This is a genomic window from Citricoccus alkalitolerans (assembly GCF_039528175.1).
Lineage (GTDB): Bacteria > Actinomycetota > Actinomycetes > Actinomycetales > Micrococcaceae > Citricoccus > Citricoccus alkalitolerans.
This window is the reverse complement of record NZ_BAAALH010000001.1, coordinates 150,720-207,238: the sequence shown is the minus strand read 5'-3', so window position 1 is coordinate 207,238 and position 56,519 is coordinate 150,720. Positions and strand designations below refer to the sequence as shown.

General features: G+C 69.3%; 50 protein-coding genes and 1 pseudogene (1 of these 51 only partly in view). 25 read left to right on the top strand and 26 right to left on the bottom strand.

The annotated features are described in order from the left end of the window. A protein-coding gene (locus ABD134_RS00925; RefSeq protein ID WP_344225864.1) for a 50S ribosomal protein L25/general stress protein Ctc crosses the window boundary here: on the bottom strand, positions 1-100 show its beginning. 506 nt of this gene lie to the left of the window's left edge; only the first 100 of its 606 coding nucleotides appear in the window; the start codon lies at positions 98-100; its stop codon lies off the left edge, out of view. Positions 101-286: 186 nt separating this feature from the next. Between ABD134_RS00925 and ABD134_RS00920 the strand changes: the two genes are divergently transcribed. Genes ABD134_RS00920 through ABD134_RS00910 form a run of 3 tightly spaced genes read left to right on the top strand, consistent with a single transcriptional unit; the run spans position 287 to position 5,075 of the window. Beyond that, entirely contained in the window at positions 287-1,345 is a 1,059-nt protein-coding gene (locus ABD134_RS00920; protein WP_344225862.1) for an AAA family ATPase, read from the top strand. Between the two features lie 35 nt (positions 1,346-1,380). After that, a complete protein-coding gene (locus ABD134_RS00915) occupies positions 1,381-2,547 on the top strand; it encodes a DUF58 domain-containing protein (protein WP_344225860.1) in 1,167 nt (388 codons plus the stop codon). After that, entirely contained in the window at positions 2,544-5,075 is a 2,532-nt protein-coding gene (locus ABD134_RS00910; RefSeq protein WP_344225858.1) for a transglutaminaseTgpA domain-containing protein, read from the top strand. Before ABD134_RS00915 ends, ABD134_RS00910 begins: the two co-directional genes overlap by 4 nt. Positions 5,076-5,206: 131 nt before the next feature. Here ABD134_RS00910 and ABD134_RS00905 read toward each other — a convergent pair whose 3' ends face one another. The 5 genes from ABD134_RS00905 to ABD134_RS00885 all read right to left on the bottom strand — a co-directional run bounded on the left by ABD134_RS00905 (position 5,207) and on the right by ABD134_RS00885 (position 9,486). Then, a complete protein-coding gene (locus ABD134_RS00905; RefSeq protein ID WP_344225856.1) occupies positions 5,207-6,700 on the bottom strand; it encodes an NAD-dependent succinate-semialdehyde dehydrogenase in 1,494 nt (497 codons plus the stop codon). A gap of 176 nt (positions 6,701-6,876) precedes the next feature. Then, positions 6,877-7,248 (bottom strand): VOC family protein, encoded by a 372-nt coding sequence (locus ABD134_RS00900; protein WP_344225854.1) that lies wholly within the window; start codon positions 7,246-7,248, stop codon positions 6,877-6,879. Between the two features lie 40 nt (positions 7,249-7,288). After that, the gene (rsmI, locus tag ABD134_RS00895; RefSeq protein ID WP_344225852.1) at positions 7,289-8,164 is read right to left on the bottom strand and encodes a 16S rRNA (cytidine(1402)-2'-O)-methyltransferase; all 876 of its coding nucleotides are present in this window, start codon (positions 8,162-8,164) and stop codon (positions 7,289-7,291) included. A gap of 63 nt (positions 8,165-8,227) precedes the next feature. Then, positions 8,228-8,350 carry a type B 50S ribosomal protein L36 gene (ykgO, locus tag ABD134_RS00890; protein ID WP_344225850.1) on the bottom strand — a complete coding sequence of 41 codons (123 nt, stop codon included), beginning with the start codon at positions 8,348-8,350 and terminating at the stop codon, positions 8,228-8,230. After that, positions 8,347-9,486, bottom strand: a complete 1,140-nt coding sequence (locus tag ABD134_RS00885) for a GTP-binding protein (protein WP_344225848.1) — start codon at positions 9,484-9,486, stop codon at positions 8,347-8,349. Before ABD134_RS00885 ends, ykgO begins: the two co-directional genes overlap by 4 nt. A gap of 66 nt (positions 9,487-9,552) precedes the next feature. Between ABD134_RS00885 and ABD134_RS15510 the strand changes: the two genes are divergently transcribed. Further along, positions 9,553-9,846: a cation transporter dimerization domain-containing protein gene (locus ABD134_RS15510; protein ID WP_378108418.1), complete on the top strand. Its 294-nt coding sequence runs from the start codon at positions 9,553-9,555 to the stop codon at positions 9,844-9,846. 8 nt (positions 9,847-9,854) lie between these two features. Here ABD134_RS15510 and ABD134_RS00880 read toward each other — a convergent pair whose 3' ends face one another. Genes ABD134_RS00880 through ABD134_RS00870 form a run of 3 tightly spaced genes read right to left on the bottom strand, consistent with a single transcriptional unit; the run spans position 9,855 to position 12,667 of the window. Continuing rightward, positions 9,855-10,250 carry a hypothetical protein gene (locus ABD134_RS00880; protein WP_344225846.1) on the bottom strand — a complete coding sequence of 132 codons (396 nt, stop codon included), beginning with the start codon at positions 10,248-10,250 and terminating at the stop codon, positions 9,855-9,857. Positions 10,251-10,283: 33 nt separating this feature from the next. Then, positions 10,284-11,321: a hemolysin family protein gene (locus ABD134_RS00875; RefSeq protein ID WP_344225844.1), complete on the bottom strand. Its 1,038-nt coding sequence runs from the start codon at positions 11,319-11,321 to the stop codon at positions 10,284-10,286. Further along, complete coding sequence (locus tag ABD134_RS00870; RefSeq protein WP_344225842.1) at positions 11,321-12,667, bottom strand: hemolysin family protein; 1,347 nt, start codon at positions 12,665-12,667, stop codon at positions 11,321-11,323. Before ABD134_RS00870 ends, ABD134_RS00875 begins: the two co-directional genes overlap by 1 nt. A 339-nt stretch (positions 12,668-13,006) precedes the next feature. Here ABD134_RS00870 and ABD134_RS00865 point away from each other — a divergent pair, with 339 nt between their 5' ends. Next, a complete protein-coding gene (locus ABD134_RS00865) occupies positions 13,007-14,587 on the top strand; it encodes a dolichyl-phosphate-mannose--protein mannosyltransferase (protein ID WP_344225840.1) in 1,581 nt (526 codons plus the stop codon). A gap of 21 nt (positions 14,588-14,608) precedes the next feature. Further along, entirely contained in the window at positions 14,609-16,426 is a 1,818-nt protein-coding gene (locus tag ABD134_RS00860; RefSeq protein WP_344225839.1) for an AMP-dependent synthetase/ligase, read from the top strand. A 116-nt stretch (positions 16,427-16,542) separates the two neighbouring features. On the opposite strand, the gene ABD134_RS00855 is transcribed toward ABD134_RS00860, so the two are convergent. Next, positions 16,543-17,964, bottom strand: coding sequence for a TIGR01906 family membrane protein (locus ABD134_RS00855; RefSeq protein WP_344225837.1), 1,422 nt, complete (start codon positions 17,962-17,964; stop codon positions 16,543-16,545). 117 nt (positions 17,965-18,081) lie between these two features. Further along, positions 18,082-19,074 carry a stage II sporulation protein M gene (locus ABD134_RS00850; protein WP_344225835.1) on the bottom strand — a complete coding sequence of 331 codons (993 nt, stop codon included), beginning with the start codon at positions 19,072-19,074 and terminating at the stop codon, positions 18,082-18,084. Positions 19,075-19,168: 94 nt separating this feature from the next. Between ABD134_RS00850 and ABD134_RS00845 the strand changes: the two genes are divergently transcribed. Continuing rightward, on the top strand, positions 19,169-19,972 hold the full coding sequence (locus ABD134_RS00845) for an RDD family protein (protein WP_344225833.1): 804 nt from the start codon (positions 19,169-19,171) through the stop codon (positions 19,970-19,972). A 10-nt stretch (positions 19,973-19,982) separates the two neighbouring features. On the opposite strand, the gene ahcY is transcribed toward ABD134_RS00845, so the two are convergent. Both ahcY and ABD134_RS00835 read right to left on the bottom strand, forming a co-directional pair. Beyond that, positions 19,983-21,548 carry an adenosylhomocysteinase gene (ahcY, locus tag ABD134_RS00840; protein ID WP_344225831.1) on the bottom strand — a complete coding sequence of 522 codons (1,566 nt, stop codon included), beginning with the start codon at positions 21,546-21,548 and terminating at the stop codon, positions 19,983-19,985. Positions 21,549-22,056: 508 nt separating this feature from the next. Further along, positions 22,057-22,497: a DUF3499 domain-containing protein gene (locus tag ABD134_RS00835; RefSeq protein ID WP_344227590.1), complete on the bottom strand. Its 441-nt coding sequence runs from the start codon at positions 22,495-22,497 to the stop codon at positions 22,057-22,059. A 183-nt stretch (positions 22,498-22,680) separates the two neighbouring features. On the opposite strand from ABD134_RS00835, the gene ABD134_RS00830 reads away from it, so the two are divergent. Beyond that, the gene (locus ABD134_RS00830; RefSeq protein WP_344225830.1) at positions 22,681-23,223 is read left to right on the top strand and encodes a metallopeptidase family protein; all 543 of its coding nucleotides are present in this window, start codon (positions 22,681-22,683) and stop codon (positions 23,221-23,223) included. Positions 23,224-23,300: 77 nt separating this feature from the next. Here ABD134_RS00830 and ABD134_RS00825 read toward each other — a convergent pair whose 3' ends face one another. From ABD134_RS00825 to ABD134_RS00815, 3 genes are all read right to left on the bottom strand, one after another. Then, complete coding sequence (locus tag ABD134_RS00825) at positions 23,301-25,103, bottom strand: DUF5719 family protein (protein ID WP_344225828.1); 1,803 nt, start codon at positions 25,101-25,103, stop codon at positions 23,301-23,303. Next, on the bottom strand, positions 25,100-28,609 hold the full coding sequence (locus ABD134_RS00820) for a glycosyltransferase (protein ID WP_378108419.1): 3,510 nt from the start codon (positions 28,607-28,609) through the stop codon (positions 25,100-25,102). Before ABD134_RS00820 ends, ABD134_RS00825 begins: the two co-directional genes overlap by 4 nt. 71 nt (positions 28,610-28,680) lie before the next feature. Next, the gene (locus tag ABD134_RS00815; protein ID WP_344225826.1) at positions 28,681-29,307 is read right to left on the bottom strand and encodes a WhiB family transcriptional regulator; all 627 of its coding nucleotides are present in this window, start codon (positions 29,305-29,307) and stop codon (positions 28,681-28,683) included. 340 nt (positions 29,308-29,647) lie between these two features. Between ABD134_RS00815 and ABD134_RS00810 the strand changes: the two genes are divergently transcribed. Next, positions 29,648-30,511, top strand: a complete 864-nt coding sequence (locus ABD134_RS00810) for a TIGR03089 family protein (RefSeq protein ID WP_344225824.1) — start codon at positions 29,648-29,650, stop codon at positions 30,509-30,511. A gap of 16 nt (positions 30,512-30,527) precedes the next feature. Here the strand turns inward: ABD134_RS00810 and ABD134_RS00805 are convergent, their stop codons facing one another. Next, on the bottom strand, positions 30,528-31,166 hold the full coding sequence (locus ABD134_RS00805; protein WP_344225822.1) for a GtrA family protein: 639 nt from the start codon (positions 31,164-31,166) through the stop codon (positions 30,528-30,530). Positions 31,167-31,322: 156 nt separating this feature from the next. Here ABD134_RS00805 and ABD134_RS00800 point away from each other — a divergent pair, with 156 nt between their 5' ends. The 3 genes from ABD134_RS00800 to ABD134_RS00790 are packed head-to-tail and all read left to right on the top strand — an operon-like array spanning position 31,323 to position 34,743. Beyond that, a complete protein-coding gene (locus ABD134_RS00800; protein ID WP_344225820.1) occupies positions 31,323-32,540 on the top strand; it encodes a 5-(carboxyamino)imidazole ribonucleotide synthase in 1,218 nt (405 codons plus the stop codon). Further along, positions 32,537-33,109, top strand: a complete 573-nt coding sequence (purE, locus tag ABD134_RS00795) for a 5-(carboxyamino)imidazole ribonucleotide mutase (RefSeq protein ID WP_344225819.1) — start codon at positions 32,537-32,539, stop codon at positions 33,107-33,109. Before ABD134_RS00800 ends, purE begins: the two co-directional genes overlap by 4 nt. Next, complete coding sequence (locus ABD134_RS00790) at positions 33,109-34,743, top strand: LCP family protein (protein ID WP_344227588.1); 1,635 nt, start codon at positions 33,109-33,111, stop codon at positions 34,741-34,743. The genes purE and ABD134_RS00790 overlap by 1 nt, the downstream gene beginning before the upstream one ends. A gap of 53 nt (positions 34,744-34,796) precedes the next feature. Here ABD134_RS00790 and ABD134_RS00785 read toward each other — a convergent pair whose 3' ends face one another. Continuing rightward, positions 34,797-34,919 carry a hypothetical protein gene (locus tag ABD134_RS00785; RefSeq protein WP_344225817.1) on the bottom strand — a complete coding sequence of 41 codons (123 nt, stop codon included), beginning with the start codon at positions 34,917-34,919 and terminating at the stop codon, positions 34,797-34,799. A gap of 85 nt (positions 34,920-35,004) precedes the next feature. Beyond that, on the bottom strand, positions 35,005-36,213 hold the full coding sequence (gene lhgO, locus ABD134_RS00780) for an L-2-hydroxyglutarate oxidase (RefSeq protein ID WP_344225815.1): 1,209 nt from the start codon (positions 36,211-36,213) through the stop codon (positions 35,005-35,007). A 103-nt stretch (positions 36,214-36,316) separates the two neighbouring features. Here lhgO and ABD134_RS00775 point away from each other — a divergent pair, with 103 nt between their 5' ends. Continuing rightward, a complete protein-coding gene (locus tag ABD134_RS00775; protein ID WP_344225813.1) occupies positions 36,317-37,027 on the top strand; it encodes a GntR family transcriptional regulator in 711 nt (236 codons plus the stop codon). A gap of 145 nt (positions 37,028-37,172) precedes the next feature. Next, positions 37,173-38,543, top strand: a complete 1,371-nt coding sequence (manA, locus tag ABD134_RS00770; protein WP_344225811.1) for a mannose-6-phosphate isomerase, class I — start codon at positions 37,173-37,175, stop codon at positions 38,541-38,543. 98 nt (positions 38,544-38,641) lie between these two features. On the opposite strand, the gene glpX is transcribed toward manA, so the two are convergent. After that, positions 38,642-39,607 carry a class II fructose-bisphosphatase gene (gene glpX / locus ABD134_RS00765; RefSeq protein WP_245952411.1) on the bottom strand — a complete coding sequence of 322 codons (966 nt, stop codon included), beginning with the start codon at positions 39,605-39,607 and terminating at the stop codon, positions 38,642-38,644. Positions 39,608-39,819: 212 nt separating this feature from the next. Between glpX and ABD134_RS00760 the strand changes: the two genes are divergently transcribed. Together ABD134_RS00760 and ABD134_RS00755 are read left to right on the top strand one after the other, a co-directional pair. Next, positions 39,820-40,458, top strand: coding sequence for a DUF4245 domain-containing protein (locus tag ABD134_RS00760; RefSeq protein WP_344225809.1), 639 nt, complete (start codon positions 39,820-39,822; stop codon positions 40,456-40,458). Positions 40,459-40,496: 38 nt separating this feature from the next. Next, positions 40,497-41,168: a carbonic anhydrase gene (locus ABD134_RS00755; RefSeq protein WP_344225807.1), complete on the top strand. Its 672-nt coding sequence runs from the start codon at positions 40,497-40,499 to the stop codon at positions 41,166-41,168. A gap of 15 nt (positions 41,169-41,183) precedes the next feature. Here ABD134_RS00755 and ABD134_RS00750 read toward each other — a convergent pair whose 3' ends face one another. Next, on the bottom strand, positions 41,184-41,399 hold the full coding sequence (locus ABD134_RS00750; RefSeq protein WP_344225805.1) for a helix-turn-helix transcriptional regulator: 216 nt from the start codon (positions 41,397-41,399) through the stop codon (positions 41,184-41,186). Between ABD134_RS00750 and ABD134_RS00745 the strand changes: the two are divergent. Further along, positions 41,390-41,662 (top strand): annotated as a pseudogene (locus tag ABD134_RS00745) (ATP-binding cassette domain-containing protein); the annotation flags it as partial. The gene ABD134_RS00750 and the pseudogene ABD134_RS00745 sit on opposite strands and share 10 nt — an antisense overlap. Before the next feature lie 11 nt (positions 41,663-41,673). After that, positions 41,674-43,110: a class II fumarate hydratase gene (locus ABD134_RS00740; RefSeq protein ID WP_344225800.1), complete on the top strand. Its 1,437-nt coding sequence runs from the start codon at positions 41,674-41,676 to the stop codon at positions 43,108-43,110. Between the two features lie 189 nt (positions 43,111-43,299). On the opposite strand, the gene ABD134_RS00735 is transcribed toward ABD134_RS00740, so the two are convergent. Next, positions 43,300-43,806, bottom strand: coding sequence for a prepilin peptidase (locus ABD134_RS00735; RefSeq protein WP_344225798.1), 507 nt, complete (start codon positions 43,804-43,806; stop codon positions 43,300-43,302). A 58-nt stretch (positions 43,807-43,864) separates the two neighbouring features. Here ABD134_RS00735 and ABD134_RS00730 point away from each other — a divergent pair, with 58 nt between their 5' ends. Then, positions 43,865-44,512: a rhomboid family intramembrane serine protease gene (locus ABD134_RS00730; protein ID WP_344225796.1), complete on the top strand. Its 648-nt coding sequence runs from the start codon at positions 43,865-43,867 to the stop codon at positions 44,510-44,512. A gap of 401 nt (positions 44,513-44,913) precedes the next feature. Here the strand turns inward: ABD134_RS00730 and phoH2 are convergent, their stop codons facing one another. Together phoH2 and ABD134_RS00720 are read right to left on the bottom strand one after the other, a co-directional pair. After that, positions 44,914-46,230 (bottom strand): RNA 5'-3' helicase PhoH2, encoded by a 1,317-nt coding sequence (gene phoH2 / locus ABD134_RS00725; RefSeq protein WP_344227587.1) that lies wholly within the window; start codon positions 46,228-46,230, stop codon positions 44,914-44,916. Between the two features lie 345 nt (positions 46,231-46,575). Next, positions 46,576-47,349: an isoprenyl transferase gene (locus ABD134_RS00720; protein WP_344225794.1), complete on the bottom strand. Its 774-nt coding sequence runs from the start codon at positions 47,347-47,349 to the stop codon at positions 46,576-46,578. Positions 47,350-47,540: 191 nt separating this feature from the next. On the opposite strand from ABD134_RS00720, the gene trhA reads away from it, so the two are divergent. The 4 genes from trhA (at position 47,541) to ABD134_RS00700 (ending at position 53,393) form a co-directional block, all read left to right on the top strand. Continuing rightward, positions 47,541-48,287 (top strand): PAQR family membrane homeostasis protein TrhA, encoded by a 747-nt coding sequence (trhA, locus tag ABD134_RS00715; RefSeq protein ID WP_344225792.1) that lies wholly within the window; start codon positions 47,541-47,543, stop codon positions 48,285-48,287. A 104-nt stretch (positions 48,288-48,391) separates the two neighbouring features. Next, positions 48,392-49,198, top strand: coding sequence for an MOSC domain-containing protein (locus ABD134_RS00710; protein ID WP_344225790.1), 807 nt, complete (start codon positions 48,392-48,394; stop codon positions 49,196-49,198). 151 nt (positions 49,199-49,349) lie between these two features. Further along, positions 49,350-50,015 (top strand): NADPH-dependent F420 reductase, encoded by a 666-nt coding sequence (locus ABD134_RS00705; RefSeq protein ID WP_344225788.1) that lies wholly within the window; start codon positions 49,350-49,352, stop codon positions 50,013-50,015. A gap of 198 nt (positions 50,016-50,213) precedes the next feature. Further along, positions 50,214-53,393: an S-layer homology domain-containing protein gene (locus ABD134_RS00700; RefSeq protein WP_344225786.1), complete on the top strand. Its 3,180-nt coding sequence runs from the start codon at positions 50,214-50,216 to the stop codon at positions 53,391-53,393. Positions 53,394-53,503: 110 nt separating this feature from the next. Here the strand turns inward: ABD134_RS00700 and ABD134_RS00695 are convergent, their stop codons facing one another. Further along, complete coding sequence (locus ABD134_RS00695) at positions 53,504-53,944, bottom strand: hypothetical protein (protein WP_344225784.1); 441 nt, start codon at positions 53,942-53,944, stop codon at positions 53,504-53,506. Between the two features lie 54 nt (positions 53,945-53,998). Beyond that, positions 53,999-54,919 (bottom strand): mycothiol conjugate amidase Mca, encoded by a 921-nt coding sequence (gene mca / locus ABD134_RS00690; RefSeq protein ID WP_344227585.1) that lies wholly within the window; start codon positions 54,917-54,919, stop codon positions 53,999-54,001. 307 nt (positions 54,920-55,226) lie between these two features. On the opposite strand from mca, the gene ABD134_RS00685 reads away from it, so the two are divergent. Further along, positions 55,227-55,694 carry a DUF4307 domain-containing protein gene (locus ABD134_RS00685; protein ID WP_344225782.1) on the top strand — a complete coding sequence of 156 codons (468 nt, stop codon included), beginning with the start codon at positions 55,227-55,229 and terminating at the stop codon, positions 55,692-55,694. A gap of 241 nt (positions 55,695-55,935) precedes the next feature. Further along, positions 55,936-56,427 carry a transcription elongation factor GreA gene (greA, locus tag ABD134_RS00680; protein ID WP_344225781.1) on the top strand — a complete coding sequence of 164 codons (492 nt, stop codon included), beginning with the start codon at positions 55,936-55,938 and terminating at the stop codon, positions 56,425-56,427. Positions 56,428-56,519 lie beyond the last annotated feature (92 nt).

The window sequence follows — 56,519 nt, the reverse complement described above, 5'->3', positions numbered from 1 at the left end:
AGACCACCGCGGGGATCAGCCCGTCGCGGCGCGCCTGGCGGGATGCTCCCTTGCCGAAGTCCTCGCGCAGGGTGACCTGGATCTTGGTGTTGTCGCTCATGGTGTTCCTCCTGTACTTCTTCATCCGCGGCCACGGTGGTGGCGGCGGGCCTTCCAGGCAGGAAAACGGCCGTGCAGTACGGCAGCCTCGTCGATCACGGAGCTGAAAGCTCCCTCGCCTGGGCAACGCGGACCAGCATACCAGTAGGCTGGGTCCCGAGGGGACCGCACCATTCCAGGAGGATCCGTGGACGTGTCAACCGCCAGGCAGGAGCACGAGGACGGAGCAGGCCCACGGCCGGAGGACGGCCCCGGGAGCGGACCCCAGCAGGACGACTCCTGGGCTCCGGGCGGTGCGCGGCTCACCACCACCACCCGGTCGATGTTGGACGCCATGGACTCCGTGGTGGACGGCAAGCATCAGGCGGTCCGCACCGCCCTGCTGGTCCTGCTGGCCGGCGGGCACCTGCTCGTGGAGGACGTCCCCGGCGTGGGCAAGACCCTGCTGGCCCGGGCCCTCGCCCGGACCGTGGCCGGGAAGGTCAATCGCATCCAATTCACCCCCGACCTGCTACCCGGGGACGTGACCGGCGTCTCGGTGTTCAACCAGGACCGTCACACCTTCGAGTTCCGCCCGGGAGCGGTGTTCGCCAACATCGTCATCGGGGATGAGATCAACCGCGCCTCGGCCAAGACCCAGTCAGCCCTGCTCGAGTGCATGGAGGAGCACCAGGTCACCGTGGACGGGACCACCCATCGGCTCGAGGAGCCGTTCATGGTGGTGGCCACCCAGAATCCCGTGGAGTCCGAGGGGACCTATCCCCTGCCGGAGGCCCAGCGTGACCGGTTCATGGCTCGCATCACCATGGGCTATCCGGGCCCGGAGGCCGAGCTGCAGATGCTCCGCACCCACCAGGGTCCGCTGCCCTCCTCCGCCCCCGTGAACCGCTTGGCTCCGGTGACCACCACGGAGGAGGTCCTGCAGATGATCGAGGCCGTGTCCCGGGTGCATGTCTCCGAGGCCGTCGCACGCTACGTGATCGACCTGGGGCGTGCCAGCCGTGAGCATCCGGACGTCCTCGTCGGTGCGAGCCCCCGGTCCCTACTGCAGCTGCTGCGCGCCGCCAAGGCCGAGGCCGCGATCAGCGGCCGGTCCTTCACCACGCCGCAGGACGTGGCGGGCGTCGTCCCCGTGGTGTTCCCGCACCGGCTGATGCTCCGTCGCCGCTCCACGCAGGAGGCCGCTCAGGCCGACGCGACCACGCAGCGGATCCTGCACTCGGTTCCGGTTCCGGCCGGCCTGTGATGTCCTGATCCGTTCAGAGACGATCCCCCGCCGCCATGACCTCCGCCCTCCCCACCCGGCGCACATCCCCACGTGCCTTCCGTCTAACCACCGCTGACGTCTCTTCCCCGACCGCGCCCCGGCCGACGCCGCGCGGACTGGCCCTGACCCTGGCGGCGGCCCTCCTCGTGGCGGCCGGGCTGACTCTGGGCCGGCGTGAGGCGGTCGCGCTGGGACTCTTCCTGGCCGTCGTCGTGGGCATCTCCTGCGCCGTGCTGGCCATCCGGACCGTGCTGGCCCGGCGCATCCGGTTGACGCGGTCCGTGGTGCCCGGCGCACTGCAGGTGGGCGGCAGCGCGCATGTCACCTTCGATGCCGCGGTCTCCAACCTGGCAGATGCGCTCCCCGGCGGCCGGCGGGCTCCCGTCCCGCAGGGGGGCTACCGGTGGCGGGCCCGCGAGCGCGGGGTGTACGACGTCGGCCCGGCCCTGGCCCGTCTGTCCGGGCCCTTCGGCCTGTGGTTGGCCCACGCCCAGGTCGCCGGGACGAGCCGGGTCGAGGTGGAGCCCCTCCCCCTGGAGGACGACGATCTCGACCAGGTCCTGCGGGCCGGCGTCGGTGAGCACGATGCCGCCGACCTGCTGGGCAGCCAGGCCGCCCCCGACGACCTCCTGGTCCGCGAGCACCGGGACGGGGACGCGCTGACCCGCGTTCACTGGGGAGCGACCGCCAGGACCGGCCGTCTCATGGTGCGCCAGGAGGAGTGGGCTCACGACCCCTGGGCGGTGCTCGTCCTGGACTGCCGGGCTGTCTCCTTCGCCGCCGAGCGGCACGACGTGGACGGTGGTGCCGGCCGCCACTGGCAGAGTTCCCCCGGTTTCGAACGGGCCGTGCAGGCTGCCGCCGCCCTGATCCTGCGGCTGCAGGACACCGGCCACCAAGTGCTGCTCATGGACCAGGACGGCCACGCCCTGGACCCATCCCTGGCACCGGCTGCCCTCGAAGCGTCCTTCCGGGAGGCCACGTGGCCGGCTGCACTGCCGGGCGAGGCCGCCGCCGTCGTCGCCCTGCTCGGGACCGCCGTGGGGCAGGACCTCCCCGTGCTGGCCACGGTGCCGCACCACCTGCAGCGCGTGGCAGTGCTGTTCGGGACGCAGGGCCGCCGGGATGCCGCCGAGCGGCTGGAGGCCGGCGGCTGGCTCGTGGCGGAGGGCGGGTCATGACCGGGGGCCGTCGGCTGTTCGGGACCGTGTGGCTGCCGGCGGTGCTGGTCGCGGTGCTAGTGTTGTCCGCCGCCATGGCCGTGGATGCCGCTTTCCGGGCACCGGTGGCCGCATGGCTGGGGCCAGCAGCCGGACCAGCCGTGGTGGGGCTGGGCGCCGCGGCCGTGGTGCGCAGCCTGGGGCCCCGGATGGTGCGCCCGTTGCTGGCAGGGCTACTGGCCGCCGGGTGGCTCTGGTGCCGGCAGTGGTGGCCCGAGACCCTGATGATCGGGCTGGCGCCACAACCGGAGACCCTCGCCGCGATCACCACCTCCACCGCCGACCTGCGGGAGACGATCTGGACGGGCACCATCCCGGTGGAGACCAGCGCGCCGCTGCTGGCCGGCGTCGGCGCCGTCCTGGCCCTGACCGCCCTGGTGACCGATGCCATCGCCGTGGGCCTGCGCTGCCCCGCCATCGCCGGCCTCCCCCCGCTGGCCCTGATCGCCGGATCCGCCGCGATCACGGCGGGGTCCACCCCCTGGCCAGCCCTGGCACTCGCCGCCACGGCCTGGCTGGGACTGCTGGCGGCGGATACCCGTTCAGGTGTGAGCAGTCCATCGGTCGGCGCGGTCGGGGTCGAGACAGTGAGCCGTGGAGGGCCGGCGGACGCAGGAGGGCCGGCGGACGCGCGAGGGCGCTGGGCGGCGGGATGGGGCTGGACGGCGGTTTGGGGCACGGTGGCCGCGGCCGGCGTCGCGGTGGGGGCCTTGATCGTGGCGCAGCTGACCCTGCCCTTCCTGTCCGCCGGGCTGGCACCCGAGGGTCAACGCTTCATCCTCGGTCAGGGCACCGGGCCGGTGAACCCGGCGGCGGACCTGAGCCAGGAGCTGCGCAGCGGTCAAGGGTACGCGGGCATCACCTATGAGACGGACGATGGCCTGGGCATCTATCTGCGCACCGCCGTGGTGGACGACGTGATGGCCTCCCCCTGGGACGCGAACCCGCCGCAACACGCCGGCGATCCGACGACCACTTCCTTCTACCCGGCCGCGGCCCACCTCGCCGAGATCGAAGGCGACGAGACCGAGGCGGCAAGCGATGCAAGCGATGCCGGTGCGGCAGGCGGTGCAAGCGGCACTGGGGATGCCGGGGTCACCGATGCCCCGCCGAGACGGGACCTGGTGTCCCTGTCCCTCGACGGGTGGACCGGGAACTGGGCTCCGCTGCCGGACCAGACGGTGGCGATCGAGCCGATCGTCGGCGAGTGGGGATGGGAGGTCGACCCCACCACCTTCAGCGCCTACCGCCAGGAGGCCAGCCCGGTGGAGATCTCGTACCAGACGGCCGTGTTGCCCCTGGACCTGACGTTCGAGGAGCTGGCCGACCGTGCCGGCGCGGTCGCCCCGCAGGGTGTGTACAACCGGTGGGGTGCGGACCCGGCACTGGAGGGCTCCGCCGTCCAGGAGCTCGCCGAGGACCTCACCGCGGGCACGGACAATCCGGTGGAGCAGGCAGTGGCGCTCCAGGACCACCTGCTCTCCGACGACTTCACCTATTCGGAGACGGCTCCAGTGGAGCAGGGCTATGACGGTTCCGGCCTCGAGCTGACGGAGCAGTTCCTGGAGGCCGGCGCCGGGTACTGCATCCACTTCGCCTCGGCCATGGTGATGATGGCGCAGTCCGTGGACATCCCGGCCCGTGTGGTGGTGGGGTACGCCCCGGTCGGAGCGGTGGACGGGCGCCACCGGGTGACGGCGGACCGTGCTCACGCCTGGCCGGAGCTCTACATCGACCAGGTCGGCTGGGTGCCCTTCGAACCCACCCAGAGCGTCGGCCGCGTGCCGGCCTACGCCCAGTCCGAGGACACCGCGGGGCCCACCGCCTCGCCCGATCCCTCGGTGGAGGACCAGGGAGCTTCTCCCTCCCCGTCCGCCTCCGAGGAACCGGAGACCCCCGGTGAGGACGCCGGCCCCGGAACCACGGCCGGGCCAGGGACCCCGGGTACCCCCGGAGTCCCGGTCGGGGCGCTGCTCGTCCTGGTGGGTACGATCCTCGTGGGATTGCTGCTGGTGGTCTTCCCCCGCGGGCTGCGGCATCGGCGGCGGCAGGCACGCCTGGCCTCCGGTTCGGTGCGCCGGGCCTGGGCGGAGGTGGAGGACACCGCCGTGGACCTGGGACAGGGCCGGAAGCCGCATGAGTCGGAACAGGCGTTCGCAGCGAGGCTGACAGCCGCGGCTGAGCTGAGTGGCGCGGACGCGCCCGTGATGACTGAGGTGGCTGGGGTGGCGGGACGGCCACCGGACCTCCAGTCCACCGGGATGTCAGGACGGTCACCGGGCCTCGAGGACGCCGCGCACACCCTGGTCGAGGCGATCACCTGGGCCCGCTACGCCCCGGAGGGCGCGCCACCCCCGGAGGGCGCCGAGGACGTGGCTGCGGCCGCCCTGGCGATCATCACCGGACTGGAGGAGGCCTCGGATCCGGCCGGCCGGCGTCGTGCCCGGTGGTTCCCCCGGTCCCTGGTGCCGGAGTCCCTCCGCCGCTGATCCAGCGCGGCGATTCACGGACCAACATCACAAGACCCGCTGATCGTGACGATTCCCGGTGATCATCACCGGGAATCGTCACGATCAGCGGGTCAAGAGTGAGTGACCGGCGCGGCGCCTGACGTCAGGGGCTACCTCTTGGCGGCGTACGGGTCGGCCATGCCGATGTACTGCACGGTGGTGTATTCCTCGATGCCCTCGGCGCCGCCCTCGCGGCCCAGGCCGGACTGCTTCACGCCGCCGAATGGGGCGGAGGCGTTGGAGATGACACCGGCGTTGAAGCCGACCAGGCCGAACTCGATCTGCTCCGAGACCCGGAACATCGTGTTGACGTCCTTCGTGTAGATGTACGAGGCCAACCCGTACTGCGAGGCGTTCGCCAGCTCGATGGCCTCCTCCTCGGTCGCGAAGGTGGTCACCGGGGCCACCGGACCGAAGATCTCCTCGGACAGGATCGGGTTGTCATTGCCCACGGACAGCAGCGTCGGGATATAGAAATAACCATCACCGTCCTTCGGCTGGCCGCCGGTGACGACCTCGGCGCCAGCGGCCACGGAGTCCTGCACCAACTGATGGATATCATCACGGGCACCGCCGTCGATGATCGGTCCCACGGTGGACTCCGGCTCGGTGCCCCGAGCCGGGTTCAGTGCCTGGAGTGCGGCAGCGAACTTGGCCTTGAACTCCACGGCCACGTCCTCGTGGACCAGGAACCGGTTGGCCGCGGTGCAGGCCTCACCCATGTTGCGCATCTTGGCGGCCATGGCACCTTCGACGGCGGCATCCAGGTCCGCGTCCGCGAACACCAGGAACGGGGCATTGCCGCCGAGCTCCATGGAGGTCCGCAGCACGTTGTTGGCGGCGTCCTGCATCAGCTTCACGCCCACCGGGGTGGAACCGGTGAAGGAGACCTTGCGCAGGCGCGAGTCCTTCATCAGCGGGCCGGAGATCGCCGAGGCCGAGGAACCGGCCACCACGTTCAGTACACCGGCCGGCAGCCCGGCCTCCTGCATGACCTGCGCGAAGAGCATGGACGTCAGCGGGGTGAGCTTGGCCGGCTTGAGCACCATGGTGCAACCTGCTGCCACGGCCGGGGCGACCTTGCGGGTGGCCATCGCCAGCGGGAAGTTCCACGGCGTGATCAGCAGGGACGGGCCCACCGGCTTGTGCGTCACGATCATCTTGTTCTTGCCCTCGGGCGAGGTGAAGTAACGCCCATAGTGGCGCACCGTCTCCTCCGAGAACCAGCGCAGGAACTCCGCGCCGTAGGTCACCTCCCCGCGGGCCTCGGCCAGCGGCTTGCCCATCTCCAGGGTCATCAGCAGGGCGAAGTCCTCGGCCCGCTCGGTGACCAGGTCGAAACCACGGCGCAGGATCTCGGCCCGCTCCCGCGGGGCAGTCAGCGCCCAGTCACGCTGGGCGGCCGCGGCGGCGTCCAGGGCAGCCATTGCATCATCGGAGTTGCCGTCCTGGATAGACAGCAGAACCTTCCCGGTCGCCGGATCGTGGACGTCCAGGGTCTTGCCGGAGCTGGCATCACGCCACGCCCCATCGATCAGCAGGCCGGTGGGGACGGACTGCAGCAGTTCCTGCTCGCGTTCAGCAGTGACAGTGGTGACAGTCATGGGGAACCTCTTTTCCGGTCAGTCGGCTCGGTCGGGCCAGCCTGCGGCGTCCTGTGGTCACCGGGCGGCTGGGCACCGTCGGCCTCAGCCTACTGGCCGGCCACGCCCGGTGACGCGCGCGGGTCATTTTGCGACGGAGCCACCGATGCTCTGCCACCCGGCACAGCCGCGGAAGGCTACAACCGGCAGAGGCAGAACGGGTGACCAGCCGGGTCGAGGAAGACGCGGAAGCTCTCGCCCGGCTGGTGCTCCGTCTTGATGGCGCCCAGCTCGAGGACGGCCTTCTCTCCGGCGTCGAGATCCTCCACCATCACATCGAGGTGCATCTGCTGCGGGCTGTCCTGCCCCGGCCACTCCGGTGCGCGGTAGTCCTCGGCGCGCTGGAAGGAGATGCAATTGGTGCCGTCGGCGGGACGGAGGTCAAGCCAGTGGTCGTCGCCGTCGGCCTGGTCCTGAACGTCCCACCCCAGCAGGGCACCGTAGAACCCCGCCAGGGCCGCCGGATCAGGGCAGTCGATCACGAAACTGGGAAAGCGTGCGATAGCCATGTGCGCCACCGTACTCCGCCGGAATCGGCTGGCCGAGACCTCAGGCGCGGGCGTCCAGCACCGCCTCGTACAGATCCCGTTTCGGTACGCCCCGGGCAGCGGCCACGGTGTTCACCGCTTCCTTCAACCGGGTTCCGGATGCCACCAGGACCTCGACGTCGGCCACCTGTCCGGCCGTGTCCGTGTCCGGTTCCCCCTCAGTCCCACCGGTGACGATGACGATCTCGCCGCGGATCTCCTTGGAGTTCGCCCACTGCACCAGGTGGGCCAGCGATCCCCGGGCCACCTCCTCGTGGAGTTTGCTCAGTTCCCGGGCCACACAGGCGGGCCGATCGGCGCCGAAGGCGTCCCGCAGTGAGGCCAGGGAGGCGGCCAGCCGGTGCGGTGACTCAAAGAACACCAGAGTGCGGGCGTCCCGTGCCAGCTCGGTCAGCAGGCGGGCCCGCTCCCCCTCCTTGCGGGGCAGGAACCCCTCGAAGGCGAAGCGGTCCGTCGGCAGCCCAGACAACGCGAGCGCCGTGGTGACGGCGCTGGGCCCCGGGGCGCAGGTGACATCAACGCCCTCGGCCGCCGCCGTGGAGACCAACCGGTAGCCGGGGTCTGACACCAGCGGCATCCCGGCATCGGTGACGACGGCGACGACGGCGCCTCCCCGGGCGGCCGCCAGCAGTTCCGGGGTGGATTCCCGTTCGTTGTGCTCGTGATGGCTGACCACCTTGCCGGTGATCTTCACGCCGAGGCCGTGCGCTAGGTGGTGGGCCCGCCGGGTGTCCTCGGCGGCTACGATGTCCGCGGTGGCCAACAGGTCCTTGAGCCGTTGGGAGGCGTCGGCCAGGTTCCCGATCGGCGTGGCCGCCAGCACGATCTGACCGGTGGTTTCGCCGAGCCGGTCCTCGGGAGTCTGTGTAGGCGCCATCCCCTCATGCTAGAGGTCATCCTTCGGGCTGGAACCGGGACCCCATGCCGGTAGTGAACCGTGTCATCCCTGGCGGGCCTTCATCCGTGGGCTCCTCTTGTTGATGACGAACGTGCGCCCGCGCCGGCGAACCACCTGTGCGCCGGGGACCTTCTTCAGTGCCCGCAATGAGTTCCGTACTTTCATGATGCCCTCCGGGAGTCGATGTCATGGGTGGTGTGCAGGCCGAACGGGTCGGCCAGTGCGGTGAAACCGCTCTTCATCTCGTCCTCTGTCAGCTGACAGTCGGTGAGAAGTCGTGCGATGTCGACAGCGTCGAGGTCTTCGCCGGTCGCGGAGATCACGGTGCTCGGATGGCCTGCGTCCGCGATGGCATGGAAAGAGACGTTGGCGTCCTTGGCAACTGATGTCCCTGGCGCGGCGGAGTCGAGATAGACGGGCCAGGGGCCTGCGTTCTCCAGCCATACGCGCGGACCGGCCCCCCGCAGCAGAATCCGGCATTCCGGCGCCGGTGCCATCCACAGCTGGCCACGGAGGCGGCAGCAGCCCTGGGCGAGGGAACGTAAGGCTTGATGGAAGCGCTCCGGATGCAGCGGACGGTGGAGCTGGTGGATGACCGTGGTGAACGGCGGCGCAGAGGCGACGCCGGCGGAGGACGACTCGTATGGCTCGGCCCGGGATGGTGATGCCGCCACGTCCTCCTGGAGGGGGTCGAGGTCGGAGGCCAGGTCGGTGATCCGCGCATGGGGGGCCAGCTCCCGGAGCAGTTGAAGTCCGCGAGCACTGGCAGGCGGGTCAGCAGGGACCAGGTTGGGGTCCGCCAGCAGCACGGTGTCAATCGAGGCCAGTTCCTCCATGAGGAACTCCCCGGGGGTCCTCTCATCATCGGGCAGGGCCAGGTAGCCGGACTCGAAGAGCGTATGGCGGTCCCAGATCTGGTGCTCGACCGCACTCGGCGAACAGGCCAGCACCACGGCATGAAGCACCACTGACCGGCGCGCGCCGCCGCTCAGTGCCCGCACCACGGCAGCCGCCGGCAGTGCGGGAGGCAGGCCGAGTATGAGGTGCTCCACTCCGGCATCCCGTGCGTGCTGCACGGCGGGCACGATGTCCAGCCGAATGGCGCAACTGGGACAAGGGTGCTCCAGTCGAGTCTCTCTCCACCGCGGGGGTGTCCCCGCTTGAATGGATCGGCACACCAGCAGGCCGTCCTCCAGCAGGTCATGAAGCATCAATACGGCATCGGGGTAAGCGGCGGCCAGCATGTCGCAGGCCTGGTGACGGCATAGGGCGTCGAGGGAGCTGATGACGGTGAGGCGCATGCCCTACAGACTACATGAGAATGATTCTCAATAGTATTAACCAGCGCCACTTACCTCGCTCAGGTCGTGACGGCCTACGCCCCTCCGCCCACCCGGGACCAGGGAATCAGCGAGGCTGGCACTCCGGATCTGATCGAGAGCACGGCAGCTGCCACTCCGGGGGTCCTCTCCGTGGATCGGACGCATGCTCGGTGGAGCGGGCACCGCCTGGAGGCAGAACTCTGCCTCGGCGTCCAGGGGAGCCTGAGCATCGAAATTGGTCATCACCTTGGCCAGGCTGTCGAGGAGCGCCTACGCCAAGACGTCCCCCATCTTCACCGGGCCACCATCCTCCTCGTCCCCGCCCCGGCAGGGCCCTGAGACTGCCGTCAGCCGAACACCATCGGCAGGAGGGACAGCGCAAACCCGCACGCCCCCAGAATCACGAAGGTGGAGCCCAGGGCCAGGAGGGCACGGGCCACCGGCCTGCGGCGCTCCAGCCTCATCACCGAAGGGTCCCGGCGATCGAGGTACCCGAGGCAGAAGTCCCGGGAGGCGAAGTGGGAGCGTTCCGCGCCCCGCAGCGGACGCTCGTGGAACTCGCCGGCGGAGAACCAACGTGCCCACAGCGTTCCGCCGTCCGCCACCAGGACAACCTCGGTGGGGACCAGGCCCTTCTCACCCGCGCGCAGCAGCAACCCCAGAAGCAGCACGGGCAGTCCGATGATCAGCCCGATCCAGGAGATCAGCTCCCCCGCCACGCCGGCTCCTTCGAGGCTGTTCACGGTGCCACTCCGGCAGCCCCGGCCACCCGGGGTCTACCGGGCGGCACGGCTGTCATCACGGATCTGGCCGACGAGCTCCTCCAGCATGTCCTCGAGGGTCACGACGCCGTAGGGGCGCCCTGCCTCGTCCACGGCCAGGGCGAGGTGCGCCCCATCCCGCTGCATGCGTCGCAGGGACGACTGCAGGTGGTCCTCCACGTGCAGTCGCGGCAGCTGCCGCACCAGACGGTCCGGAATCGGCAGGTCCCGTGCCGCCGGGTCCAGGCCCAGCAGGTCCTTGACGTGGATGTAACCGTTCAGGCTCCCGTGCTCTGCCTGGACGGGGAACCGTGAGTAGCCGTTCGCCGCGACCTTCTCGATCTGCTCCGGCGTGCAGCCGGCCGGCAGGGTGACGACCTCGTGCAACGGGATCACGATGCTCTGGACGGAGCGCTCCTCGAAGGTGAGGGCACCGAGCAGCAGCCGCTCGTCCTGGTGATCCAGCAACCCTCCCTCACGGGACTCACCGACGAGTCCGGCCACCTCGTCCCGGGTGAAGGTGCTGGCCACCTCGTTCTTGGGCTCCACCCTGAACAGGCGCAGGATTCCGTTGCCCATCGCGTTCATGGTCCACAGCAGCGGCTGCAGGGCACGCACGACGACGACCAGGGCCGGGCCCAGGATGAAGGCCATGCGCTCGGGCCCGGCCAGGGCGATGTTCTTGGGCACCATCTCGCCCAGCACCACGTGGAGGTAGGTCACCAGGGCGTACGCGATGATGTATGCGATGGTGTCGATCATCGTCGCCGGGATCCCCCAAGCCTCGAACGGCCCCTGCAGGGCGTAGACGATCATGGGCTTGGTGACGTAACCCAGGGCCAGGGAGCACACCGTGATCCCCAACTGTGCCCCGGCCATCATCAGCGAGACGTTCTCGATGGCCCACAGGGTCATCTTGGCTCCACGCCCGCCCTCCTCGGCCTTCGGCTCCACGATGCTACGGCGGGCCGCGATGAGGGAGAACTCGGCACCCACGAAGAAGAAGTTCGCCGCGAGCAGCACGACGGTCAAGACAATACCGACGGTATCCACTAGCGATCGTCCTCCTGGGACTCGAGGGGTGTTGCGGTGGCATGAACGCGGGCGATGCGCGCCCCGTCCATGACCTCTACCGTGAAGGTGACCCGGGCGGCCGGGTGGCCGTGGGCTGGTTCGGTCTCCAGTTCGACGCTGTCACCCACGGTGGCAATGCGGCCGAGGTGCAGGGTGAGCAGGCCGGCGATCGTGTCGTACTCGGCATCCTCCGCAATCTGGTGCCCCAGCAGCTCCGTGACCTCATCCGGGCGCAGTGCACCGTCGAAGGCCCACGCCCCATGGGGTAGCCGCTCACTGGTCCGGTCGTCCGGATCATGTTCGTCCACCACCTCCCCCACGAGTTCCTCCACGAGGTCCTCCAGGGTGATCAGGCCGGCCACATCCCCGGTCTCGTCCATCAGGACGGCCATCTGCAGGCCTCCGGCCCGCAGGGTGTCCATCAGATGGTCCAGCTCGATCGTGTCCGGCATCAGGGTGGGCGTCTCCATCACCTCTGAGACGGGCGTGGAGGCGCGGTCCTCGAAGGGGACGGCCAGGCCACGGCGAATGTGGACCAGGCCCTCGACGGTCGACGAGCCCGGCTCCATCACGGGGAACCGCGAATGGCCGGTCGTGGCGGCCACCTGCAGCAGGTCCTGGACGGTGCAGCCCGGCGCCAGGGTGGTCATCCGGGTACTCGGGGTCATCGAGTCATGGGCGCGGCGGGTCCCGAAGGCGAAGGACCGCTGGATGAGTTCGGCGGTGTCCGCCGGAAGCACACCCTGACGGGCGGAGTGCCGCACCAGGACCGTGAGTTCCTCCGGCGAACGGGCCGAGGCGAGTTCCTCCTGGGGCTCGATGCCGAACAGTCGCACGATCCGGTTGGCCGTGCCGTTGAAGAACATCAGCAGGGGCTTGGTCACCGTACTGAAACCCCGCTGGAAGCCGACGACGGCCCGTGCGGTCGCCAGCGGCCGGGCGATGGCGAGGTTCTTGGGCACCAGCTCGCCGAACACCATGGTCAGGACGGTGGCCAGGACCAGGGCGAGGGCCACGGAAACCGAGCGTGCCATCGGCTCGGCGAGGCCGGCGTCGGTCAGGGGGCCGACCACGAGGGCGGCGATGGCCGGTTCGGCCAGGAAGCCGATGCCCAGGTTGGTCAAGGTGATGCCCAGCTGAGCGCCGGAGAGCTGAGTGGACAGGGTATTCATGCCCTTCAGCACACCCGCGGCCCTCTGGTCCCCTCGGGCGACGGCCTCACGGACCTCGTTCTTGTTGACCGTGATCAAGGCGAACTCCGCAGCCACGAAGAGACCGCAGGCGATGATCAGCACGAGGCCGATCAGAATCGAGACTATTTCCAATGACTACACCCCCCACCGCACGTTGTGAGCGCATTCGCTCGTGTCAGCGGGAGGCACGGACTGTGCCCCGGACTGTCACCGGGAGTAGACATCGGTTTCCTCTCAGGAAATCAGAAAAATCCACGGCCGGCGGCCGCAGATTGACAGAATCATGCCAGCATGAGGGTCCCAGCGCAAACAGGCGGAACGGCGTAGGAGAGAGAAGAGAGGTGCGCCCGCCCCAGCCCACCTGATCCGGCCCTCGCCTGCACGTACGATGGCAGGGTGCTTCAGTCCACCCCCACAGCGCAGCCGGTGCAGCCGAGGCAGCCGGCGCCCGCCACATCCACACACCGGTGGTTGAGCACCCCCGCAGCCGCCTACACGGACGCCGCGCTGCGGCTCCGTCTGCTCGGCGAGCGCTTCCACCCGGGCCACTGGGGTTGGATCGTCCCGCTGGCGGTCACCATCCTGGCCGGCGTCCTGCGGTTGATCCGGCTGGACCACCCGCACCAGCTGATCTTCGACGAGACCTACTACGTCAAGGATGCCTTCACCCTGCTGCAGTCCGGCGTGGAGATGAACTGGCCGGAGGACCACAACGAGCAGTTCGCGGCCGGAAACCCGCAACCGGAGAACACTCCCGAATACGTGGTCCACCCCCCGCTGGGCAAGTGGCTGATCGCCCTCGGCATGGCCGTGTTCGGTGCTGACAACGGCACCGGCTGGCGGTTCTCCGCGGCCGTGGCCGGCACCCTCTCCGTGCTGCTCACCGCCCTGATCGCCCAACGGCTCTTCCGTTCGGTCTTCCTCGGCGGCATCGCCGGCCTGCTGCTGGCCGTGGAGGGACACCACCTCGTGATGTCCCGTACCGGGCTGCTGGACATCTTCCTCTCGTTCTTCGTGCTGGCCGCCTTCGGTGCACTGCTGCTGGACCGCGCCGACGGGAGGCGCCGTCTGGCCGATCGGCTGGCCGCCGCGGCCGCACGCCACGGTGGGTCACCGCCGTCGACCCTGCTGAGGTATGGGCCGTGGCTGGGGTGGCGCCCCTGGCGCCTGGTGGCCGGAATCCTGCTGGGCGCGGCCTGCGGGGTGAAGCTCTCCGGACTGGCCTTCGTGGCAGTCTTCGGGCTGATGACCGTGCTGTGGGACATGAACGCCCGGCGCGTGGCCGGAATCCGGCACTGGGTCCGCGCCGGCGTCACGCATGACGGGCTCTATGCCTTCGTCGCCGTCGTCGGCGTGGGCGCGGCGACCTACCTGGCCACCTGGACCGGCTGGCTCCTCACCGGCCACGGCTACAACCGGCAGTGGCACGCCACCCATCCCCCGCAGTCCTGGTGGGAGCATCCCGTCCCTGGTCCGCTGCGCTCGCTGGCCGACTACCACCGGCAGTCCACCCAGTTCCACGGGGGCCTGTCCTCCGGCCACGACTACGCCTCGAACCCGTGGACCTGGCCGTTCATGGGCCGGCCCACCTCTTTCTTCTACGAGGGTCACGACGACGGCGCGAACGGCTGCCCGGTGGACACCTGTTCCGCTGCCATCACCGATCTGGCGAATCCCGTCATCTGGTGGGCGGGAACCCTGGCCGTGCTGGCCCTGGTGTTCCTGTGGTTGGGCCGCCGCGACTGGCGGGCCGGGGCCTTCCTCGGGGTCTACGCCGCCGGTCAGCTCGTCTGGTTCCTCTGGCCGGAGCGGACCATGTTCTTCTTCTACACCATCGCCTACACCCCTTTCCTCATCCTCGCGCTCACGTTGTGCCTCGGGGCTCTGATGCGCTTCGGTGGCCCCGCCAACCGCCGCCGTAACACGGTCCTCGTCCTGGCATTCGTGGTGTTGTCCGTGGCCGCCAGCGCGTTCTTCATGCCGGTCTGGACCGGTGAGGTGATCCCCTATGACCAGTGGCGGCTGCGGATGTGGATGAGCAGCTGGATCTGATGCCGCGCTAGCATGAGGCGCATGACGCAGGAAGCCCAGACGGATCAGGTCGCCTACCTCCCCGCCGAGACCAACGTGACGGACCGGTTCCTGGCGGTGGCGGCCGAACGGCCCCACGCCCCGGCCTACGCCGTGCGCAATGGGGCCGGGGGCTGGCTGGACGTCTCCTACGCCTCCTTCCTCGACCAGGTGCGCTCCGCCGCGAAGGGCCTGATAGCCCTCGGCGTGGAACCGCGGTCAATGGTGGGCATCATGGCGCCCACCTCCTACGAGTGGGCCGTGATCGACCAGGCCATCTGGTTCGCCGGTGCAGTGTCCGTACCCGTCTACGAGACGTCCTCGCCGATGCAGGTGGAGCACATCCTCGCGGATTCCGGCGCCCGGCTGGTCTTCACGGCCGCCGCGAGGCACCGCACCGCGGTGGAGCGTGCCGCCGAGCAGGGTGGCTTCGAGGTCTCCGTGGTTCCGCTCGACGCCGCCGGGCTGGCCGAGCTGGGCCGCGCGGGTCGGGACGTGACGGACGAGGCGCTCGAGGCGGCCCGGTCCGCGAACGGCCTGTCTGACGTCGCCTCCCTCGTCTACACCTCCGGCACCACCGGCAAGCCCAAGGGCGCCCGGATCACGCACGCGAACTTCGCCGTGGGTGCGGCCAATATCCTTCCCTTCGCCCACGGAATCGTGGGCGGCAGCGAGCAGCGCACCCTGATGTTCCTGCCACTGGCGCATGTGCTGGCCCACGCCGTGCAGTACATCTGCCTGGTCGGCGGGATCCAGATCGCCCACGCCTCGGACCTGAAGACCTTGACCGCGGACCTCTCCTCCTTCCACCCCACGTGGCTGCTGGCCGTGCCGCGCGTGTTCGAGAAGCTCGACGCCGGCGCTGCCGCCGCCGCGCACGAGGGCGGCACCGCGAAGATCTTCGCCGCCGCGCGCTCCACCGCGATCGAGTACTCCGAGGCCCAGGACGCACAGGCCCGGGGTGAGGGCAACGGGCCCGGTGCCCTGCTGCGGGCCCGCCATGCGCTGTTCGACCGACTGGTCTACCCGAAGATCCGCCGGATCCTCGGCGGCTCGGCGAAGTACACCGTCTCCGGTGCCAGCGCCCTGAACCCGGAGCTGGCCCACTTCTTCCGCGGCGCCGGGCTGGGGATGCAGGAGGGATACGGCCTGACCGAGACCACCGCCCCCGCCACGCTCAACATCCCGGGCCACACGCGCATCGGCTCCGTGGGGCTCCCGGTGCCGGGGACCACCGTCCGCATCGCGGAGGACCAGGAGATCCTCATCCGCGGCAGCATCGTGTTCGACGGCTATCACGGTCAGCCCGAAGCGTCCGCCGCGGCGCTGGACGAGGACGACTTCTTCCGCACCGGGGACATCGGCCGTTTAGACGCGGACGGCTACCTCTATGTCACCGGCCGCAAGAAGGAGATCATCGTCACCGCGGGCGGCAAGAACGTCTACCCGACGCCTCTCGAGGAGACCATCCGCTCCGCCGGCGTGGTCTCCCAGGTGGTCGTGGTGGGCGACGGCCGTCCCTACGTGGGAGCCCTCGTCACGCTGGACCCGGACGGACTGGCCCAATGGGCCAAGGCCCAGGGCCTGGGGCCTCTCTCCCTGGCCGAGGCCAGCACCCACGAGGGTCTGCGGGCCGAGGTGCAGACGGCCGTGGACCTGGCCAACGAAGCGGTCTCCCGGGCCGAGTCCATCCGGAAGTTCACCATCCTGGATACCGAGCTGACCGAGGAGACCGGTCACCTCACCCCATCCCTGAAGTTGCAGCGCAACGTGGTCATCGCGGACTACGCGGGCGCCATCGAGGAGTTGTACCGGAAGTAGGCCTGGACGGCCGCCCGGAACCTAGCCACCAGACCGGCAAGGCCCCGGGAACCACCACGTGGTGATTCCCGGGGCCTTGTGATCCACCTGGGGCTGCTTCCCGGGCCGAGGGAGGCTCAGACCTCCTGGGCGTCGTACCAGTCATTGCGGCGCTGGATCAGGTCCATCTGCGCCAATCGGGACTCGTGCCGGCGGCGGCGGGTGGGCCAGGTGCAGATCAGCATCACGATGAGGGTCACCAGCACCAGGGCGGCGATGCCGATACCGGCGTCCATCCAGAACTGGTTCGGGTAGAGCCGGATCAAGGCATCAGTGGCCTGGAAGGTCCAGGTGCCGTCCGCGAAGAACAGGCTGTGGAAGGTGGCGAAGAACTGCTCCCAGCCGAGCACGGCCAGTACGGCCAGGGCGATCAGGACCACCAGCATCCAGAGGGATCCAGCGAACAGCGAACGGCGGATGCCTCCCTTGGCGGTGCGGGCCAGCACAATCATGAAGATGATGCACAGCAGGCCCAGGACGGCGCCGGCGGCCATGGTGATGAGCATGACGAGCTTGACGTCCGCCATGTGGGAGACCTCGGTGTCCGTGAACAGTTGGTTGCCCTGGTGAGCCAGATCGGACAGGTACCGGGTCGGTGCGGCGTTGAAGAGGAAATCCATGCCGGCGGAGCCGTAGGTCAGCCGGTCCTCGGTGGTGAAGCCCAGCTCATCGGCCGGGAAACCGGGACGGTGGTACTCGATCCACAGGAAGAGCGGGGAGGCCACGGCGCGGACGGCTGCGATCAGCACGACGACCGGGAAGAGGATCGCCAACAGCACCTGCAGCACCTTGGGCCCGGTCGACGGGCCTTCCAAGGCCTCGTCCCGGGCCGCGGCACGCGCCTCGGCACCACGCAGGTCCCGACGTCGGTCCTCAGCGTCCGCTGAGTGTGCACCGGTGGCGAAGCCCCGGTAGTCGTCTTGGGAGGTCTGCGGTGCCGTGACGGGATCCCCCACAGCCGCTCCTACGCCCGCGGCGCTGGAGCCGGCCACGGCACCGTCGTCCCACAGGGTGCCCGTTCCGGCGCGGGCGGACTCGGGATCAGGCTCCGGCGTCGCGGTGGCGGTCACGGTCTCCGGCGGGAGTCCGCCCCGTTCGCCGCGCGCCCTGGCGGCCGGGCGGTCCCGGGCCGAGGTATCGCCGGCGGCCCAGGCGTCCAGCTCGGCCCGGTCGATCGATTGGGTCGACTGGGTGCCCGGATCCGCACGGTGCTCGGCCCGGTCGATGGACTCGGTCGGCTGGGTGCCCGGATCCGCACGGTGTGAGCCGCCATGACCGGAGTCCAGGGCATCTGAGGTCACCGGTGCGCTAGCGGGATTCGCCCCGGCGTTCGAATCGGGATCAGAGGTGTCCCCCTCCTCGTCCTCCATGAACGCGGCGTAGTCCAGGCCGCTCTCGAACTCAGGGGTATCCGCGTGCTCCGCCGTACGCCCGTCCCTCTCTCCGGCCATACCGGAGGAGGCGTTCGTGCCGTCCTGTGACCTGTCCTTGCCAGCCATCGTCCTGCCTTCTGTTCGCGCGTGATGAGACGTCTCCGTATCCGAGCGTAGTGCCGCCGGAGGCGGGGAAGGCGGGGGCACACCGCGCGGATGTGAAGGCTGGCGCTCAGGGCGACCTCACGCAGTGAGCTGGCGGGCGCCGGCGTCGTGCGCCTGGAGGTCCCCGGTGGCGCCGGCAGCGACGGCCCTGCGGCCGAGGATCAGCGTGTAGGCCCAGTAGCCGGCCAGCACGAGCAGGCCGATGCCCAGGCGCAGCCAATGCGGCAGCCCGGACGGGGTGACGAAGCCCTCCACCACACCGGACACGGCCAGCACGAGGACCAGCCCGGCAGCCACTGTGAACAGCGAGCGGCCCTCCGAGGCCAGGGAGTCGAGCCGGGTCCGCTGCCCCGGGGCCACCCAGGCCCAGAAGATCCTCAGCCCCGCGGCGCCGGCGATGAAGATCGCCGTGAGCTCCATGAACCCGTGCGGGAGGATGTACAGGAAGAAGGTGTCCAGCTCGCCGTGGGCCGCCATGACCCCGCCAGAGATCCCGACGCCCTGCGCGTTGGCGAAGAGTACGTAGGGCACGAAGTAGCCGGTGATGCCGAAGGCCACCTCCTGCGCGGCGATCCAGGCGTTGTTGGTCCACACCTGCCCGGCGAAGGACGCGGCCGGGTTCTCGGAGTAGTAGCCGGTGAATTGCTCCTCGGCGTACTCGCGCATCTGCTCCTCGGTGCCCAGGGAGGCGAGCACCTCGGGTTCGCCGTTCACCCAGAATCCGAACCAGACCGCCACGAGACAGAAGGCCGCCCCGAGGAGCACCGTGAGCCAGCGGATCCGGTAGAACGCGGCGGGCAGCTGCTCGAGGAAGAAGCGGGAGAACCCGGCGGAGGCATTGGAGGGCGCCCCCGTGATCCGGCTGCGGGCCCGGGCCAGCACCATGGACAGCCCGGCGGCCTGGGGCCCGTCCGGGTCATGGGCTTGCACCACGGACAGGTGGGTGGAGGACCGGCCGTAGAGCTCGAGCAGCTCGTCGGCCTGCCCGGCATCGAGGCGGCGGGTGCGCGCCAACGAGTCCAGCCGCTCCCACGTGGGGCGATGTACTGAGGCGTAGGCGTCCAGATCCACGACTTCAGGCTACCGGCCGCTACGCTGGGCGGGGCACACGACGGGCCGCATGGCCCGTCGTGCACAGCTGCGGAACCGGATCAGGGGGTAGTTCATGAGCACGACGGTGGTCACCGGCGAAGCGGTGGTGCTGCAGTTGCGGCCCGCCTCCTTCGTGGTCCGGGCCGCCGGCGCCCTCATCGACGCGATCGCCCTCATGCTGGTGTTCCTCGCGGTGGTCTGGGTCCTGGCGGTGACGATCCTGGAGGAACTGGACCCGGCTGCGGCCCAGGCCACGGTGCTGGCCCTCGTCGTCGGCATGCTCGTGGGCGTCCCGCTGGCCGTCGAGACCCTCAGCCGGGGCCGTTCACTGGGCAAACTCGTCTTCGGCACCCGGGTGGTGCGGGATGACGGCGGCTCCATCCGTCTGCGGCACAGTCTGGTCCGCGTCCTGGTCGGGATCATGGAGTTGTGGATGACCTTCGGTTCCGTGGCACTCATCGCGTCCATGCTGAACGAACGCGGCAAGCGCCTGGCGGACATGATTGCCGGCAGCCAGGTGGTCGTCGAGCGCCAGCGACCCGTCCCCCCGCCCCTGCCCGGCGTTCCCGAGTCCATGCGGCCGTGGGCCGAGGTGGCCGACGTCGGCCGCCTCCCGGACGCCCTGGTCGCCTCCGTGACGCAGTTCCTGCGCAACTCCCGCTCCGTCCCGCCCGCGGCCCGTCACCAGACCGCGAGCCGACTGGCGGCGCAGGTGGCCCCGTTCGTGGCTCCGGGCCCGCCGGCCGGTGCCCCGCTGGAAGACTTCCTGCTGGCCGTGGTGGCCGAACGGCGCAACCGTGACTTCCGGCTGCTGAGCCGCCAGCAGGAGAGGGCAGACGCCGCCGCCGAACGCCTGCACTCCCTGCCGTTCTCCTGACCGTAGCGGTTCAGTAGCGGTAGTGGTCCGCCTTGTACGGGCCGGCCACGTCCACACCGAGGTACTCGGCCTGGCTCTTGCTCAGCTCGGTCAGGTGGGCGCCGAGGGCGTCCAGATGGAGGCGGGCGACCTTCTCGTCCAGGACCTTCGGCAACACGTACACCTGCTTCTCGTACTCCAGGCCGGTGATGGACCCATGGCGGGCGAAGAGCTCCATCTGGGCCATCACCTGATTGGTGAAGGAGGCACTCATCACGAAGGACGGGTGGCCGGTGGCGTTGCCCAGGTTCAGCAGGCGCCCCTCGGACAGCACGATGATCGAGCGCTCGTCCGCGGTGCCGGAGTCGAACGTCCACTCGTGGACCTGCGGCTTGATCTCGGTCTTGATGATGCCGGGAGTCCTGGCCAGGCCGGCCATATCCAGTTCGTTGTCGAAGTGGCCGACGTTGCCGATGATCGCCTTGTCCTTCATCTGGGCCATGTCCTCAGCCATGATGATGTCCTTGCCACCCGTGGTGGTGATGAAGATGTCCCCGGACGAGACCACCTCGTCCAGGCGGACCACCTGGAACCCGTCCATGGCGGCCTGGAGGGCGTTGATCGGGTCCACCTCGGTGACGACCACGCGGGCCCCCTGGCCGCGGAAGGCATCGGCAGCGCCCTTGCCGACGTCACCGTAGCCGCAGACGACCGCCGTCTTGCCGCCGATCAGAACGTCCGTGCCGCGCATGATGCCGTCCGGCAGTGAGTGGCGGATGCCGTACTTGTTGTCGAACTTCGACTTGGTGACCGCATCGTTCACGTTGATGGCCGGGAACATCAGCTGACCCGTCTCGGCCAGCTGGTAGAGGCGGAGCACGCCGGTGGTGGTCTCCTCGGTGACCCCGCGGATGCCCTGGGCGATCCGCGTGAAGCGCTGGCCGTCCGTGGCGAGCGAAGCACGCAGGGTCTCGAGGATGACCTGGTACTCCTCGGGATCGTCCGCCGTGGGACTCGGCACGGCACCAGCGGCCTCGAACTCGACGCCCTTGTGCAGCAGCATCGTGGCGTCCCCGCCGTCGTCGAGAATCATGTTCGGGCCCAGTTCCGGGTCCTGGTCGGCCCCGGGCCAGAGGAGGATCTGGGAGGCGGTCCACCAGTAGTCGGAGAGTGTCTCGTTCTTCCAGGCGAAGACAGGGACGCCCTGGGGCTCTTCCGGAGTTCCGGTGCCGACCACGATGGCGGCGGCCGCCTCGTCCTGGGTGGAGAAGATGTTGCAGGAAGCCCAGCGGACCTCGGCACCGAGGGCGGTGAGGGTCTCGATCAGCACGGCGGTCTGCACCGTCATGTGCAGGGAGCCGGCGATCCGGGCACCCTTGAGGGGCTGGGCCTCGCCGAACTCACGGCGCAGGGACATCAACCCCGGCATCTCGTGCTCGGCCAGGCGGATCTGGTGGCGGCCGGCCTCGGCCAGGGACAGGTCCCGAACGGCGAAGTCGAAGGTGGCCCCGGGGACGGTGACGGGGTTGGCGTAGGCGGGATCAGCGGCCGGGGTACCGGCCTGGGGCATGTCTCGGGCGGCGTGCTGTTCAGTCATGGACCTCAGCCTAAGGCAGCTGGCGCCGTGCATCCCCCTGGGCGGGTCCGCGGAGACCGCTCCGGCCCCCAGCAGACGGGTCCATCACCGACCCTGATCGACACGTCTCCACGTCGGTGATCCGCAACTGGCCGGACGCGAGGCCATGGCCGTGGCCCTGCTCTGCGCCTGCGTGGCCTCCTGGTGGCTGGCCCGCCGCGGTCAGCTGGCGCGGCACACGGGACGGGCCTATCCCGGTCGCGTGGTGCTCGTCGTCTTCATCGCGCTCTCCGCCGCGGCCGCCTTGGCACTCGGCGGTTTCTGTGGGGGGCCGGTTTCGCCCAAGGCGAGGACTTCGCCCGGCCGGACAGCGCCTGGGACTACAACGCCTACCTTGGCGCCAACACCCTGGCCGCCGGATTCGCCGGCGTGGCCACGCTGGCCTTCTGGTCACTGTGGCACCGACGCCGGACCGGCGGCGCCTGAACAGGGCCAGCCGAGGCTTGGAGCGGGCACCCTGACGGCAGGTTCAGCTGTCGCGCACCTCGCTTAGCAGGCGGAGCGTGGGTCGGCCCGGGCGTGCGGGGGCATCACCATTGACGGAACCGGTCGACTCCGAGCGGGCGCCGGCGTCGGGCGAGGTGCCTCGGCGCCCCACCGAGGGCGGCGAGGACAAGTCTGGACGGGCCGACTCACTGCGGGCCGATGGCTCACGCACCGCGTGGGCCAAGGCCAACAGGTCGTCCGGCTCCTCCGGAACGGAGCGGTCGGCACCCTCCGGCGGCTGGATGCGCAGCAGCTCCCAGCCCTTCGGGGCGGTCATGCTACGGGCGTGCTTCTCGCACAGGTCATAGGTGTGTGGTTCGGCCAACCGGGACATGGGGCCCAGGACCACGGTGGAATCGGCATAGTTGTACGTCAGCGTTGCCAGAGCCGCAGATTGGCAGCTGGTCTTGGAGCACTGTCGCATCGATCCCACGGCAGACCACCCTACCGCGCTGGGTCCCGGAAGCGCTGCACTGCCCCGCCGGGACGCGTGTCCGGCAGCATTCCCATCCTCTTCCGACGGCGTCCGACCGTAGAACATCCGGGTCCGACGCCGGCCTCTCGGTGCCCGGTACCGGCGCGCCCCCGTGGGGTCTAGCATCGAGTCATGACTTCCTTCGAACCCGTTGCCGTGGAATACGGCGTGGCACGGGGCATGGGTCGGAATTCGGGTGACGCCCGCACACCCGGCACGTCAGGGTCTGCCTCGGAAACCGTGTCCCGCTCGCCCCGCCGGGACCGCCGTGGACGGGGCCTGCGCGGACCGTTGATGCCGCCGGGACTGCCCGGTGCCCGCAGCCGCAATGAGGCCTTCTCCGATCACCTGGCCGCCGCCGTGGCCCGGTTGGCCGAGGTCTGCGGTCCCGCCGTGGAACAAGCCCGCTTCCGCATGACGATGGTTCCCGAGGACCTGGAGAACCGCCTGGAGCTGGTGCGGGCCTGGGGTACGGAACTGGTGGACGATCCCACCGGCTCCACTCGCCGTGATGCCCAAGGCACGGCCGTCATCACCATCCACCGGCGCCCGCTCGAGGCCCGGTGTCCGGCTCCGTCCCTGCTGCCCGATCTCGTCTACGGGGCGGTCGTGGAGCAGTGGGCCGAGCTGACCGGCCTGGCACCCGAGGCCGTGGACCCCGACTTCCACTGGTAGACGGCGTCAACAGCCGGTCGCCGGCTCCGTTCGGCCCGGCTCCGACCGGCCTGTCCGGTGGTCGGCTCAGTACTGGGTCAATACCCTACGCGCACGGGTACACCGGAGACCTGTTGCTGTAGCGGCGCAATCGAGTAGGCGGAGATCCCCCGCTCGCCGCGCACGTCCACGGCGGCGTGCACCTGCCCCTCCACGGTCTCCAGCAACGCCCCCGCAGGAACGGCACCTTCGCCGCCTGCGAGGTCCGCGAAGGAGAGGGCCCTGGTGGATTTCGGGCCCAGTTCCTGCACCCTGGACTCCCCCAGGCTGCCGTCCTCCGAGACGGGCGTGATCTCCACAGCCCCGCCCTCCGTCGAATACAGCACCAGGTTCGCGGTGGTGTTCTCGGGCCGAGCCACCAACCGTTCCAGCCCCAACGGGTCCACGGCGGTCACGCTGGAGAAGTCGACCGGTTCGCCGGCCTGCCCAGAGAGGCCCCGGGCGCTGGCCGCGACGGGAGCGTCGGCGCTCACGGTGACGGTGTAGACGCCGTGGTCCAGCCCGTCGAGGGGGAAGCGCACGGTGGAACCGGCACCGATCTCCACCAGGCCACCCCCCGGCAGATCCACGGTGCCGTCCGGGCCGCTCACGGTGACCTCGGCGGTGGCCGCGCTGGTCGGCGCCGCGAGCGAGAGAGAGGGGCCGGCCTGTTCGTATCCGTCCTGGCCGACGATCTCCTCGGTGACCGCCCTGTTCGGCACCACGAGTCCGGGCATGACCGCCCCTTGGGACGGGGTCGAGGTCGGTTGAATGATCTCCACGCCGCCCGGCGTGATGCCGAAGAGCCGGTGCTGCTGGGCCGTGGCACCGACCGCGCCACCCTGGGCACGGACCTGGACGGCCAGATGCTCCTCGTCCGGGGCCATGCCGCCCAGCACGATCGACCGGGTCTGTCCGGGCGCCAGGACGATTCCGGCGGTGCCCGGTGCCTCGACCGGCCCGTCGGCCCCGTAGAGGGTCAGGTCCACGGTGCTGGCTGACGCCGAGGGGTTCGAGAGCACCAGGATCGAGGTCGAACCCACCGTGGTGGTCATGCCGGTGAGCCAGTGTTCGTGGGCCGGGGCGAGGCAGGAGCCGGCGTCAGTGCCGGCGAGGTCTCCGTCCGTTGCGGAATACAGGGACACGGCGTCTGAGGGCATCGCCTGCCCGCCGATCGGCTCGACCGTGACGGCCGTCGCCTCGCCCGCTTCGCCTCCCGGGGACTGCAGGTGGTCCACGCCGGACTCGCGGACCGGTACGCCATCCGCTCCGGCGGTGGCCGGGTCTCCCTGTTGGACCTCTTCAGGCTGGGACTCGGTCAGGTCCACCGGTTCGTCCCCTCCGCCGGAGTCGCCGTTCTCGGCCGATTCCAGGGTGCTGATGGAGCTGCCGGGGAACCGACCCGCCAGATCGGAGAGCAGCACCGAGGTGACCCGGGAGACGGCGGAGGTGGAGACGGGACTGAACTGCGTGTCCGTCCCCTCCTGGGCGCCGGCAGGCAGTCGCGGCGGTCCGGCGCAGACCGACCGGACCGGTACGGCATTCAGCGCGGCGGGCGCGGCGCTCCCGTTCACCGCCGGCGTGGCGGGCGGGACGAGCGTCCCGGCCGTGACCGCGGCCGCCACCAGGACCACGACGCCGGTCCCGGCCAGTCCCGCGGTCATTGGCGCCCTGCGGACGACGCCCCGTTGGTGCGCCTCAAGGGCGGCTTGACGCTTGAGGTCACGCGCCTTGGCGGCCCGTTGGCCCTTGAGCTGCCCCCGCGAGACGGGCGGGTCCTGCAGCGAGTCCTGGCTCGGGGTCCCGGACGCGTCCGGGGTGCTGGAGTCGTCCGGCTGCTGATCGTGTTCCTGGCCGCTCATCGTTGCTCCGTCCGCCTGTGGTCGTCAACGGGGTCTCCGCTGGTGCCCACGTCGACTCCGTCAGCGAGGCCGGCATCGCCGGCCCGCGGCCGGCCGTCCGTGCGCCGGGTGGGCGAGGGGATGGCCAGCAGCGCGGCGAGCACGAGCAGGAGTCCGGGGACCCACCAGGCCCAGGCCGCAGCCGCGGAGGAGTGCCAGACCCGGAGCTGACCACCATCGGCGGGCAAGGCAAAGGCTTGGGCCCAACCGGTGCCCTCATCGGTGTGAGCGTCGAGCGGCTCACCATCGAGGGTGGCGTGCCATCCGGCGTCGGCCCGTTCGGCCAGGACTAGCTGGCGCTCACCCTCCTCCGCCGCGTCTTCGGCGGCCGGAATGGGGGTGTCCACCGTGGTGCCAGGCCGGGACACCAGGTGGGTGGTCTCACCGGCACCGTCGAGGATCCGGGCGCGGGCCGTCGAGAAGCCCATCCGGTCCTCGAGATCATGGGTTCCGGCCACGGGGATGCCGCCGGCCTCCTCGGGCAGCACGCGCCACAGCCAACCCGAATCGGTGAGACCGACCGGTGCCAGGCCCGGGACGGCGTCGATGGAGGCAGCGGTGCCGAGTTCTCCCCCGTCCCGGTCCCGCAGCACCACGAAGGCGGCTCCGAAGTCCTCGAGGGCCGGCCGCGGGTCCGCGTTGGCCCCGGAGATCAGCTGGGCGCCCAAACTGCGCAACTGTTCATCGGCACGGTCCGGGGCGGCCGCCGCCGGGCTGGACAAGGGGCCGGTCAGGGAGCGGGCGGTCCACCCCGCGCTGAGCCGGTCCAGGGCGGGGCCGGCACCGCTGGCGAGGCTGACCTGCAGTTCGTCGGCACGGCGTTCCAGGACCACGGTCCGGGTCGCCAGCGCGCTGGCACCCTGGTCGGCTGCGGTGGCCGGGAGCAGCCGGACGGGACTGGACTCGATGACGCTGCCGGTACCCAGCGTGGACAGCAAGGCGTCAGTCTCACCGTCCGCGGTTCGGGAGGCCAGGGCCTCGCCGGCAGCGGGGTCCAGGGTCGAACCCGGGACGGTGCGAGGCACCACCCAGAGGGTCGCGGTCAAGACCACAGAACTGCTCGCCAGGACCGCCAGCACCACCACGGCGGTCCGCCGCGCCGGGCCGATTCCGGCGCGCAGTCCCAGACGCGACGCCCCGGGAACCCGGCGCGGGCCCAGGACGCCGTTGAACCCGGCGACGGCGGCGATCAGCACGCCCAGCAGCGCAGTGGAGGTGAAGGGGCCGGTGAACACCGTGACCAGATCACCGTTGGCATCCACCGAGGTGGCGAGCAGGGGCGCGACGGCGGCGCCGGCCAGTCCCAGCACCGAGGCACCCAGGCCGATGCGGGCCTGCGTACCGATCCGTCCGGTCATGAAGGCGCCGACGGCAGCGGCAGCCAGAACGGGGATCCCGATGACGAGCGCCGCGACCAGGGCCCAGGGGTAACCGGCCCCGCCCGGCACGGCCGTGTCCAGCCACGGCAGGGCCAGCAGGCCGGAGTCCGCGGCGAAGGCCTCCGGGAAGCCGAGGATCTGCTGCCACAGCGGAGCCGGATCGTAGGCCTGCGGCACACCGGGATCGCCGAGGACCGCGCGCAGGTCCGTCCAATGCGTCAGGACGGTGGGGAGGAACAGGGCCAGGCCCGGCAGGGGCGTCCACCACAGGGCGCGCCCGCGCTGGCCCATCAGCACGGCGAGGCCCAGCACGCCCACCACGAGGAACGGCAGCAGCAGGGGTGCGGCGGTCCCCAGTGCGGCGAGGAGCAGGGCGGTCCACCCCGAGGCAGTCCAGGAGATCACTCCACGGTGGCCCGGGCGTTGCAGGACGCCCAGGGTGTCCTCGGTGACGCCTTCGGGGTCGGGCCGCCGCAAGGCGGCCGACCCGGTGGCGCGGATGACGGCCAGGGCCAACCATGGCAAGCCGAGGTGCACCAGAAGGGCTCCGGTTCGCCCCTCGCCAGCGGCGGTCAACAGAGCCGGGGACAGCCCCCAGAGCAGGGCCGCCAACAGGCGCACACCACGGCCGCGGGCCACGGCACCGGCGGCCGTCCACGCGCCGATGGCCGCGAGGGGCATGGCCAGGATGGTCAGCCACACCAGCGCGAGGGATCCCTGGCCGGTGACGCCGAGGACCGTCAGCGCCAGCCCGAAGGGACCGGGCTGGACGGGGGCGCCGGCTCCGGCGGGGGCCCAACTGCCGGTGGCGTGGTGCCAGAGCTCGGCGGCCGAACCAGACAGCGGCAGCAGCGAGCCACCGGTCAGGGCCGGCGCGGCCAGCAGGTCTCGCAGACCCACCAGGGAAAGGCCGCCGAGCAGCAGCAGGGCCAGGACCAGGCCGGTGCCCACCCAGTTGCGTGCCGGCGTGGCCAGGGCCGCGAAGTCGTCGTGACCGCCGGTCGCCTCGCTGGCGATCATCGTGGATCCGGTGCCGTCGCCGATGATCTCCTCCGGCGACTCGAGGTCCAGGACGCTGCGCCGGTAGGTGCGCACCTCGGCTCCGGAGGCCTTGAGCGGGCCCACGATCGACCGGGGCGCCCGCCGGGTCTTGCGGGCGTGGCGTCGGGCGGCCGCCAGGGGCAGGATCCGCACGAGGGCCCGCGCGGTGCCGGCCAGGTGGGAGGCGCCGCGGCCCGGCTCCTTGGCCAGCAGCGAGGCGGCGAATCCGCCCAGCCCCGTGATCAGCCCCCAGATCCACAGCAGGGGAACCGCCCACGGCCGGGCGTGCTTGAGACGCAGCCACAGGGAGGCCTGGCGGAGCGCCGAGGTACCGGCGTGCAGGCCCTCACCGCGGCCGTCGTGGCCGATGACCGCCTCGGGAACCACGACCACGCGGTGCCCGGCCAGCCGGTTGCGCCAGCACAGGTCCACGACGGCGGCCGTGGGCGGCCCGAAGGGATCGAATCCGCCCAGCTCGGTCCAGACGTCCTGGCGGATGAGCAGGCCTGGAGCGGAGACCGCGAAGGTGTCCGTGCGGGCGTTGTACTGGCCCTGATCCAGTTCGCCGGGCTCGACGAGGCTGATGGGCTCGGCGGCGGCGGTGACGGTCAGCCCCACGTCCAGCAGGTGCCGGGGGCGGCCCAGCTCGATCTGCTTGCAGCCGGCGATGGTCACGGAGGGAGAGGTCTCCACGACCGTCATCAACCGCTGGAGCGTGTCCGGGGCGGGACGCGAATCGTCGTGGATCCACCACAGCCAGCCTGCGTCCTCCATGCCGCCCGTGACGTCTGAATCGGCGGCGCCGTCGAACGAGGGCAACGAGTCGAATGAGGCAAACGGGAGGCCGGCGTCGTCCACGAGGCCCGCGAGGTGCTGCCGCAGTTCGCCGGCCGTGCCGGCACCGGATTGGTCCTCGCCGGCCTCGGTGCCGGTGTGATTCTCGATCGCTCCGGTGAAGACGGCGACGATGCGGTCGGGGTGCCGATCCTGGTCGAGTACTGCCTGGACGGCGTCAGCGGTCAGGTCGGGCCGCCGGTCGACGACCACGACGGCGGTGACGTGCTGCGCCGCGGGGCCGCCGGTGACGGCAGACGCAGGCAGGGTGGCCGGAGCTGAAATCAGACTGACCGTTTCCGCAGGCGGCGCCGCTCACGCTCGGACAGACCGCCCCAGATGCCGAAGCGCTCGTCGTTGCCGAGGGCGTACTCGAGGCATTCACTGCGAACGGTGCAGGCGGAGCAGACCTTCTTGGCATCGCGGGTGGACCCGCCCTTCTCGGGGAAGAAGGCCTCTGGGTCCGTCTGGGCGCATAGGGCGTCGACCTGCCAGGCGAGCTCGCCGTCCACGTCGAGGGGGTCGGCCAGTCCGGGCAGTCCCAGCCACACGGAGGGCTGGGCAACATTGCTGGTGCCGGCGCCCGGGGTCTCGCCGGGGGCCACCAGGGGCGTGACCGTGCCGGGGTGCAGGGCGGTGACGGTGGCGGTGACATCGGTGTCGGAAGCGGCCGGGGAATCGGCTTCGTCCACGTCGTGATCCGCCAGGAATGCGGTGGCCTGGTCCTCGAGGGATCCCAGGGAGGTGCCGGTCTCGAGACGGCGGGCCGCGTCCGGGTCGGCCGGGTCGATGAACCAGTCGGCAGGGACGCTGCGGCCCGGGTAGGGGCCGTCGGTCAAGGGCTGGCCGGACAGTCCCGTCTGGTTGGCTTCGGTCTCGTGGATCTCGTCGAGGCGCTGGGCGTTCTCCATGTGATTCCTCCCCGTTCTCACGCTGAATCATCCCGTCACCGGAGGTTCCGGTGTCTGCGGATCGGGCAGGGCTTCTGACACGCCTTCCGACCACGTTCCCCGCGGCGCCGGGCGCGCCCGGACCGATTCCGTCTCTACCGACGGCAGCGGGGAACCAGTGGTGGGCGGTGGGAAGCGCCGTGGTCACCATGACCGTTCCAGACTGAATTACACCCGTGTAACTCGCTGTTCGTCAAGCGGAGGCGGCACAATGTGAGGCGGGGAACGGCCCCGGACCTGCCGACACGCCGCCGCGCTGATGCGCGGATGTGGGCGTGTTGCCCACGGTGAAAGGACATCCATGGTCAACCTCGGAACGAATCTACCCGGTGGAGCGGCCGGAGGCGGCACTCATCCGTCCGGCCGACGCCTGACTTGGTTCGAAGCCATCGCAGCATCGCCCCGTCCGGCCGTGGTGGACCATGCCGCCGACGGCGACCGCATCGAGCTCTCCGGCCGGGTCCTGGCCAACTGGGCCGCCAAGACCGCCAACCTGTTGGACATCGAGGGCCACGGCCCTGGCTCCACGATCCTGGTGGACCTACCCCTGGGTTGGAAGTCACTGGCCCTGCTGCTGGGGGCCGCGCGCGCCGGCGTGCAGGTGCGGTTCGCCCCCCTCTCGTCGTCCGCCCCGGCGAAGCCCGAATCGGTGGACCTGGTGGTATCCGGGACGCCCGGGGCCTGGTCGGAACATCCCGCCGACCTCTGGGCGGTGTCCCCCAGGACCCTGACGTCGTCCGGGGCGTCGGAGTTCTCTGAGGCCTCGGGAGCCTCGGGGCCGCTGCCGTCACCGGAGGCGGGGTTGCCGTCCCACGCCCTGGACTATGCCGCCGAGGTGCAGATGCAGGCGGACCAGTGCCACCTCCCACTGCCGGGGACCAGCCTGCCGTCGCTCGTCGAGGCATGGGAGGACCTGCCGTCCCCGCAGTCCACAGAGCAGCCCACAGACCACGACGGCGCGCGCCTGTCGCGGTGGTCCCACCGAGAGCGCGGGCTGGTGGTGGCGGCCGCAGGCGGGAGGCTGGATTACGGGGCCGCGCGCGCCGTCGTCGGGACCTGGGACCGGGGACTCCCGGTGGTGCTGGTGCCAGAAAGCGACACGGACCTCAGCGGGGCCTCAGCCAAGCTCGTGGAGGCCGAGAGGCTGGGCAACCCACGCCAATGACCTCCCCGGTGAGCGGCTATCGAGGTTCGGCGGGAGTGCGTGCCGACGGCGCGGACGGACCCTGCAGCGCCGTCCGGGCCGGTGGCGCCACCGGCCCGGAGGCCGGCGAGGAGTCCCGCCTGCGGTGCCGGCGCGGAGTGTCGGCAGTGCGGATGACCGGCAGCTCACCCGTGAGCCGTTCGCGATCGTCCTTGAACTTGGGGTCTGCGTCCAGTTCCTCGGTGAACACCCAGAACCGGTAGGCGAAGAAGCGGAAGATGGTGCCCAGGACCAGCCCGACCACGCTACCGGCAATGAAGATGCCGGCGGTCGATGTGACGCCCAGACCGTACTGCGCCACGAACACGCAACCAGCTTGGATGCCCATGCCGATGACATTCATCACCGCGAACAACACGAACTCGCGCATGAGGTTGTTCTGCCGGCGGTGGCGGAAGGTCCAGAGGCGGTTGGCCACGTAGGAGAAGATCGTGGCGACCACGCTGGCCACGATCTTGGACTTGACGTTGCTGCCCTCCATCGGGCCGTTCATGAGCCACAGGAAGATCGCCGAGTCGACCACGAAGGCGGCCGCACCGACCGCCCCGAACTTGGCGACCTCGCGCCAGAGCATGGCGACCAGGGCCACGAAACGTTGCCACAGGTTGCTGAACATGGGGGTGGGTGGACTCCTTGTTGCGTGCAGAATACGGCCGAGAACCGGCAAATGTCTTTGCATACCCTAGACCGGATTTCTTTCCGTTTCCTGACAACTGGAGGCCGCCGGGCGGTTCTGCCGGACAGGGACTGATCCGCTGGTTACCCTTGGTCCGTGAGTTTTCCTGTGATCGGAGTAGTGGGCGGCGGCCAGTTGGCGCGCATGATGGCCCCGGCAGCAACAGCCCTGGGTGTGCGGCTGAGAGTCCTGGCCGAGGGCCCGGACGTCTCGGCCACCACGGCCGCCCCCTCCACGGTGGGCGACTACCGTGACCTCGAGGTGCTGATGGCCTTCGTGGCCGAGGTGGACGTGGTGACGTTCGACCATGAGCACGTGCCCGCAGAGCATCTACGGGCGCTGGAGGCGGCCGGCGTGAATCTGCAGCCCGGGCCGGAGGCCCTGCAATACGCCCAGGACAAGCTGCTCATGCGCCAGGCCTGTGACCGCCTCGGCTTGCCGAACCCGGCGTGGGCCGCGGTGTCCTCCGTGGCCGAGCTGGTCGATTTCGGTGACCGGACCGGCTGGCCCGTGGTCCTCAAGACCCCGCGTGGCGGCTACGACGGCAAGGGCGTGCGGGTCCTGCGCTCGGCCGAGGCCGCCGAGTCCTGCGGCGACTGGTTTGAGCTGGGCTTCGAGGCGTTGCTGGCCGAGGAGATGGTGGACTTCTCCCGCGAGCTCTCCGCCCAGGTGGCACGCAACCCTTCGGGAGCGACCGCCTCCTACCCTGTGGTCGAGTCGATCCAGACAGACGGCGTGTGTGACGTGGTCACCGCCCCGGCACCCGGCCTGGACCCTCAGACCGCCCACGCGGCAGAGGAGGCTGCCGTGGCCTTGGCCAAGGGGCTCGGTGTGACCGGCATGCTCGCCGTGGAACTGTTCGAGACCCCCGGCGTCGGCCCGGGATTCATGGTCAACGAACTGGCCATGCGCCCCCATAACTCGGGCCACTGGTCCATGGACGGCGCTGTCACCGGCCAGTTCGAACAGCACGTCCGCGCGGTGCTCGACCTGCCTCTGGGGTCCACGGACCCTCTCGGCGCCTACACCGTGATGAAGAACTACCTCGGCGGAGCCAACGAGGACCTCTACGCGGCCTTCCCCACCGCCATGGCCACGTTCCCCGTGGCCAAGATCCACACCTACGGAAAGTCCGTGCGCCCCGGCCGCAAGATCGGTCACGTCAATGTCACCGCGGCCACCCCCGAGGACCTGGCCTCGGCCCGCGCGGCCGCCGAGGGAGCCGCCGCGATCATCAGCGAGGGACCGCAGGCCGGCCCAGAGGCCGGCACCCAGGCCGGACCGCGGGCCGCCGATCAGCAGGAGCAGTCATGACCCCCAGCGAAGCGCCCGCGACCACCACCCAGGCAGGCGTGGCCCCCGCCCGGGTGGCGGTGATCATGGGCTCCGACTCCGACTGGCCCGTGATGGAGGCCGCGGCAACGGCCCTGGAGGAGTTCGGGATCTCCTACGAGGCCGGCGTCGTGTCCGCTCACCGCATGCCGCACGAGATGGTGGCCTTCGGCACCGAGGCGCACGAACGCGGGATCCGGGTGATCATCGCCGGCGCCGGTGGCGCCGCGCACCTGCCGGGCATGATCGCCTCCACCACTCCCCTGCCGGTGATCGGTGTGCCCGTACCCCTCAAGACCCTCGACGGCATGGACTCCCTGCTGTCCATCGTGCAGATGCCCGCCGGCGTGCCGGTGGCCACCGTGTCCATCGGTGGCGCTCGCAACGCCGGGCTGCTTGCGGTGCGGATCCTCGCGGCGGGAACCGGCCCGGAGTCGGCGGAGCTGCGCGAGAAGCTGGTGGAGTTCGCTGCCGAACTACAGGACACGGCCAGCGCCAAGGGTGAACGGTTGCAGGAGACGCTGGCCGGCCGGCCCGGATACCGCCCGTGATGGCAGGCCAGGCTCCCCAGAGAGGCCTGTCCCTCCTGCACGGCCCGCAGGGCTCGGGCGCAGCAGGGCCCGACCCGGTCCGCGACCCGCAGAGCGCCGCGGCACCCCAACGCACCAAGCGGGCCTGGATCCTGCTGCTGCTCACCCTGTTCGTTCCCGGCGGCGCGCAGGTGGTGGCCGGGAATCGCTCCCTCGGCCGCGCCGCGCTGCGGGTGACCCTGACCGTCTGGCTCCTGGTCGTCGTCGCGCTCGTGCTCCTGGTGGTCAATCGGGACCTTCTGGTGCAGACGTTCGCCAACTCGTGGGTCCAGCTGGCCGCGATCGTGGTCCTGGCGGCCCTGGCCATCGGCTGGGTGGTGCTCTGGATCGACACCTTCCGGCTGCTGCGGCTCAAGCTCGTGGCCCCCGGGATGAAGCCGCTGCTGGCCTTCTCCACGGTGCTGCTGCTCGTGGCCACCTCCGGCGCACTCGGCTACGGTTCCTTCGCCCTGAACGCCGGACGCAATGCCCTCAACGAGATCTTCCCGCCCGGCCCCGCCATCGAGCCGGTGGCCGGACGGTACAACTTCCTCCTCCTCGGCAACGACGCCGGTGAGGGCCGCACTGGACTGCGGCCGGACTCCATCCATGTGGCCTCCGTGAACGCCGCGACCGGCAGCACGATCCTGTTCTCGATCCCCCGCAACTTCCAGAACGCCCCCTTCTCCGAAGGATCCCCCCTGTGGGACGTCTACCCGCAGGGCTTCAACTGCGGCGACGATTGCATCATCAACGCCCTCTACACGGACGTGATGGAGAGCCACCAGGACCTCTATCCCGGTGCCGAGGACCCCGGGGTGGAGGCCATGATGGACGCCACTGGTGGGATCCTCGGGCTGGACGTCCAGTCCTACGCGATGGTGGACATGGGCGGGTTCTCTCAGCTCATCGACTCCATGGGCGGCGTCACGGTCACCTCCGGCGGCTGGACGACCTACCGTGGGTCCCGGCCGGACGGGGAATGGGGCAACGCCTGGTGGGGTCCCGGAACGTACGACTTCACCGGCGAGGAGGCTCTGGCCTTCGCCCGCTCCCGCCACTTCTCCACGGACTACTCCCGCATCCGCCGCCAGCAGTGCATCCAGTCCGCCATGCTGGACCAGTTCAATCCCCAGACCCTGGTGACCCGGTTCCAGGACATTCTGGACGCCGGCGAACAGATCGTCGAGACGGACCTGCCGGGGCAGCAGCTGGGCACGTTCGTCTCCCTGGCCACCAAGGGGCAGTCGCAGGGCCTGGAGCGACTGACCATCGGTCCGCCGGACTTCGAGGGCGAGGGCGGCCGGTTCACCACCTACCCTGACTTCGACGAGATCCACACCCGGGTGGACGGCATGCTCGCCGAGGACGGCACCCCGAACGCCGCTGGCACGTCCCCCGCCCCGCTGCTGTTCGTGAACGCCACCGCCTCCCTGCTGGCCTCCGCCCCCCAGGAGTCCGGCACCAGTGAGGACCCCGCCGACTGGCCCGCACCGCCGACCCAGCCGGACGGATCCGAGATCACGCACGAGTATCTGCAGCACCTCGAGGACACGGGCCAGACCGGCCTGCTGGAGGAGGCCGCCTCCACCAACCACCTCTGCGCGGCCGGCTAGTCCGCCGCTGGGCTGTCACCAAGAACGCAGCGGCTCGGGTCTTGTCAGCGGGTTCAGTTCTTGTCAGACGTGTGCCTCTTGGCCTGATCGAAGACGGCCACCAGGATCACGAGGAGACCGGCCGCCGCCGGGACCACGCTGACTCCCACGGTCGAGTTGGTGGGTGAGGCCACCACGAGGGACAGGGCACCCAGCGGAGCCAGACCCCCCGCCGCGGCCGTGCCGATCTTCCAGACGGACTCAGAGGGGGCGGAGTGGCGCCTAGACCGAAGCCAACCGATGCTTCGCGGCCATCTCGGAGACGATGTGTTCAGCAATGGCCAGGGATGAGGTGGCCCCCGGGGACGGTGCGTTGCGCAGGAGCGTGGCGCGCCCGATGTCCTCGATGACGAAGTCGTCCACGAGGTCGCCATTGGCATCCATGGACTGGGCTCGGATGCCACGGGTGATGGGCGTGGATTCGGCTCCTTCCAGGGAGGGCACGTAGCGCGCGGCTCCGGCCAGGAACTTCTGGCGGGAGACCACGGCACCGAACTCCTGGACGGCCGCCGACATGTTCCGGCTGGCAAACTTCCAGAACCCCGGGTTGGCCGCCACGTCTAGACTGTCCTTGAGGCCGATGTGCCGCCCCGAGTAGTTCTCCCGGCCGAAGGAGAGGAAGGCGTTGGGGCCCACGAGCATCTCCCCGTCGACGCGCTTGGTCAGGTGGACGCCGAGGAAGGGGTAGGCGGGGTCCGGCACGGGGTAGACCAGTCCGTTGAGCACGGTGCGGTGCTCCGGGGCCAGCTTCGAGTACTGACCGAAGAACGGCACGATCTTCGGATAGGCATCTCCCCCGGCCTTCCGCGCGATGCGGTCTGATTGGAGTCCGGCGCAGGCGATGACGAAGTCGAAGGACTCGGTGCCCTCCGGGGTGCTGATACTGCATCCGTCCGCGGTGTTGGTGATTCCGGTGACCTCGGCACCGAGGCGAACGGTCCCGCCGGCCGACCGGACGTCGTCGATCAGGGCCCGGGTCACCGCCGCGTAGTCGATGATCGCCGTGTGCAGGGAGTGCAGCGCGAGGCGCCCGGTAGCGTTGGGCTCGATCTCGAGGATCCGTTCCGGGCCGACCAGTTCGACGCCCGGCACGCCGTTGGCGATGGCCTTCTCGTGGATGGTCCGCAGCCGGTCCTCCTCGACCTGCTCCAGGGCCACGACCAACTTGCCGCACTCCTCATAGGGCACACCGCGGTCGCGGGCGAAGTCCCGCAGCAGGTTGACCCCACGGCGGCATAACCGGGCTTTCAAACTCCCCGGCTGATAATAGAGTCCGGCGTGGACCACTCCGGAGTTGTGGCCGGTCTGGTGGGAGGCCACGCTGTCCGCCTTGTCATACACGGTGAGGTGGTCGTCAGGGAACCGTTGGGTCAGCTCCCGGGCGATCGCGGCACCGATGATTCCAGCACCGATGACGGCGAATGAGGTCATGACTGGACCGTCGCTTTCTGTGGGTTGGTGGGGACGCAGCGCACCAGGGCGGCCCTACTGTCCCGTGGGATCTATGGGGTCTGTGGGTTGGCATACTGGAGGGATGAAGTCTGTCCATCGGCCTGCGAGCCTGACCGACCAGGCCGTGGAATCGATTCGGGCATCGATCATCAGCGGTGATCTGGTTCCAGGCGAGCTGTACACGGCGACCGAGCTGGGCAACCAGCTCAACGTCTCCCGCACCCCGATCCGAGAGGCCCTGCAGGAGCTCGCCCGCCGCGGACTCGTTCAGATCGAGCGGAACCGCGGGGTACGCATCCTCAGCACCTCGCTCCAGAGCCTGATCGAGGTGTTCCAGATCAGGCTCATGCTGGAGGCTCCCTTGGCTCGCCGCGCCACGCAGCTGAAGACGGCGGCCACGGCGGCCGCCGTAGAGCAGTCCTACGAGGCCTTCCGACGCGCGGCAGAGGGCGGCGACCCGGAACTGGTGCTCCGGGCAGACCGGGACTTCCACCGCACCCTGCTGGCGGGGGCGGGCAACGACAAGGCCAACCAGTTGCTCAGCGAACAGCGTGACTTCGTGTTGCAGACCGGCGTGGGGACCGTGCCCACCTCGCGCACCGCGCAGGAGTGCTTCGAGGATCACCGGGACATCATGGAGGCGTTCCGGGAGGGTCTGGATGCTGAGGTGGGCTCGGCCCTGGCACGGCACATCAGCCACACGGCCACCATGCTGATCACCCAGGAGACTCGAGACCGGCCCGAGTTCGCGGATGCTCGGAGCACCGAGGCCATCGATTGGCTGGTGCACTAGCAGCTCCCTCGTGCCGGATGCGACTGGCCGGAACGACCGACAAGGGCAACGAATGTGGTGTGGACAACAATCAGCATAGTTAGTTGCATGCAACATGCAAGAACGTTGCGCCGGGTTGTCTCAGGCGGGTCGATAGGCTGGGAGCATGTACCTGCTGCACACCGCCATCCGTGACTATGCGTGGGGTTCCGCCACCCTGCTGGCCGAGCTCCAGGGCCGGACTCCCACCGGCCGTCCGGAGGCGGAAATGTGGATGGGCGCACACCCCGGCGCTCCCGCTGGAGCGGTCCCGGCGAGCGATCCCGGGTCCGCTCCGGTGCCCCTCGACGAGCTGCTGGCCTCTGACCCAGAGACGCTGCTGGGCGAGGCCGCGCGCTACGGCCGCCTGCCCTTCCTCGTGAAGCTGCTGGCCGCGGGGCGCCCGCTGTCGATCCAGGCCCATCCGGCCCTCGAACAGGCTCGTGCCGGATTCGCCGCCGAGGAGGCGGCGGATGTCCCGGTCTCGGCGCCCCACCGTAACTACCGGGATGACAACCACAAGCCCGAGATGCTCGTGGCCCTGACCCCGTTCGCCGCCCTGTGCGGATTCCGCTCGGCCCAGGATGCCGGCACCTCGTTCTCCCGGTTGGCCCAGGTGCTGGGCGAGAACATGGAGGACCACGACGCCGGCTCGGTCGGTCTCGCAGACGCCGCACCCGGCGCACCCGGCGTATCCGGCGCGGCCTGCGCGTCCCCCGCGTCTACCTCCGACGTCTCGGTGACCCAGACGGTGGCCGGCTACGCCGACCTCCTCTTACACGGCGGAGGAGAACCCGACCGTGATGGCCTGGACGGTGGCGGCGGGCCGGCGCTCGAGCGCGTCTTCGCGGACCTGCTCGACCCCGCCGGGGACTGGTCCTCAGGCACCTGGGTGGCGGCCGTCGTCGCCGCCTTGAAGAAGGCTCCGCGGGCCCTGGACGAGGATCTGAACCTGTCCACGGCGGTAGGGATCGCCGAGCACTATCCGGTGGACCCGGGTGTGCTGGTCTCGATCCTGCTCAACCGTGTGGACCTGGCCTCGGGCCAGGCGATCCACCTGCCGGCCGGCAATGTCCACGCCTACCTGCACGGCCTGGGGGTGGAGGTCATGGCCGCCTCGGACAACGTGCTGCGCGGCGGGCTGACACCCAAGCACGTGGACGTCCCGGAGCTGCGCCGGATCGTCGCCTTCGAGTCCGTGCCGGTGCCGTACTGCGCCCCCCTCTCGAAGGGGGACGGCCATCTGGTGTTCCGTCCGCCGTTCGATGAGTTCCAGGTCGAAAGGCTGGACCTACCCGCCGCCGACGGCACCAACCTGACCGCCCGCGGTCCGGTCCTGGCCGTGTGTACCGCCGGACGGGTCCGGGTCGAGGCCGGCACCGAGGCGGCCGTACTGACCCCCGGGGAGTCGGTGTTCCTGACGGCGGCCGATGCCGCCGCGATCGTTCATGGCACCGGCGAGGAGCCGGCCACCCTCTTCTCCGTCACCCTCCCCTGACCACAGAGAACTAGCGGTCGATCTCGCCCCATTCCGGCCGGTTACCCGCCAGCGAATGGTGCGATCTCGACCGCCAGTGGTGAAGGAGTGGTGGCAGCTCAGCGCACGGGCAGGGCGTCTGGGCCGATCCAGGGCTCCCACTTGCGGGCCTGGTGCTCGGCCTCGATCACGCGCACGGTGCCGGACTTGGAACGCATGACCATGGACTGCGTGGTCACGCGGTCGTTGTAGTAGCGCACGCCGCGCAGCAGGTCACCGTCGGTGATGCCGGTGGCGGCGAAGTAGGCGTTGTCGGTCTTGACCAGGTCGTCGGTGGTGAGGACCGCGTCCAGGTCATGGCCGGCGTCGATGGCCCGCTGGCGCTCGGCGTCGTCAATCGGGGCCAGCCGGCCCTGGATCACACCGCCGATGGCTTTGATGGCGCAGGCGGTGATGATGCCCTCCGGCGTGCCACCGATCCCGAGCAGCATGTCCACATCCGTGTCATGGCGGGCCGCGGCGATGCCCCCGGCCACATCACCGTCCATGATGAACTTCACGCGGGCACCGGCGGCGCGGATCTCGGCGACCAGCTTCTCGTGGCGCGGCCGGTCCAGCACGCACACGTTCAGCTGGCTGATGGGCTTGCCCAGGGCCTTGGCCACGAGGTGGATATTCTGCTTGATGGGCAGGCGAAGATCGACGAAATCAGCCGCCTCCGGCCCCACCACGAGCTTGTCCATGTAGAACACCGCCGAAGGATCGAACATGGCACCGCGCTCGGCCACGGCGAACACGGACAGGGCGTTGGGGTAGCCCATGGCGGTCAGGCGGGTGCCGTCGATCGGGTCCACGGCAACATCCACCTCGGGCCCGGTGCCGTCACCGACGTTCTCGCCGTTGAAGAGCATGGGTGCCTCGTCCTTCTCACCCTCGCCGATGACCACCACACCGTTCATCGCCACGGTGTCCATGAAGGCGCGCATTGCGTCCACGGCGGCGGCGTCCGCCGTGTTCTTGTCCCCGTAACCCACCCAGTGGCCAGCAGCGATGGCGGCGGCCTCAGTCACTCGAACCAGCTCCATGGCCAGGTTGCGGTCCGGCTTGGTCCCGGACACGGCCAGGCTCGGGCTGAGGATGCTTCGATCCGTGTGATGCGGCTCCGCGGTGCGCGACCGTGCCGTGTCGGTCCGAACGTCATTGTTCTCGGGCTGGTCAGTGGTCACCGAAATACTCCGTCTGTGGGGGAACGTCTCCAAATCCATCCTAGTGTCCCGGCTGATGGCAGAATGGACCGGTGACTTCCCCTCAGCCCGAGACCGATCCGACCGCCGGCTCGGCCGACAGTTCGGCTCCCAGCCCGGCTCCCAAGCCGCGGCTGACGCAGAAGCAGGCGAAGCGGGCCGGACAGTCCGCGCGGGCCATGGTGATCTCCGTGCTGGCCACCCTGGCCATCGCCCTGCTGGTGGTGTTCATGAATCCCACCAGCACCGAGCAGACCTACGAGCGCACCGTGGACGTGGCGGCCACCGCCGAGCAGGCCTCGGCCACCGCGGGCTTCTCCGCCGTCGCCCCGCGCGTCCCCGCGGACTGGAATGCCACCTTTGCCCGGTGGAACGGCGCCGGCGTGGACCAGGTGGAGTTCTGGGAAGCCGGGTACGTCACCGCCGGTGACGACTTCGCCGGGTTCAAGCAGACCCTCCAGGCCAATCCGACGTGGCTGTCCCAGCAGATGGGCAACGCGCCCCTGACCGGGACGCGCTCCGTGGACGGGACCACGTGGAACTTGTACGAGCCGGCCGACGGTGACCGGCATATGGTGACAGAACTGGACGGGACCACCATCCTCATCACTGGCTCCGGTGATCTGGCCGCGATGGACACCCTGGCTGCCGCCGTCCATGATTCCATCAACGATTCCGCCGAGGACAACTGACGTCCACTCAACAGCTCAATGACTAGGAAGCAGAGCCGATGACCGACAGTGCCGACCTGAAGAACGCCACCTCTCCGTCCTCCTCCCGCCTGACCCCCTCGGCCGCGTGGGACCTGCTGCGAGCCGGCAACGAACGCTTTGTGACGGATGCCTCCAACCACCCCAACCAGGATGCCGCGCGCCGAGCCTCCCTGACGCACGCGCAGCATCCGGTGGCCGTGATCTTCGGGTGCTCGGACTCCCGGCTTGCGGCGGAGATCATCTTCGACGTGGGGCTGGGCGATGTCTTCGTGGTCCGCACCGCCGGCCAGGTGATCGATGACGCCGTCCTCGGTTCCCTCGAGTACTCCGTGGATGTCCTCGACATCCCGCTGATCGTCGTCCTCGGCCATGACAGCTGTGGCGCGGTGACCGCCGCCGTGGAGTCCTACGTGTCCGGGGAGATGCCGCCCGGGTTCATCCGCTCCCTCGTGGAACGCATCATCCCCTCCGTGATCTCCGCCCGGCGTGCCGGGGTCAAGGACGTCAACGGCACCGTGGCGGAGAACGTGCGACAAATCAGCTCCCGCCTGATGGAATCCTCGATGTCCGTGGCCAAGGCCGTCAACGAGGGCCGCACGGCCATCATCGGCGTGACGTACTCCCTGGACAACGGCACAGGCAATCCGGTCAAGATCATCGGCGACCTGGACCCGGACGAGGTCGGCTAGCAGGTCGGACGCGCCTCACCCCCGGATCAGGTGCCGGGAGCGTGCGACGGTCACGGCCTCGGTGCGGTTGGCCACGCCGAGCTTGCCGAAGATGTGATTCAGGTGGGTCTTGACGGTGGTCTGTGAGATGAACAAGCCCGCGGCGATCTGCTGGTTCGTCCGGCCCAGCGCCCCGGCGGCCAGTGCCGCCTGGACATCGGAGACCGCGCCGTAGGTGGAGACGACGAGCACGGGAAGCTCCGGGTGGCCCCCAGCGGCAGCGAGTCAACATCGCCCGGGCGCTCATGGGCGAGCCCTCAATACTGCTGGTCGATGAGCCGACCTCGGCCCTGGACCAGCACCGTTCCGCTGAGGTCATGGAACTGCTGGCCACCCTGACGAGGGACCGGGGCACCGCGACGGTGGTGGTCACCCATGATCTGGAATTCGTGGCGGTGGCTGATCGGGCGGTCACCCTGCGTGATGGGCGGCTGACCGAGCACGCGACGGTCTAAAGTGGGGAACCATGACCGATCTGACTTCTTCGCAGCAATCTTTCGAACAGCAGTTCCGCATCGAGCACGACACCATGGGTGAGGTCAAGGTCCCGGTTGACGCCCTGTACCGCGCCCAGACCCAGCGTGCCGTGGAGAACTTCCCGATCTCCGGCAAGACCCTGGAACCGGCCCACGTCCACGCCCTGGCCCAGGTCAAGAAGGCCGCGGCACAGGCCAATGCCGAGCTCGGCGTGATCGACGAGGAGCGCCGCGACGCGATCGTCGCCGCCGCGGACGAGGTCATCTCCGGCCAGCATGACGACCAGTACCCCATTGACGTGTTCCAGACCGGTTCCGGCACCTCCTCGAACATGAACACCAACGAGGTCCTCGCCAACCTGGCCACCCAGTCCCTGAAGGCCGCCGGCTCGGAGGCGGAGGTCCACCCGAACGACCACGTCAATGCCTCGCAGTCCTCCAACGACGTGTTCCCGACCTCGGTGCACGTCGCCGTGACGGCGGGACTGATCAACGACCTGAAGCCGGCCCTGGACCACCTCGCCATCTCCCTGGAGAAGAAGGCCAAGGCCTTCGAGAACGTCGTCAAGTCCGGCCGCACCCACCTCATGGACGCCACTCCGGTGACCCTGGGCCAGGAGTTCGGAGGCTACGCCGCACAGGTCCGCTACGGCATCGAGCGCATCGACGCCTCCCTGCCACGCGTAGCCGAGGTGCCCCTGGGCGGCACCGCCGTGGGAACCGGCATCAACACCCCGAAGGGATTCTCCGCCCGCGTCATCGAGCTTCTCGCTCAGGAGACGGGCCTGCCGCTGACCGAGGCCCGCAACCACTTCGAGGCCCAGGCCAACCGCGACGGTCTGGTGGAGGCCTCCGGCCAGTTGCGCAACATCGCGTACTCGTTCATGAAGATCAACAACGACCTGCGCTGGATGGGCTCCGGTCCGAACACCGGCCTCGGCGAGATCGCCATCCCGGACCTGCAGCCGGGCTCCTCGATCATGCCGGGCAAGGTCAACCCCGTGATCTGCGAGGCCGCCATCATGGTCTCGGCCCAGGTCATCGGCAACGACACCACCATTTCACTGTCATCCACCAACGGCGCCTTCGAGCTGAATGTGGGCATCCCGGTGATGGCCGCGAACCTGCTCGAGTCCATCCGTCTGCTGGCCAACACCGCTCGCGTCATGGCGGACAAGATGATCGACGGCATCGAGGCCAACGTGGAGCGCTGCTCCTTCCTCGCCGGCGCCTCCCCCTCGATCGTGACCCCGCTGAACAAGGTCATCGGCTACGAGGCGGCCGCCAAGATCGCCAAGCACTCCGTGGCCCAAAAGATGACCGTCCGCGAGGCCGTCATCGATCTCGGCTATGTGGAGCGCGGCGAGGTCACCGAGGAGCAGCTGGACGCGGCCCTGGACACCATGTCCATGACGCACCCCGCCTGATCCGGAACCAGAGGGCACGTGCCCGCGAGCTGGGCGCCTCTCGCTTTGCGGGCAAAAACACTGCGTGTTTTTGCCCGCAAAGCGCTTTAAGACGCACGGCGCCTGAGGACATGCATCGGAGGGACGAGCGACCGTGGGGTGTCCTTGGGGACCCGGTCTCAGTCCAGAGGGGCGCCCAACGGGGCCCGGTCAGAAGAGCAGGGCAACGAATGTGCCCAGCAGCATGGCCGGACCGAAGGGCAGGTGCGTGGAACCTGTGGCCCGGCGGGTCAGCACCAGCGCCAAGGCGACCATTCCCCCGGCAACGAAGCCCAGGACGACGGCCGCGAAGAGCTGGTCCCAGCCGAGCCATCCGGCATACAGACCCAGACCGCCGGCCAGCTTGACGTCCCCCATGCCCATACCGGTGCGGCTGATCAGGTGCAGAAGCAGGATCAGCCCCAGGTATGCCACGCCGCCGCCGAGCATGGACCAGAAGCGCGACCAGCCGACGTCGTCCGCGAGGCAGGCCAGTCCGAGCGTGACGGCACCCCCTGAGGCCAGGGCACCGGTCCACCGATTGGGCAGACGATGTTCACGCAGATCAGTACCGGTCAGCACGATCGCGCACACGCCGAACACGGCCAGGGACGCCAGGACGGCTGCCAGAAGCAGCCAATTCCCGTCACGGACCGCCTCGGCAAGGATCGTCGACATCGTCCCAGACTAGAACGACCTGCACCCACCCGGGGGTACGGCTCACTAGGCTGTGGACATGTCCCATCCCGTGCAGCGTCCCTCGTCACGCCACCACGTCATCGACCGTCTGCGGTCCTACCCCCTGTGGATCCAGCGCGCCCTGCCCGTACTCGGGCTCGTGGTGGTGATGTGGGTCCTGGAGATCATCGACCTGTTCCTCGGCGGTCGGCTCAACCAGTTCGGGATCCGGCCCCTCGATCCAGGCGGACTGCCCGGCATCCTGTTCGCGCCGCTGCTGCACTCCGGTTTCGGCCACCTCCTCTCCAACACCCTGCCGTTCCTGGTCATGGGTGCCATGATCTCCTGGCTGACCCGCAAGTGGTGGTTGATCACCGCCGGCATCTGGCTCCTGGGCGGTTTCGCCACGTGGTTGATCGGCGGCATGGGGACCAACCACATCGGCGCGTCCGTCATCGTGTACGGCTATGCTGCCTTCCTGGTGACCTACGGGATCCTGTCCCGGCGGTTCACGGCGATCGCGGCCGCCGTCGTGGTCGTCCTGCTCTACGGCGGGATCGTCTGGGGCTTCCTCCCGACCAACCCGCGTGTCTCCTGGCAGGGGCACCTCGCCGGTGCTGCGGCAGGTGTGGTGGTGGCGTTCGCCGACACTCGGCAAGCCCGCCGTGACCTGCGCGATCGCCGCAATGATGCGCTGGTGTCATAGCCGGCGCCTTGGCCAGGGCGATGATGGAGGCGGCCAGAACACTGTCCGATAGTCCGGGTCAAGACTGGCCAGAAGTCGATGGTGTGACTTTCGCGAAGGTGGTAGGCAACCACGCCAAACATCGGTATGCTGGAATTGCTTCCATCCGTGCGACACCGACTCATCACTCGTGAACCGTCGTGGAAGCGCTCTAAACTCCATGGCCTCCATCCCGTTTCAAGGGGCCATGGCTGCGGTGGATCATCCCCGGTCCCCTCATCCCCCCTCCGCGGGGACCCGGACGGATTCACCCTCAGGGGCCGCTGCACCCGTGCAGCGGCCCCTGTTCCTTTAACTGCCTCCGATGATCTGGAGTTGCCACGGCCCGGCTTCACCGGACCGTGGCTCAGTCGCCACCCGGCTCAGATACTGGCGTCCTCCAGCAACTCCGTCACCAACGCGGCGATCGGTGAGCGCTCCGAGCGGTTCAGCGTCACATGACCGAACAGCGGTTGTCCCTTCAGGGTCTCGACCACGGCGGCGATCCCGTCGTGACGGCCCACCCGGAGGTTGTCCCGCTGGGCGACGTCATGGGTGAGGATGATCTTGGAGTTCTGCCCCATACGGCTCATCACCGTCAGCAAGACGTTCTTCTCCAGGGACTGGGCCTCATCCACGATCACCCAGGAATCGTGCAGGGAACGGCCCCGGATATGCGTCAGCGGCAGGACCTCGAGCATGCCGCGGTCCACGACCTCATCCAGGACCTCCGTGGACACGAGCGCGCCGAGGGTGTCATACACGGCCTGGCCCCAGGGATTCATCTTCTCGTTCTCGGAGCCGGGCAGGTAGCCGAGCTCTTGCCCACCGACGGCGTACAGCGGACGGAACACCACGACCTTGCGGTGCTCCCTGCGTTCCATCACGGCCTCCAACCCGGCGCACAGGGCCAGGGCCGACTTGCCGGTGCCGGCCCGTCCGCCGAGCGAGACGATCCCCACGGAGGGGTCCAACAGCATATCGATGGCCAGCCGCTGTTCGGCCGAGCGGCCGTGCAGGCCGAAGACGTCCCGATCTCCGCGCACCACCTGGGTGTTGCCGTGCCGGTCCACGCGGCCCAGCGCCGACCCCCGGGGGGAGGTGATCACCAGGCCGGTGTTGACGGGCAGGCCGTCGGTCCCCTTCAGGGCCACCGGCTCGTTGTCATACAGGGCGCTGATCTCCTGCTCGGTGGCCATGACCTCCGCCGTGCCGGACCAGCCTGAGTCCTTCACCAGCTCATTGCGGTACTCATCGGCTTGCAGACCCATGGCGGAGGCCTTCACGCGCATCGGCAGGTCCTTGGAGACCACCGTGACGTCCCTGCCCTCGTCCGCGAAGTTCTTGGCGACGGCGAGGATCCGGGAATCGTTGTCCGCGCTCCGGAAACCGTGGGGCAGCACGTCCACGGAGATGTGGTTGAGTTCCACCCGGAGGGAGCCGCCTTCCGTGCCGAGGGGGATCGGCGTGTTCAGGGAGCCGTGCTCGATCCGCAGTTCGTCCAGCAGCCGCAGCGCTTTGCGGGCGTAGTACCCCAGGTCCGGGTCGTCCCTCTTCTTCTCCAACTCGGAGATGACCACGATCGGCAGGATGACCTCGTGTTCGGCGAAGCGCAGGACCGCCCGTGGATCGGACAACAGCACGGACGTGTCCAGCAAGTAGGTCTTCTCACCCACGCTCATCCGCTCGGCAGGCTGCATGGTGGCCGGGGTGACGGTGGCCGGGGCGGCGATCAGATTCTCCACGGTGGACTCCAGACCGGGGCGCACGCCCCGATGATCGAGGGTGGGATGGGACGGTCCGGCCCGGGGCCGGAACGGCCCCCGCTGCGTGCTGTCTGGAGTGACGGCATACGGCCTGGCCTTTCCGATCAATCCACGGGATGCGGATGCGGAACCAGGTGGCCCGTTCGCTCCCGCCGGTGACTGATACCACCACCGTAGGACGAGGTGCCGTGGTTTCCGTGCAAGCGGCCCGTGTGACGCGGTGAAGTTTCGGTGAACCTGAAGGGACCACGGAGACGGCACCCCCCTCGGCGTCGCGTGTCAGGAGCCGAAGCGCCGTTGGCGGGAGGCGAAGTCCCGCAGGGCCCGGACGAAGTCCACGCGGCGGAAGTCCGGCCAGAGGGCCTCGCAGAAGTAGAACTCGGAGTACGCGGACTGCCACATCAGGAAACCGGACAACCGCTGCTCTCCGGAGGTGCGGATCACCAGGTCGGGGTCCGGTTGGCCGCGGGTGTAGAGGCGGCCGGAGATCTGCTCGTCACTGAGCTCACCCGCAACGGCAGCAGCGGAACGGCCCGCGGCGTCCGCCTCCAGCAGGAGTTCCTTGACGGCGTCCACGATCTCCCGGCGCCCTCCATAGCCCACGGCCACGTTCACGTGGACGCCCTCGGCATCGGCGGTCTGCGCCTGGAGATCGGCCAGTGTCTCGGCCAGCCCGGCCGGCAGCAGATCCGGGGCGCCGACGGCCTGGACCCGGACCCGGTGCCCGTTGGCCAGCCCGTCCCCGAGCCGCTTCAGGGTGTTGCCGATGATCCCCACCAGCTGGGACAGCTCTTCCGGGGGACGGCCCATGTTGTCCGTGGACAGCATGTAGAGGGTGACGACCTTGATGCCGAACTCGTCGCACCAGCCGAGGAATTCATGGATCTTCTCCGCGCCGGCCTGGTGCCCGTCCGCCGTCGTCGCCCCGGAGGCCTTGGCCCAGCGGCGGTTGCCGTCCAGCACCACCCCGATGTGCTGGGGCAGCTTCTCTCGGTCGAGGCTGGAGGCCAGGCGGCGCTCGTAGAAGCTGTAGAGGACGTTCGGGAGGTTCATGGGCGTCCCCTGTCTGGCCGATGGACGTGCCGCAGAGCCGAGCAGCACCTGAAACGTCGTGGTGTGGGTGATTCGTCCGTTCCTACGGTAGCGAACTGCCAGGCCTGAGGCGCACCAGCGGCGCTTCCGCCCGGCGAGCCGAGCAAACCTACCCACGGGTAATCCACTGTTTCCGGGAGTAGTCTGAAGCCATGGTTCACTCCCCCTCGGACAATCCGTCCGCAGGCCGCGCGGCCGCCGCGCCCCAGCATCACGCCAGACCCCCACGGACGTGGAGGCTCGATCGGATCCGGGATCCCGGGCATCCCGAGTTCAAACCCCGGCTCCGAGGCATGAGTCACGCCGTCATGGCGCCTCTCACGCTGGTCGCCGGGGTCGTCCTGGTGATTCTCGCCCCCACGGCAAGCTTGAAGTGGGCCAGCGCGATCTACGCCCTGACCGGTCTGCTGCTGTTCTCCGTCTCGGCCGTCTACCACCTCGTGCAGTGGTCACCGCACGTCGCCCTCGTACTGAAGCGCATCGACCACACGAACATCATGCTGGTCATCGCCGGCACCTACACGCCCTTGGCCCTGGCCCTGTTGCCGGAGGACAAGGCCACGCTCCTGCTGGCCGGCGTCTGGATCGGCGCGCTGGCCGGCGTCGCCTTCCGTGTCTTCTGGACCTCGGCTCCGCGCTGGCTGTACACCCCCGTCTACATCCTGCTGGGGCTGGCGGCCCTGCTGTACATCGGCGACTTCTTCGCCGTGAGCCCGGCAGCGGCTGTCCTGGTCTGCGTGGGCGGCGCGTGCTACATCATCGGCGCCGTGTTCTATGCGCTGAAGAAGCCCAACTTCCACCGCGAGTGGTTCGGCTTCCACGAACTCTTCCACGCGTTCACCATCGGCGGCTTCGTCTGCCACTACATCGCGATCGTGCTGGCGGTCCTGCGGACCTGACGTCTTCACCCCCACACAGGTTCACGCGCGGGCAGCCGCATCCATCGGTCACCAGCCATCGGTCTGTTCCACCACGAGAGGGGCGGTGGTGGTTGGATGGGGACATGCCCACCGAGCCCCCATCACCCCGGCCATCCAGCCCGGGCGGCACCCCCACTCTCTCCACCACCCCCACCGGCACGGGATCCCCTGCTTCCAGCGGAACGATCATCGCCGTGCGCGTGGGACGTGTCCGCACAGTGCAGTGGCGGGATGAGGAGGTTCGCACGGGCTCCTTCAAGGAATCGGTGGAGGGGCCCGTAGACCTGGGGCCCACCGGCCTGGCGGGTGACGAACAGGGTGATGTGGTCCACCACGGCGGCCCCGAGAAGGCCCTGCTGTGCTATGGACGAGCCCACTACGCCGCATGGCGGGCCGAGGGGCTCGACCTGCCTGAGGGCGCCCTCTTCGAGAACCTCACCGTGGAGGGTCTGACGGAGTCCGAGGTCTGCCTGGGGGACATCTGGGACGTGGCGGGAGTCAGGCTGCAGGTGACGCAGTCGCGGCGCCCCTGCTGGAAGCTGTCCTCCCGATGGGGCGTCCCCGACCTGGCCCGCCGCGTCCAGTCCACCGGCCGCACCGGCTGGTACCTCCGGGTGCTGACACCGGGGACGCTCCAGGCCGGGCAGGCGATGAGGCTGATCGAGCGTCATCCGGGCGCGGTGGACCTGGCCGAGCTGTCGCGCGTGATGAACGTGGACAAGGGCGATATTCCGGCCATTGAGCGCATCCTGGCTTCCCCCGATGTGCCGGAGCGGTGGCGGACCATCCTGCAGCGGCGCCTGGAACTACACCGGGCCCGAACGAGGGGCGCGGACAACGTCGACGGCCAGTTCACGGACGAGGAGGACGCCGACCGGCTGCGGGGGTGACCTCAGCCACGGCAGGAATACCTACGCCGCCCGCCTGTGTTTCCCTCAGTGAGATCTGACTCGAGAATCGACTCGAGGACCGTCGGTCTCGCGTGCTGCGTTCTGGCGTGGCGTGAGTCACCGCAGTCAACCCACCACGGCGAAGGAATCCATGACGACCACGGCAGTCACTCCCGGCAGCATCGGCATCCTCGGCGCAGGCCGAGTTGGGGCAGCAGTGGCCCGCCGAGCGGTCGAATCGGGCTACGAGGTCCGCATCGCCACCGCCAAACCCGCCGGGGAGATCGCGCTGCTGGCCGAGATCGTCACACCGGGGGCCGTCGCTGTCGACGCGGCAGGGCTGGCGGACACCGATCTGACCGTCATCGCGATCCCGTTGCGGAGATACCGGGATCTGAACCCGGCGCACTTCGCCGGCCGGACCGTCGTCGACGTCATGAATTACTGGGCCCCCACGGACGGCGAGCAGCCGGATTTCGAGCGGGACGCCCGCTCCACCAGTGAGGTCATCCAGGACCATCTGCACGGCACCCTCCTGGTCAAGTCGCTGAACCACATCGGCTATCACGATCTGGAGGCCGATCACCGAGTCCCCGGCGCTGCGGACCGCCGTGCCCTTGCCGTCGCCAGCGACCATGAGCGATCACGAGCCCTGGTGGCCTCGTTCGTCGACCGGATCGGCTTCGACCCCGTCGACGCCGGCCCGCTCGCCGCCGGGCGTCTCCTTCAGCCGGGCACGGAGGTCTTCAACGGCAGCCATTCCGCCTCACAGTTGCGCGGCCTGCTGGCCGAGGCCTGCCTGGGGGCGCGGGCGTGAGCATCGGGCTGCCTGGTGCGTGACTGACAAGAAGCTGAACGTTCACCGGGGATTCACTCGAGGTCTGACCTGCGGCTCGATCGAGTTGATGTAGTCGGATCTGATGCTGAGGCATCAGATTCAGCCACCCCCACCGACCCTGCCTGTCCCTGCCCTGAAGGCGGTCGGCGGGGTCAACTGAGTGAAGGAACATCTCACATGCATCAACGCCGCCTGCTCGCCCCCGTGGCCGCCAGCGCCATCGGACTGTCCTTGGCCTTCGGCACCCTGCCGGCCATGGCCGCCCCGACCGCAGAACCGACGTCCGTCTCTTATTCGAACATGGTCATGAACATCGGCTCCACGGAGGCAGACCGCAACTTCGTCTGGTACTCCTCCTCGGATTCGGCCGATCAGCAGGTACGGCTGACGGAGAAGGACGCGGAGGACACCGTCCAGTTGCTGGACATCACGGACGCCGGGACGTCGAACGACTTCCCGGAGCTGACGTGGCACCACGCTGGGGTGACCGGGCTCAAGCCGGGAACCACCTATGTCTGGCAGGCGGGCTCCGAGGCCGAGGGGTGGTCCGACTCCTACGAGTTCACCACGCAATCCGATGAGCGTCTCGACGTCCTCGTCTTCGGCGACACCCAGATCGGCTCAGGCGGGGGCATCCCCACTGATGGCGCCGCTTGGCAGAGCACTTTGGACACCGCCCTGGAGGGCGTGCAGAACCCGGACTTCCTGCTGTCGGTGGGCGATCAGGTGAACATCCACGACGATCGCGGCGAGTACTCCGACTACCTGGCCCCGGACGGTGTACGCGAGCACGCCCTGGCCACCAACATCGGCAACCATGATGACGGCAGCCGGGACGACGAGCAGCACTCCTACTCCGAGCACTTCAACATGCCCAACCGGACCGCCAACCCCGGGTGGAACAACGAGATGGGCAACTACTGGTACATCCAGAACGACACCCTGTTCGTCTCCCTGAACTCCAACCACCGGGTCGCCGCCGACCACGAGGAGTACGTCCGTGACGTGGTGGCCGAGCATGGCCGGGACGCGCAGTGGAAGATTGCCACCTGGCATCATTCCCTGTACTCCACTGCCTCCCACGCCACCGACGGAGACGTCGAGGAACGCCGCGAGTGGATGCCCTCACTGATGACCGAGCTCGACTTCGATGTGGTGTTCTCCGGTCACGACCACGTGTATAACCGCTCGAACCTGATCTACAACGGCCACCCGGTCAACAACCCCGTCACCGAGGCCAACCCGGAGGCACCCTCCGAGCTCGCCAAGTACGAGGGCGAGGTGCTGTACATGACCATGCATTCCTCCACCGGCTCCAAGTACTACGGCATCCAGGACGGGATCGAATTCCCCTTCAACGCCGTCCAGTCCCAACTGCGCACGCCGGCCTACGCCCACCTCGAGGTGGACGGGGAGACCTTGAGCATCACCGAGCACCAGGTCGACGGCACGATCCTGGACCAGGTCTCCATGACCCGGCAGGGCGAGCCGAACCCGGTGGACCCGCCCGAGGGCATCGGCCAGACCGAGTTCGAGGGGCCCGGAGTCGTCGACACCCCGATCGAGAACGTGGTCGACGAGGAGACCGGCGAGGTCACCGTCGAGGCGCGCACCCTCTCCCCGAACGACGATGTCGAGGAGAGCGTCGGCGACGGCGCCATGGACATCTCCTCCTCGGATATCGAGATCGTCCAGGAATCCCCGGGTGAGCAGGATCCGGACGACCAGTTCGCCGGACTCCGGTTCGACCAGGTCGGCATCCCGGCCGGCGCCACCGTGACCGGCGCCCACCTGCAGTTCACCACGGACGAGCATGACAAGACCGGCGACCCCTTCGACGTACAGATTCACGTCGAGGACAGCGCATCCGCCGCGAAGTACACGGATGACGACTTCGCCGTGTCCTCACGCTCTTACCTCGAGGAGACCGTCGCGTGGAAGGACGCCCCCGTCTGGACGGTGAACGGCGAGCAGGGCGAGGCCCAGCGCACCCCTGACCTGACCACCCTGGTCCAGGCCGTCGTCGACCGTCAGGACTGGGCCCGGGGCGGCGCACTGAATTTCAAGCTCTCCGGAACAGGCACGCGCACCGCCGAGGCCTACGAGGGCGGCGGCAGCGAGGAGGCGCCGAAACTGATGGTCACCTACGTCCTGGAGGACGGGATGACCGAGGTCAAGGGCGAGATCACCGAGAACCGAGACGACGTCGAACAGTACGTGGGCGGTGATGACGCCGGGAAGATGGACCACGGCTCCTCCGATCTGGAGATCGTGGACGAGACGGCCGACCAGAAGCAGGCCGTCGGGTTGCGCTACGCCGGCCTTCAGATCCCTGCGGGGTCAGAGATCGTCTCCGCCCGGGTACAGTTCACCACCGACGAGACGGACAAGAACGTCGACCCGTTCAACGTCTCGATCGCCGCCGAGGCCGCTGACGACTCGGCCGCCTTCTCCGATGAGGCACACGACCTGACCTCACGCTCCCTGACCGAGGCCACCGCCGAGTGGTCCGACATCCCTGCGTGGGACATCGAGCACGAGTCCGGCACCGCCCAGCGCACCGCCGACCTCACGCCGGTGCTGCAGGAAGTGGTGGACCGCGAAGGCTGGACCGAGGGCAACGCGCTGTCCCTGGTGCTGACCGGAGAGGGACAGCGGTCTGCCGAGTCGCATGATGGTGAGGAGGATATGGCCCCGGAGCTGTGGGTTACCTACCGCGAGGCCGGCGAGGTGCCGACGGAGCCGGAGCCCACTCCGACCGACCCGACCGACCCGACCGACCCGACTGACCCGACTGACCCACAGCAGCCTGAGGTGCCTGAGGACTTCTCGGACAACGTCCCCGGCACCGTGTACTACACACCGGTGCGCTGGCTGCAACTGGAGGGCATCACCACCGGCCACACGGACGGCACCTTCCGCAAGTACGACAAGATCACCCGCGGCGAATCGGTGGCCTTCCTCTACCGGTACCTCAAGCCAGAGGACGCCGGCACGCAGGAGGACCTCTCCGACGTGAACGAGGACTCGTCATTCTTCGAGGCGATCGCCTGGGCTGACACGGCGGGGGTGACCACCGGCTACGCCGACGGCACGTTCCGCTCCGGTCAGGACGTCACCCGCGCCGAGTTCGTCACCTTCCTCTACCGGGCCTCCGGCGAGGACTTCGAGGCACCCTCCGTCTCACCCTTCCCGGACGTGAACGGAACTGGCTCCCACTATGAGGCCATCGCCTGGGCCTCGTCCCAGGGGATCGTGAACGGCTACCGGGACGGCGACTACCGCCCCCAGGACCGGATCACTCGTGCGGAGGTAGCCAAGGTGCTGCACTTCTTCGACAACATGCAGACCGGCTGACCCCCGGCGATCCGACGTCAGAGAGGCCCGTTCCCGCGTGTTTCCGCGTAAGAACGGGCCTCTTCTGACCCAGCGCTGAGTGGTGCGGCTCCGCGGTGGGCAGCGGGTGATCAGTCGCGGCCGGAGTCGGGGGCCTTCGGCTCCGGGACGGGGCTGTCGAGGTAGCCCGGGTACTTCTTCTGGAGCCGGGCTCGCTGGAGATCGACATCGGAGGCGGCTCGCGAGTCCGGGTCCACCTCGTCGTGGGGGTGGCGCACATCTTCCGGCAGGTGCCCCTGGTAGCGCTCGACGAGCATGTCCTCGGCCTGCGAGGAGCGGTACTGCACCCGCCGGACCGACCGGACCATCAGGCGGATGACCACGATGGCCATGGCCACCATCAGCGCCGTGAACAGGAATCCCTCAATGCCGGGCGTGACCTCGGTCTGGTCGAGTCCGGGTCGAAGCGTCGGCTCCTGCACCCCGGGCAGCGGCTGTTCCGAGGCCTCGCCACCACTGCTGGACGCGGGGGTGGCAGAAGGGGATACGGCACGGGGGAGTAAGGCGATCACGGTCACCCAGTCTACCGTCCCCACACAACGGACCGGCCCGCGGCCGGCGTCGGGTCAGCGCAGTCCGGTGAACAGGTCCGTCTCCGGCAGCGTGGTCTCCACGCGCGAATCGATCAGCACGTAGTCCTCCCACGGCCAGGTCCGCCGCAGCAGGGCGTTCGGCGTGACGAAGAACTGACCCTCCGGATCGATCTGGGTGCGGTGGGCACGCAGGGCGTTGTCCCGCTGCTCGAAGTAGTCCGCCACGTGGATCTGGGTGGTGACCTGATGGCGCGTCAGCCGGAATCGGGCCGGGGCTGTGGCGGATGGCACGTCCAGCTCGGCTGCCTGGGCCTCGGCCCGCTCCTGCTCTTCCAAGAGCTTGCGGAACCACTCCAGCCGCTCGGTGTACGGAGACTCCTCGCCTGCCTCCAGGTAGGCCTCGTGCAGGGCCCGGTATTTGTCCGGATTGAAGGCTCGGTCGTAGTAGAGCTTGGACGGGGTCCAGGCCTCGCCCGTGCCGGCATACCGCTCCGGGTCCCCGGCGGCCCGATAGGCCTCCACCGTGACCTCGTGGGACTTGATGTGGTCCGGGTGTGGGTAGCCACCGATCTCGTCATAGCTGATCAGCACGTGCGGGCGGAACTCACGGATGACCCTGACCAAGGGGGCCGCCGCCTGTTCCAGGGGGAGTGTGCCGAAGCTGCCGAAGGGCAGAGGAGGCATCGGGTCCCCCTCGGGCAGCCCGGAGTCCATGAAGCCGAGCCAGCGATGCTCGATGCCGAGAGCGGCCCCGGCCTCCTGCATCTCGGTCCGGCGCACGCCGGTGATGTCCCGGTCCAGGCGCACGGTGTCCCCGTAGCCCGGATTGAGCAGGTCCCCCCGCTCACCCCCGGTACAGGTCACGACCATGACCTCGGCCCCAGCGGCCTCGTAGGCGGCCATCATGGCGGCGCCTTTCGAGGACTCGTCGTCCGGGTGGGCGTGGACGGCCATCAGCCGCAGTCCCCGGGACGCCGGCACTCCCCCGGCCTCGGGGGCGGCATGGTGCTCTTCCGGTTCGACTGAGCCGTACGACGTCTGCCCCACGGACACTCCGAATTCCGGCGCGGCGATGCCGTCCCGGTGCTCCAGGTCGTCCAGGTTGGTCGGGTTCGTACTGCTCACGTGGCCTCGGCTGCTTTCCCATCCCGGAGGCCGCCCGCTGGTGTCTGCGGGGGTTCGGGACGGCATATTCGGGGACCGGTCGGTCCGGGGAATGAACTGCGGTGGACGGTGACGCTCCGGGATACCATGGAGTGATATGACTTCTAAACCCCAGACCTCGGCGGAGCCTGCTCCGGTGGACAGCCTAGCGAACCGGTATGGGCGCGCCCAACGGATTCGCCCCTCGTTCGCTCAGCGCTGGGGAAAGTGGATCGCCGCCGCTGCCCTTGCCCTGGCCGTGGGGGTCACCGTGTGGTTCACGGCCTCAGGCAGCGCCCAGACGCTGGGCTGGAAGGACGTCGGTTTCACCATCGAGTCCCCCACGCAGGCCTCGGTGCGGTTCCAGCTCACCAAGGATCCCGAGGACACGGTCCAGTGCGCCATCCAGGTGCTCTCGGACGAGAAGGCCGTGGTCGGCTGGCGTACCGTCACCATCGGTCCGGAGGCGGCGTCCGAGGACTCGGGTCCTGCGGACATGTCGGCATACTACGACGTCGGTCTGCGCACCGATGCGCTCGGCGTCAACGGCGGCGTGAACGAGTGCTGGCTCCCCGAGGAATCGTGAGACGCACATCACCTCGAATATGACGTTTCTGAAGCACATCCGTTAGAATCAGGGGCAGTACGTTTCAACCCCGCCTGTCGGGGGCCTCCCGTGGAACACCGGTTGGCTCCGCCGGCGGGGTTCTTGCATGATCGCGCCCCGGGCCGCACTAGGCGGCTCAGCATCATGTGCGGCAGCACCGGCAGCCCTCATCGGCATACCGGATGGCCGCTGACGAGCAATTCGAAGGAGACACGCGTCCATGAGCAACACTGATAGCGCTCCCTGGCTGACCCAGGAGGCCTACGACCGCCTGAAGCAGGAACTGGATCAGATCTCCGGACCGGGCCGTCAGGAGATCATCGACCGCATCGAGCAGGCGCGCGAAGAGGGTGACCTCAAGGAGAACGGCGGTTACCACGCCGCTCGCGAGGAGCAGTCCAAGAACGAGGGCCGCATCATCGAGCTCAAGCGACTGCTCGAGACCGCCCAGGTGGGCGCTTCCCCGGCGGACAACGGCGTGGTGGAGCCCGGTATGGTCGTCGAGGCGAAGATCGCCGGCGACCTGGAGGCCTTCCTCTTCGGCAACCGCGAGATCGCCGATGACAAGGACTCCATCACCGTCTACTCCGAGCGCTCCCCCTTGGGTGCCGCCATCCAGGGCTCCAAGGTCGGCGACAAGCTGACCTATGCCGCTCCGAACGGCAAGGACATCGCGGTGGAGATCGTCTCCGCCAAGCCATACAAGCCCTGATCCTCACGCGGGCGGACCTGGCGCTGACAGCCCGGCCCGCCCGGCAGGGCACATTCCCTACACCCCGCATTCCCGACGGCGGCGCACCGGTT

What these genes read in the sequence shown, in the direction of transcription:
- ABD134_RS00705 (WP_344225788.1), top strand. Translation starts at nt 49,350, where the DNA reads ATGACGACCACGGCAGTCACTCCCGGCAGCATCGGCATCCTCGGCGCA.
- ABD134_RS00910 (WP_344225858.1), top strand. Translation starts at nt 2,544, where the DNA reads ATGACCGGGGGCCGTCGGCTGTTCGGGACCGTGTGGCTGCCGGCGGTG.
- ykgO (WP_344225850.1), bottom strand. Translation starts at nt 8,350, where the DNA reads ATGAAAGTACGGAACTCATTGCGGGCACTGAAGAAGGTCCCCGGCGCA.
- ABD134_RS00885 (WP_344225848.1), bottom strand. Translation starts at nt 9,486, where the DNA reads ATGCGCCTCACCGTCATCAGCTCCCTCGACGCCCTATGCCGTCACCAG.
- ABD134_RS00730 (WP_344225796.1), top strand. Translation starts at nt 43,865, where the DNA reads ATGTCCCATCCCGTGCAGCGTCCCTCGTCACGCCACCACGTCATCGAC.
- ABD134_RS00810 (WP_344225824.1), top strand. Translation starts at nt 29,648, where the DNA reads ATGGTCAACCTCGGAACGAATCTACCCGGTGGAGCGGCCGGAGGCGGC.
- glpX (WP_245952411.1), bottom strand. Translation starts at nt 39,607, where the DNA reads ATGGAGCTGGTTCGAGTGACTGAGGCCGCCGCCATCGCTGCTGGCCAC.
- ABD134_RS00790 (WP_344227588.1), top strand. Translation starts at nt 33,109, where the DNA reads ATGGCAGGCCAGGCTCCCCAGAGAGGCCTGTCCCTCCTGCACGGCCCG.
- greA (WP_344225781.1), top strand. Translation starts at nt 55,936, where the DNA reads ATGAGCAACACTGATAGCGCTCCCTGGCTGACCCAGGAGGCCTACGAC.
- ABD134_RS00860 (WP_344225839.1), top strand. Translation starts at nt 14,609, where the DNA reads ATGACGCAGGAAGCCCAGACGGATCAGGTCGCCTACCTCCCCGCCGAG.
- ABD134_RS00775 (WP_344225813.1), top strand. Translation starts at nt 36,317, where the DNA reads ATGAAGTCTGTCCATCGGCCTGCGAGCCTGACCGACCAGGCCGTGGAA.
- ABD134_RS00700 (WP_344225786.1), top strand. Translation starts at nt 50,214, where the DNA reads ATGCATCAACGCCGCCTGCTCGCCCCCGTGGCCGCCAGCGCCATCGGA.
- ABD134_RS00710 (WP_344225790.1), top strand. Translation starts at nt 48,392, where the DNA reads ATGCCCACCGAGCCCCCATCACCCCGGCCATCCAGCCCGGGCGGCACC.
- ABD134_RS00815 (WP_344225826.1), bottom strand. Translation starts at nt 29,307, where the DNA reads ATGGAGAACGCCCAGCGCCTCGACGAGATCCACGAGACCGAAGCCAAC.
- trhA (WP_344225792.1), top strand. Translation starts at nt 47,541, where the DNA reads ATGGTTCACTCCCCCTCGGACAATCCGTCCGCAGGCCGCGCGGCCGCC.
- ABD134_RS00835 (WP_344227590.1), bottom strand. Translation starts at nt 22,497, where the DNA reads ATGCGACAGTGCTCCAAGACCAGCTGCCAATCTGCGGCTCTGGCAACG.
- ABD134_RS00905 (WP_344225856.1), bottom strand. Translation starts at nt 6,700, where the DNA reads ATGACTGTCACCACTGTCACTGCTGAACGCGAGCAGGAACTGCTGCAG.
- ABD134_RS00830 (WP_344225830.1), top strand. Translation starts at nt 22,681, where the DNA reads ATGACTTCCTTCGAACCCGTTGCCGTGGAATACGGCGTGGCACGGGGC.
- ABD134_RS00720 (WP_344225794.1), bottom strand. Translation starts at nt 47,349, where the DNA reads ATGAACCTCCCGAACGTCCTCTACAGCTTCTACGAGCGCCGCCTGGCC.
- rsmI (WP_344225852.1), bottom strand. Translation starts at nt 8,164, where the DNA reads ATGGCGCCTACACAGACTCCCGAGGACCGGCTCGGCGAAACCACCGGT.
- purE (WP_344225819.1), top strand. Translation starts at nt 32,537, where the DNA reads ATGACCCCCAGCGAAGCGCCCGCGACCACCACCCAGGCAGGCGTGGCC.
- ABD134_RS00845 (WP_344225833.1), top strand. Translation starts at nt 19,169, where the DNA reads ATGAGCACGACGGTGGTCACCGGCGAAGCGGTGGTGCTGCAGTTGCGG.
- manA (WP_344225811.1), top strand. Translation starts at nt 37,173, where the DNA reads ATGTACCTGCTGCACACCGCCATCCGTGACTATGCGTGGGGTTCCGCC.
- ABD134_RS00825 (WP_344225828.1), bottom strand. Translation starts at nt 25,103, where the DNA reads ATGAGCGGCCAGGAACACGATCAGCAGCCGGACGACTCCAGCACCCCG.
- ABD134_RS00755 (WP_344225807.1), top strand. Translation starts at nt 40,497, where the DNA reads ATGACCGACAGTGCCGACCTGAAGAACGCCACCTCTCCGTCCTCCTCC.
- ABD134_RS00685 (WP_344225782.1), top strand. Translation starts at nt 55,227, where the DNA reads ATGACTTCTAAACCCCAGACCTCGGCGGAGCCTGCTCCGGTGGACAGC.
- ABD134_RS00805 (WP_344225822.1), bottom strand. Translation starts at nt 31,166, where the DNA reads ATGTTCAGCAACCTGTGGCAACGTTTCGTGGCCCTGGTCGCCATGCTC.
- ABD134_RS00900 (WP_344225854.1), bottom strand. Translation starts at nt 7,248, where the DNA reads ATGGCTATCGCACGCTTTCCCAGTTTCGTGATCGACTGCCCTGATCCG.
- mca (WP_344227585.1), bottom strand. Translation starts at nt 54,919, where the DNA reads ATGGCCGTCCACGCCCACCCGGACGACGAGTCCTCGAAAGGCGCCGCC.
- ABD134_RS00735 (WP_344225798.1), bottom strand. Translation starts at nt 43,806, where the DNA reads ATGTCGACGATCCTTGCCGAGGCGGTCCGTGACGGGAATTGGCTGCTT.
- phoH2 (WP_344227587.1), bottom strand. Translation starts at nt 46,230, where the DNA reads ATGCAGCCTGCCGAGCGGATGAGCGTGGGTGAGAAGACCTACTTGCTG.
- lhgO (WP_344225815.1), bottom strand. Translation starts at nt 36,213, where the DNA reads ATGACCTCATTCGCCGTCATCGGTGCTGGAATCATCGGTGCCGCGATC.
- ahcY (WP_344225831.1), bottom strand. Translation starts at nt 21,548, where the DNA reads ATGACTGAACAGCACGCCGCCCGAGACATGCCCCAGGCCGGTACCCCG.
- ABD134_RS00915 (WP_344225860.1), top strand. Translation starts at nt 1,381, where the DNA reads ATGACCTCCGCCCTCCCCACCCGGCGCACATCCCCACGTGCCTTCCGT.
- ABD134_RS00740 (WP_344225800.1), top strand. Translation starts at nt 41,674, where the DNA reads ATGACCGATCTGACTTCTTCGCAGCAATCTTTCGAACAGCAGTTCCGC.
- ABD134_RS00855 (WP_344225837.1), bottom strand. Translation starts at nt 17,964, where the DNA reads ATGGCTGGCAAGGACAGGTCACAGGACGGCACGAACGCCTCCTCCGGT.